49 protein-coding genes (2 of these 49 cut by a window edge) are annotated in these 57,671 nt (G+C 46.1%); 26 read left to right on the top strand and 23 right to left on the bottom strand.

The window, feature by feature from the left end; translation table 11 throughout:
• The 4 genes from AC23N5_RS01775 to AC23N5_RS01760 all read right to left on the bottom strand — a co-directional run.
• Positions 1–1,268, bottom strand: the 5' portion of a protein-coding gene (locus AC23N5_RS01775; protein WP_487754265.1) for a M20/M25/M40 family metallo-hydrolase. 247 nt of this gene lie to the left of the window's left edge; 1,268 of the gene's 1,515 nt are visible here — the first part of the coding sequence; its start codon is at positions 1,266–1,268; its stop codon lies off the left edge, out of view.
• 39 nt (positions 1,269–1,307) lie between these two features.
• A complete protein-coding gene (locus tag AC23N5_RS01770) occupies positions 1,308–3,281 on the bottom strand; it encodes a S9 family peptidase (RefSeq protein ID WP_487754264.1) in 1,974 nt (657 codons plus the stop codon).
• Positions 3,282–3,385: 104 nt separating this feature from the next.
• Positions 3,386–4,615 (bottom strand): carboxypeptidase-like regulatory domain-containing protein, encoded by a 1,230-nt coding sequence (locus AC23N5_RS01765; protein ID WP_487754263.1) that lies wholly within the window; start codon positions 4,613–4,615, stop codon positions 3,386–3,388.
• A gap of 39 nt (positions 4,616–4,654) precedes the next feature.
• Positions 4,655–5,242 (bottom strand): thymidine kinase, encoded by a 588-nt coding sequence (locus tag AC23N5_RS01760; protein WP_183978395.1) that lies wholly within the window; start codon positions 5,240–5,242, stop codon positions 4,655–4,657.
• Positions 5,243–5,335: 93 nt separating this feature from the next.
• Here AC23N5_RS01760 and AC23N5_RS01755 point away from each other — a divergent pair, with 93 nt between their 5' ends.
• Together AC23N5_RS01755 and AC23N5_RS01750 are read left to right on the top strand one after the other, a co-directional pair.
• Positions 5,336–6,526, top strand: coding sequence for a hypothetical protein (locus tag AC23N5_RS01755; RefSeq protein WP_487754262.1), 1,191 nt, complete (start codon positions 5,336–5,338; stop codon positions 6,524–6,526).
• A gap of 64 nt (positions 6,527–6,590) precedes the next feature.
• Positions 6,591–7,217 carry an ABC transporter ATP-binding protein gene (locus AC23N5_RS01750; RefSeq protein WP_487754261.1) on the top strand — a complete coding sequence of 209 codons (627 nt, stop codon included), beginning with the start codon at positions 6,591–6,593 and terminating at the stop codon, positions 7,215–7,217.
• Positions 7,218–7,397: 180 nt separating this feature from the next.
• On the opposite strand, the gene AC23N5_RS01745 is transcribed toward AC23N5_RS01750, so the two are convergent.
• Complete coding sequence (locus tag AC23N5_RS01745) at positions 7,398–8,435, bottom strand: PorP/SprF family type IX secretion system membrane protein (protein ID WP_487754260.1); 1,038 nt, start codon at positions 8,433–8,435, stop codon at positions 7,398–7,400.
• A gap of 233 nt (positions 8,436–8,668) precedes the next feature.
• Between AC23N5_RS01745 and AC23N5_RS01740 the strand changes: the two genes are divergently transcribed.
• From AC23N5_RS01740 to AC23N5_RS01715, 6 genes are all read left to right on the top strand, one after another.
• Positions 8,669–10,771 (top strand): outer membrane protein assembly factor BamB family protein, encoded by a 2,103-nt coding sequence (locus AC23N5_RS01740; protein WP_183978401.1) that lies wholly within the window; start codon positions 8,669–8,671, stop codon positions 10,769–10,771.
• 34 nt (positions 10,772–10,805) lie between these two features.
• Positions 10,806–12,233 (top strand): RNA polymerase factor sigma-54, encoded by a 1,428-nt coding sequence (gene rpoN / locus AC23N5_RS01735; RefSeq protein WP_487754259.1) that lies wholly within the window; start codon positions 10,806–10,808, stop codon positions 12,231–12,233.
• A 76-nt stretch (positions 12,234–12,309) separates the two neighbouring features.
• Complete coding sequence (locus tag AC23N5_RS01730) at positions 12,310–12,612, top strand: Dabb family protein (RefSeq protein WP_028523984.1); 303 nt, start codon at positions 12,310–12,312, stop codon at positions 12,610–12,612.
• Positions 12,593–13,483 (top strand): helix-turn-helix domain-containing protein, encoded by an 891-nt coding sequence (locus tag AC23N5_RS01725; RefSeq protein WP_487754258.1) that lies wholly within the window; start codon positions 12,593–12,595, stop codon positions 13,481–13,483. The genes AC23N5_RS01730 and AC23N5_RS01725 overlap by 20 nt, the downstream gene beginning before the upstream one ends.
• 57 nt (positions 13,484–13,540) lie before the next feature.
• On the top strand, positions 13,541–14,500 hold the full coding sequence (locus AC23N5_RS01720) for a VOC family protein (RefSeq protein WP_487754257.1): 960 nt from the start codon (positions 13,541–13,543) through the stop codon (positions 14,498–14,500).
• Positions 14,501–14,662: 162 nt separating this feature from the next.
• A complete protein-coding gene (locus AC23N5_RS01715) occupies positions 14,663–15,523 on the top strand; it encodes an inositol oxygenase family protein (protein ID WP_183972249.1) in 861 nt (286 codons plus the stop codon).
• Positions 15,524–15,568: 45 nt separating this feature from the next.
• Here AC23N5_RS01715 and AC23N5_RS01710 read toward each other — a convergent pair whose 3' ends face one another.
• Complete coding sequence (locus AC23N5_RS01710; RefSeq protein WP_487754256.1) at positions 15,569–17,317, bottom strand: hypothetical protein; 1,749 nt, start codon at positions 17,315–17,317, stop codon at positions 15,569–15,571.
• Positions 17,318–17,374: 57 nt separating this feature from the next.
• Entirely contained in the window at positions 17,375–18,331 is a 957-nt protein-coding gene (locus AC23N5_RS01705; RefSeq protein ID WP_487754255.1) for a bifunctional helix-turn-helix transcriptional regulator/GNAT family N-acetyltransferase, read from the bottom strand.
• 210 nt (positions 18,332–18,541) lie between these two features.
• Here AC23N5_RS01705 and AC23N5_RS01700 point away from each other — a divergent pair, with 210 nt between their 5' ends.
• From AC23N5_RS01700 to AC23N5_RS01690, 3 genes are read left to right on the top strand one after another with little or no spacing between them, the layout of a single operon-like run.
• On the top strand, positions 18,542–19,519 hold the full coding sequence (locus AC23N5_RS01700; protein WP_487754254.1) for a ring-cleaving dioxygenase: 978 nt from the start codon (positions 18,542–18,544) through the stop codon (positions 19,517–19,519).
• A gap of 29 nt (positions 19,520–19,548) precedes the next feature.
• Entirely contained in the window at positions 19,549–20,172 is a 624-nt protein-coding gene (locus tag AC23N5_RS01695) for an alpha/beta hydrolase (RefSeq protein WP_487754253.1), read from the top strand.
• The gene (locus tag AC23N5_RS01690; RefSeq protein ID WP_487754252.1) at positions 20,172–21,050 is read left to right on the top strand and encodes a pirin family protein; all 879 of its coding nucleotides are present in this window, start codon (positions 20,172–20,174) and stop codon (positions 21,048–21,050) included. The genes AC23N5_RS01695 and AC23N5_RS01690 overlap by 1 nt, the downstream gene beginning before the upstream one ends.
• Before the next feature lie 119 nt (positions 21,051–21,169).
• Here the strand turns inward: AC23N5_RS01690 and AC23N5_RS01685 are convergent, their stop codons facing one another.
• Positions 21,170–22,417 (bottom strand): RNA polymerase sigma factor, encoded by a 1,248-nt coding sequence (locus AC23N5_RS01685; protein WP_487754251.1) that lies wholly within the window; start codon positions 22,415–22,417, stop codon positions 21,170–21,172.
• A gap of 7 nt (positions 22,418–22,424) precedes the next feature.
• Positions 22,425–22,778, bottom strand: coding sequence for a YciI family protein (locus AC23N5_RS01680; protein WP_183972243.1), 354 nt, complete (start codon positions 22,776–22,778; stop codon positions 22,425–22,427).
• A gap of 326 nt (positions 22,779–23,104) precedes the next feature.
• On the opposite strand from AC23N5_RS01680, the gene AC23N5_RS01675 reads away from it, so the two are divergent.
• The 5 genes from AC23N5_RS01675 (at position 23,105) to AC23N5_RS01655 (ending at position 27,181) form a co-directional block, all read left to right on the top strand.
• Positions 23,105–23,608, top strand: a complete 504-nt coding sequence (locus AC23N5_RS01675) for a YdeI/OmpD-associated family protein (protein WP_183972242.1) — start codon at positions 23,105–23,107, stop codon at positions 23,606–23,608.
• Between the two features lie 295 nt (positions 23,609–23,903).
• Positions 23,904–24,245 (top strand): MmcQ/YjbR family DNA-binding protein, encoded by a 342-nt coding sequence (locus tag AC23N5_RS01670; RefSeq protein ID WP_122932445.1) that lies wholly within the window; start codon positions 23,904–23,906, stop codon positions 24,243–24,245.
• A gap of 20 nt (positions 24,246–24,265) precedes the next feature.
• Positions 24,266–24,790, top strand: coding sequence for a dihydrofolate reductase family protein (locus AC23N5_RS01665; protein WP_028523998.1), 525 nt, complete (start codon positions 24,266–24,268; stop codon positions 24,788–24,790).
• Between the two features lie 65 nt (positions 24,791–24,855).
• Positions 24,856–26,046, top strand: coding sequence for a cytochrome-c peroxidase (locus tag AC23N5_RS01660; protein WP_487754250.1), 1,191 nt, complete (start codon positions 24,856–24,858; stop codon positions 26,044–26,046).
• Between the two features lie 43 nt (positions 26,047–26,089).
• Entirely contained in the window at positions 26,090–27,181 is a 1,092-nt protein-coding gene (locus tag AC23N5_RS01655; protein ID WP_487754249.1) for an acyltransferase family protein, read from the top strand.
• A 65-nt stretch (positions 27,182–27,246) separates the two neighbouring features.
• Here the strand turns inward: AC23N5_RS01655 and AC23N5_RS01650 are convergent, their stop codons facing one another.
• The 3 genes from AC23N5_RS01650 to AC23N5_RS01640 form a co-directional block, all read right to left on the bottom strand.
• Entirely contained in the window at positions 27,247–31,002 is a 3,756-nt protein-coding gene (locus AC23N5_RS01650) for a PVC-type heme-binding CxxCH protein (protein ID WP_487754248.1), read from the bottom strand.
• Positions 31,003–31,292: 290 nt separating this feature from the next.
• Entirely contained in the window at positions 31,293–32,414 is a 1,122-nt protein-coding gene (locus tag AC23N5_RS01645) for a Gfo/Idh/MocA family protein (RefSeq protein WP_487754247.1), read from the bottom strand.
• 58 nt (positions 32,415–32,472) lie between these two features.
• Positions 32,473–33,303: a sugar phosphate isomerase/epimerase family protein gene (locus tag AC23N5_RS01640; RefSeq protein ID WP_487754246.1), complete on the bottom strand. Its 831-nt coding sequence runs from the start codon at positions 33,301–33,303 to the stop codon at positions 32,473–32,475.
• A gap of 187 nt (positions 33,304–33,490) precedes the next feature.
• On the opposite strand from AC23N5_RS01640, the gene AC23N5_RS01635 reads away from it, so the two are divergent.
• From AC23N5_RS01635 to AC23N5_RS01625, 3 genes are all read left to right on the top strand, one after another.
• The gene (locus AC23N5_RS01635) at positions 33,491–35,401 is read left to right on the top strand and encodes an AAA domain-containing protein (RefSeq protein ID WP_487754245.1); all 1,911 of its coding nucleotides are present in this window, start codon (positions 33,491–33,493) and stop codon (positions 35,399–35,401) included.
• An 82-nt stretch (positions 35,402–35,483) separates the two neighbouring features.
• Positions 35,484–36,359, top strand: a complete 876-nt coding sequence (locus AC23N5_RS01630) for an AraC family transcriptional regulator (RefSeq protein ID WP_183972232.1) — start codon at positions 35,484–35,486, stop codon at positions 36,357–36,359.
• A gap of 11 nt (positions 36,360–36,370) precedes the next feature.
• On the top strand, positions 36,371–36,724 hold the full coding sequence (locus AC23N5_RS01625; protein WP_183972231.1) for a YraN family protein: 354 nt from the start codon (positions 36,371–36,373) through the stop codon (positions 36,722–36,724).
• Here AC23N5_RS01625 and AC23N5_RS01620 read toward each other — a convergent pair.
• Genes AC23N5_RS01620 through AC23N5_RS01605 form a run of 4 tightly spaced genes read right to left on the bottom strand, consistent with a single transcriptional unit; the run spans position 36,718 to position 40,778 of the window.
• The gene (locus AC23N5_RS01620) at positions 36,718–37,140 is read right to left on the bottom strand and encodes a barstar family protein (protein ID WP_183972230.1); all 423 of its coding nucleotides are present in this window, start codon (positions 37,138–37,140) and stop codon (positions 36,718–36,720) included. The two genes, AC23N5_RS01625 and AC23N5_RS01620, sit on opposite strands and share 7 nt — an antisense overlap.
• Positions 37,141–37,142: 2 nt before the next feature.
• Positions 37,143–38,054 (bottom strand): hypothetical protein, encoded by a 912-nt coding sequence (locus AC23N5_RS01615; RefSeq protein ID WP_487754244.1) that lies wholly within the window; start codon positions 38,052–38,054, stop codon positions 37,143–37,145.
• A 55-nt stretch (positions 38,055–38,109) separates the two neighbouring features.
• A complete protein-coding gene (locus AC23N5_RS01610; RefSeq protein ID WP_183972228.1) occupies positions 38,110–39,327 on the bottom strand; it encodes an NADP-dependent isocitrate dehydrogenase in 1,218 nt (405 codons plus the stop codon).
• 56 nt (positions 39,328–39,383) lie between these two features.
• A complete protein-coding gene (locus AC23N5_RS01605) occupies positions 39,384–40,778 on the bottom strand; it encodes a hypothetical protein (RefSeq protein WP_487754243.1) in 1,395 nt (464 codons plus the stop codon).
• 109 nt (positions 40,779–40,887) lie between these two features.
• On the opposite strand from AC23N5_RS01605, the gene AC23N5_RS01600 reads away from it, so the two are divergent.
• The gene (locus AC23N5_RS01600; RefSeq protein WP_183972226.1) at positions 40,888–41,097 is read left to right on the top strand and encodes a hypothetical protein; all 210 of its coding nucleotides are present in this window, start codon (positions 40,888–40,890) and stop codon (positions 41,095–41,097) included.
• Positions 41,098–41,138: 41 nt separating this feature from the next.
• Positions 41,139–41,918: a TIGR00266 family protein gene (locus AC23N5_RS01595; RefSeq protein ID WP_183972225.1), complete on the top strand. Its 780-nt coding sequence runs from the start codon at positions 41,139–41,141 to the stop codon at positions 41,916–41,918.
• Between the two features lie 57 nt (positions 41,919–41,975).
• Here the strand turns inward: AC23N5_RS01595 and AC23N5_RS01590 are convergent, their stop codons facing one another.
• The gene (locus AC23N5_RS01590) at positions 41,976–44,153 is read right to left on the bottom strand and encodes a M28 family peptidase (protein ID WP_487754242.1); all 2,178 of its coding nucleotides are present in this window, start codon (positions 44,151–44,153) and stop codon (positions 41,976–41,978) included.
• A gap of 166 nt (positions 44,154–44,319) precedes the next feature.
• On the opposite strand from AC23N5_RS01590, the gene AC23N5_RS01585 reads away from it, so the two are divergent.
• The 5 genes from AC23N5_RS01585 to AC23N5_RS01565 all read left to right on the top strand — a co-directional run bounded on the left by AC23N5_RS01585 (position 44,320) and on the right by AC23N5_RS01565 (position 51,222).
• On the top strand, positions 44,320–44,769 hold the full coding sequence (locus tag AC23N5_RS01585) for a hypothetical protein (protein ID WP_183972223.1): 450 nt from the start codon (positions 44,320–44,322) through the stop codon (positions 44,767–44,769).
• A 227-nt stretch (positions 44,770–44,996) separates the two neighbouring features.
• A complete protein-coding gene (locus AC23N5_RS01580; RefSeq protein WP_487754241.1) occupies positions 44,997–47,858 on the top strand; it encodes an outer membrane beta-barrel protein in 2,862 nt (953 codons plus the stop codon).
• Between the two features lie 40 nt (positions 47,859–47,898).
• Positions 47,899–48,651, top strand: a complete 753-nt coding sequence (locus AC23N5_RS01575) for a GLPGLI family protein (RefSeq protein ID WP_122932428.1) — start codon at positions 47,899–47,901, stop codon at positions 48,649–48,651.
• Between the two features lie 112 nt (positions 48,652–48,763).
• Positions 48,764–49,438, top strand: a complete 675-nt coding sequence (locus AC23N5_RS01570; protein ID WP_487754240.1) for a type II restriction-modification system restriction endonuclease — start codon at positions 48,764–48,766, stop codon at positions 49,436–49,438.
• On the top strand, positions 49,435–51,222 hold the full coding sequence (locus tag AC23N5_RS01565; RefSeq protein ID WP_487754239.1) for a hypothetical protein: 1,788 nt from the start codon (positions 49,435–49,437) through the stop codon (positions 51,220–51,222). Before AC23N5_RS01570 ends, AC23N5_RS01565 begins: the two co-directional genes overlap by 4 nt.
• 76 nt (positions 51,223–51,298) lie before the next feature.
• Here the strand turns inward: AC23N5_RS01565 and AC23N5_RS01560 are convergent, their stop codons facing one another.
• From AC23N5_RS01560 to AC23N5_RS01535, 6 genes are all read right to left on the bottom strand, one after another.
• Entirely contained in the window at positions 51,299–51,982 is a 684-nt protein-coding gene (locus tag AC23N5_RS01560) for an OmpH/Skp family outer membrane protein (RefSeq protein ID WP_487754238.1), read from the bottom strand.
• A gap of 6 nt (positions 51,983–51,988) precedes the next feature.
• On the bottom strand, positions 51,989–52,615 hold the full coding sequence (locus AC23N5_RS01555) for an OmpH/Skp family outer membrane protein (RefSeq protein ID WP_122932426.1): 627 nt from the start codon (positions 52,613–52,615) through the stop codon (positions 51,989–51,991).
• A 68-nt stretch (positions 52,616–52,683) separates the two neighbouring features.
• Positions 52,684–55,326: an outer membrane protein assembly factor BamA gene (gene bamA / locus AC23N5_RS01550; protein WP_487754237.1), complete on the bottom strand. Its 2,643-nt coding sequence runs from the start codon at positions 55,324–55,326 to the stop codon at positions 52,684–52,686.
• Positions 55,327–55,373: 47 nt separating this feature from the next.
• Entirely contained in the window at positions 55,374–56,123 is a 750-nt protein-coding gene (uppS, locus tag AC23N5_RS01545) for an undecaprenyl pyrophosphate synthase (RefSeq protein ID WP_183972219.1), read from the bottom strand.
• A 67-nt stretch (positions 56,124–56,190) separates the two neighbouring features.
• Positions 56,191–57,576: an MATE family efflux transporter gene (locus tag AC23N5_RS01540; RefSeq protein ID WP_487754236.1), complete on the bottom strand. Its 1,386-nt coding sequence runs from the start codon at positions 57,574–57,576 to the stop codon at positions 56,191–56,193.
• A gap of 6 nt (positions 57,577–57,582) precedes the next feature.
• A protein-coding gene (locus AC23N5_RS01535) for a WD40 repeat domain-containing protein (protein ID WP_487754235.1) crosses the window boundary here: on the bottom strand, positions 57,583–57,671 show its end. It continues 871 nt past the right edge of the window; the window shows 89 of its 960 coding nt (coding positions 872–960); the start codon falls outside the window, past its right edge; its stop codon occupies positions 57,583–57,585.

Here is a 57,671-nt window from a genome sequence, read left to right as displayed (position 1 = left end):
TAAATCCCAAAATCGGTACGGAAAGGCAACATCCGCGCTTCACGTTCGAGTAAAGTGACGATTTTGGGGTATTTCAAGCGTTCGGCATCGGTGGGTTTTCGGTCTAAAATAACATAACCTTTACTTTCGATGTGTTTTTTGACCAAGCCAATCAAGCGCTCAGGGCTAGATTCGGGCACCAAACGGATGTCGATTTCGGCCGTGGCTTCGTCGGGCACAATCGTGTTGGCTTTTTCTCCAATATTGGCAGAAACCAACCCACGGATATTGAGCGAAGGGTACTGCAAGGATTCTTGGTAATTAGCGCCTACTTTGTCGGGTTGGGTAAAGACCAGTTTTTGACGAATCAATTCAGGATCGTCGGGGACGGCGGCTAGGATTTTGCGCGCGCTGGCGTCAATCGTGATACCGTCGTAGTAGCCAGGAATGGTCACACGACCGTCTTCGTCTTTCATTGAGGCCAACAATTGCGCCATCCGAAGCGCAGGATTGGGGGCATAATTGCCGTAGTGACCGCTGTGTTGTGAAATTTTGGGTCCATAAGTAGTCAGCGTAATCGACGCAATACCACGGCAGCCGTAGGTAAGGGTCGGTTCGTTCGACAAATGCCGCCCGCCGTCCATCACCATCAGAAAATCCGCGCCTAGTTTTCCCTTGTGCGTTTTGACCATTTCGGCCAAATGCGGCGCACCAATTTCTTCTTCACTGTCCAAAATCACCTTGAGGTGGTAAGGCGACTGCACGTTTTCTTTCTGCATCATGTCCAACGCCGCCAACAACATCAAAATCGGGCCTTTGTCGTCCGAGACGGCGCGGGCAAAAATCCGCCATTCGGGGTCGTAACCCGTCTGAAGGTTATCCCAAGAAATGGCTTCCCATTGACCGTTAGCGCTTTTTTTCTTCAAAACGGGTTTATAGGGAGACTCCTGTTGCCATTTTTCAGGCTCCACGGGCTGCCCATCGAAGTGCATGTAAAAGAGCAACGTTTTGAGTGGCCCAGGAGCGGGTTTAGCCGATTTTTTTTCCGCAAAAAAGACGGGATGACCTGCCGTTGGTAAAAATTCCGTAGTAAATCCTTGTTTTTCAAAGGCTTTTTTGAGCCAATCGAGGTTGGGCTGAATTTGTTCTTTGATGTGCGCATTGCTCGGCAAACTCATAAAATCGTAGAGGTTGCCGTAGTAGTTTTTAACGGTTGTTTCTAAGTCTGTTTGAGACTGAGCGTGAGCAATCACGGCAGTGAAGAACAAAAGAGACAGTAATTTTTTCATTAAGGTATAGAGTATTTATTTAAGAAAAAGAAGAGTAGGTTATTTGGCGGCATTTTCACCAAAAACCCATTGGCTAAACCACGATAAATTTTCTTCCATCACCTGCCGCATTTGTTTGGGTTTGGTGATTCCGTGGCCAAAGCCTTTGTAAACGACCATTTTAACGGGAACGTTGAAATCTTCCAGCGCCAAACGAAGCTCATACGCATTAGCAATCGGAACGCGCCTGTCTAGCTCGCCGTGTTGGATGAGCGTCGGCGTTTTAGCGGTTTTGATGTACGAAATGGGCGAGGTTTTGCGGTAAATATCGGGGTCGCTCCAAGGCGTTCCTTTGAGGTATTGGCGGGTAAAAGGAGTGATGTCGGTGTTTTGGTAATACGTGGCCCAGTTAGAAATTCCTGCTCCTACCGACGTGGCTTTGAATCGGTCGCTGAACGTAGTGATAAAGGCCGAAATATACCCCCCTTGGCTCCAGCCCATGGCGCCTACTTTGTCTTTGTCCACTATACCTTTCCCAATCAAAAAATCAACGCCCGAGATGACATCATCGTAGTCACCGACGCCCAAATTGCGGACGTTGAGCGCCCGAAATGCCTTGCCGTAGCCCGCTGAGCCACGGTAGTTGGGACGGAGAATAAGTGCCCCTTTGGCCGCAAACAACTCGATGGGGTAGTAGCGGTCGGCAGCAATGCTTGGGAGGTCGATGCCCGTAGGCCCACCGTGAATTACCACCAACAACGGGTATTTTTTGGTAGGGTCAAAGTTGGCAGGCTTTATCAACACGCCTTCGATGGTGGTTCCGTCTTTTGATTTCCAACTGACTACCTCGCGAGTGGCTGTTTTGAACGGCTTCAATTGTTCACCTAGTTGGGTAAGCGTTTTGGGGGCAAAGGCGTTGGTGGATGAAACCACGATTTCCGCGAGGCGATTGGGTGAAGTCAAAACGCAGGCAAGTTGTTGGAAGTCGTTGGAAAACGAAAATTGAGTGGCCAACGCATCCGAGGGTTGGGTGATTTTGGTGAATTTCTTGGTGCTGGGGTTGAGCAAAAACAAATGAGAGGTTGTTTTTTGGAGCCCACTAAACCAAATTCCATTTGCAGACCATTTTAAAAGGCTGGCGTTTTCGTCAAAACTTTGGCTAACCACCACGGGTGTGCCTCCTTTTTCGGGAACGACGGCAATGTAGCGGTTGGCGTAGAAAAAGAACTCGTCTTCGTTGGTGGTGCTAAACGCGATTTGGCTGCCGTCGGGCGACCAAACGGGGTTAGAATCGGGGCCTTTGAGGGAAACAATTTTAGTCAACGAGCTGTCCGCCAGCGTCAACACGTAAATATCTGAAGTGTGCGAATTGATTAAATCGGGATTTTTGGCGGCATCAAAGGCGATTTTTTTGCCATCGGGAGACAATGAAAAACCACCTACTGAAAAGTCAGTGCCTTTGGTCAACGCCTTGGGCGTAGGAAGCTTGCTAAGGGTATCGGCAAACGGAAGCGTGTATAAATGCGTCATTTTGTAGTCTTCGTGGACTACCTCGTAATCGCTGTACTTTTCGACGCGTTCTTTGAAGGCTTTGGTATCGGGCGTCGTGGCTAAAAAAACGATGCTTTTGCCATCAGGAGCGAAATCAAAGGACGATACGCCCGTTTCAAACTTCGTCAATGCTTTGGCTTCACCACCTTGCGGTCGAATCCAATAAATCTGACTTTTATCGTCGCGGGTAGAAAGAAAAGCCAGCACCTTTCCGTCGGGCGACCACACGGGGCTGCTGTTGGATTTTTTGGAGTTGGTCAACTGAAATTTTTCACCTGAGGCAACGTTGGCGAGCCAAATTTCGGTTTCGTAGGCGTTTTCCTCCCAATTGGTTTCCGTTAAAACGTAGGCGACCCATTGGCCATCGGGAGAAAGTTGCGGACTTCCGACGCTTTTCATCGAAAGAGATTGGGTAATGGTGGGTGCTTGGGCAAAGGCTCCGACCCAAAAAAGTACAAATAATGGTTGAAGAAGTGTTTTCATTGAAGTAAATGAAGGATTGCCCTTAAAGTTAGAAAATTTACTTTCAGGAACAATACACTGCGGAGTACTTGGCTCAAAACACTTTTCTCAAACTGCGATTTGTGCTATTTTCCTAAGCCGTTTACGATTTGTCGCATGGCTTCGGAAGGAATGACAAAATTGAAGTTACCCCAAATCAGTTCGTCGTATTTGGGAACGGTTTGCTGGGTAAAACTTTCGGTGTCTATCAAAACATCCGTTTCAGGAATTCGCATACCGTTGCTTTTTTGGATGTCGGTCGCCACAAATTGTAACTTAATGGTACCTAATGTTTGGGTATTTTTTTGTTCAAATTGGGTGTCCAACAGCATTCGATAATCTTGCAAGTACCATTTCCCACCAAAAGGTTTGTAGCTAATGCAGGTGTAGAGGCGTTTGGCGTCGCGTTTGGTTTTGCCAAACATCTTGTCGGATGCACTGGTTTTCAAAACGTCTTTGACGCCTTCGGGGGTAAAGTCATATTCGATGCGAACGATGGCTGTATCCGAAGAATTGATGTACATAATGCCGTTGCGGGCCGCTTTGATTCCTGCGCTCACGGGGCGGAACAAAATTCGATACACTTGCTTGTCGAGGTAGGTGGTAATGGTATCGTCGAGCTCATAGCCGTAATCGTACAAATTTTTGCCGTCGAGGTATTCGGGGATAGAAATGTCAATGGAGTTGGTCACAATACTGGCACCGTTCGGGAAAGCGTATCCTTCCATTACTTTCGAGCGATTTTGACTGGCAAAGTTGCGCCCGCGAAGGGCTTTTACCTTCTGAGGAACCAAAATTTTGGGGCGAGGGTCTTTTTCGGCTTGCAATACCGCTTCGCGAATGTCCACGTATTCGCCATTTTGTTGGAGCGATTCGCGGTAAAAACCCGTCAGTAGGTAAGGATTAGGCGAGCTGTTTTTCTTGATTTTACGCAACGCCTCCGACACCCAATTTCGGGCTTCAAACGACTTGATGTACGAACTATCCACCACCCGTAGTTGGGCAGGTTGAAGCTCAATGACTACGTCTTTTTGGTTGGGTTGAAACGCCGACGCTTTTTGTTGGAAAGGCTGGTAGCCAAACACCGAGACCACCAAAGCAGAATCTGACGCAATACGTGGGAAGCGGTAGAAAAACTGCCCGTCTTCGTTGGTGAGTGTTCCTGTGCCTTTACTCATCATGCCAATGTACGCATGAGGGATAGGCTTTTGGGATATTTTATCAATGATTTTACCCGAAAGCAATAAGTAACCTCCCTGGGCATAAAGCGCACACGACACTAGAAAAAAGCACAACGTTGAAAGCAGACCTCGCATAAGTAGCGTTTTTTATTCGATATAAATTGCCAACAAGAATCAGGCCAAATCGCCCAAATGGTAGCATCTTCGGCAACGCGCCTCGTAAGAGTCGGTTTCGCCCAATAAAATTTTATCTTGAGACGTTACCTTTCGGTAGGAGTATTGGGCCACCGAGCCACAGGTAACGCAAATAGCGTGGACCTTTGTAACATATTCTGCCACAGCCATTAAGAGCGGCATAGGCCCAAAAGGCTTGCCCGAAAAGTCCATGTCAAGGCCCGCGACGATGACGCGCTTTCCGCTGCTGGCAAGTTTATTACAAACTTCGACTAGATTTTGGTCTAAAAATTGCGCTTCATCAATGCCGACCACGTCGCAATCACCTGCGAAAAGTACTATTTCTTCGGAGGTATTGACGGGAGTAGAGCGAATCGAATTTTCGTTGTGCGAGACAATGTCCTCGTCATGATAGCGTTTATCAATGGCGGGTTTAAAAATTTCAACTTTTTGGCGCGCAATTTTAGCACGATTGAGGCGGCGAATGAGCTCTTCGGTTTTGCCAGAGAACATCGAACCACAGACGACTTCTATCCAGCCAAGGCTTGTTTGTTTAGGTTGGGAATGATGATTGGGTTCAATAAACATACGGTAGGGTTGATGTTCTAGTGACTTATGAACTAAAATAATTCGGATAACTGATTTTCGCCGATTACCTTTACAAAACAAACAAATTTTAGGATGCTCCACAAGTTTAATCTCAGCGCACTCAACGACTATAGTCAGCGGTTTGCGCGGAAAGTATGCGATGATTTCTTTGCTCAGAACACCACGGCGTCGGGTCAGCAAATTCTGAATTTGACAGCGATTCCACAGATAAATCTGTTTGTTATCAGTAGTTTATACGAAAAATGGCGAGCCGATGCGGAGACCTTTCGTAGTCCTTATTTCGACTTTGAGCAGGGCGAGGTGAAAGAAGCGTTGAAGCAATTTATGAATGTTGTCTCGCGCAACATTTCGGTCAAGCGAGAAGCACTAGAACCTATTTTATTGGAGGCAACCAAAAATACGTTGGTATTATTGATTGATCCCAACTCGTATTTTAATGAGCTTTTTCGCGACCAAGCTAATTTTTCGGTGACGGCCGATTTGGTGCAGCAGCTTTGCAAGTACGTTCGGTTTAATAAATTTATTCCGCAAGAGCTGGCCAAAGGAATGAAAGACCGCAGCTTCGTTTATGTGAATCAGGCGATTGAATGGTCGGAGCAAGCCTTGCAAAAACACGCTGACGAACTGGATAATATTGAACAGTGGGTAGGGCATTTTTCGGCAAAAGTACCCTTAGATATCACTCATCTTGTCAAAAAAACAACGCGCGTTGAACCGCCAAAGGTAGTTGATGAACCCAATCGCTCCTTCTTTGATACCCTTGTTCCTGAACCTGAGCCAGAAGAAGAACCCGAGCCTGAATATACGCCCGTGGCTATTCCTGCGCCCGAGCCAATACCAGCAAAACCAACTGAACCTGTGCAAAAACAAGAGCCTGTGAGCTATACGCCGCCTGCTCCTGCAAACCCTACGCCCGCCACCCTTAATCAAGTGGTTGGTGGAAGTGAAAATGGGGTAAAAGAGTCACTCAATGACCGTTTGCGGGTAGAACAATCGAGTATTTCGGATGTGTATCAGAAGCAAGCGATTACCAGCATTTCGCAGAGTATTCCGTTGAACCAGAAGTTTATGTTCATCCACCATTTGTTTAACGGAAGCAACAGTGCCTACGAAACGGCCATTTCGGAATTGGAACAAGCCCCTGATTACGATACAGCCCGTTCGTTGATTACGTATAAATTTGCGTCGCAGTACCTTTGGGACATGACGGGGGATGTCGTTGGCGATTTGCTTGAAATCGTGAAACGCCGTTTCCGACAATAAAAGTGATACGAAAGATTTGATTCGGGAGAATAACCCTCCCGAATTTCCTAACTCATAAAAATCAATGATTTCTTGCCAGAACCTTACGTTTTCGTACAGTCCACAAAAACGATTTACGTTTCCAGACATAACTTGCGCCGACCGTGAAGCCCTGTTGATTTTGGGGCAGTCGGGGCGAGGAAAAACTACTTTGCTTCACTTAATGGCACTTTTGTTGCGTCCCGAAGGGGGGAGCGTCATCATTGGAGATAAGGATATTACTCCCTTGTCGGTAGCAGAAGCGGCAGCGGTTCGGGCGAGCCAAATCGGGATTGTCTATCAAAAACCCCATTTTGTGAGTTCGCTGAGCGTGTTAGAAAATGTGCTTTTGCCCAATTATTTAGCCCAAAAATTTCAAGATAAAAACCGTGCTCGCGCGCTGGCCGAAGAGTTGGGTTTTGCCGAACATTTATCCAAAAAAACGCATCAATTGAGTCAAGGGGAGCAGCAACGCGTGAGCATTGCCCGTGCTTTGATGAACAATCCTGCGGTGATTTTGGCCGACGAGCCTACTTCGAGCTTGGACGATGACAACTGTGACAAAGTAATTACGCTTCTCAAAAATCAATCGGAGCAAATTGGGGCAAGCCTCGTCGTTGTAACCCACGACCAGCGCCTCAAAGACGTAGTAGCGAATCAAGTGAAGTTGTAGTGCATTGTGCGCTCAAATGCGGAAACGCGGTTGTGAGCAACCGCGGGCACTGTGAAAGCGGTTGCTCACAACCGCGCTTGTCGTGAAAGTGGTTGCTCACAACCACGTCTATCGTACCAGCGGTTACTCATAACCGCGTCCATTGTGCCAGTGGTTGCTCACAACCACTTTCAGTGCTTCCTAGAATTTCGGACAAGACAATTGTTTGTCTTTCTTAACCCGACGTTTGCGGGGTGAAGGCTCGTAGTCGAAGGTGTAAGCGAGTGAAATCTCGTGCGAACCGCCGCTAGGTAGCCCCAACGATGACACCGTGATGTCGTAGCTATACCCAAACGAGAAACGGTCGTGGCGGTAACCTACCAAGGCAATGAGCGACTCGCGGTTAGAAATGTTGGCGACGTACTTTTTGATGGGCAAGCCACGGTACCAAAGCCCAAGGACAATGGGTGAATAGGTGACATATACCCCCAAATCGAGCTGGTCGTATTTTCCTTGAAACTTATAATTGATAGCGGGCGAAATGCTCATTTCGCGGTCTAATTCATCGCCTAAGCCCGTGTATCCCCCAAACGGAATGCGCAAACCCGCGTGCAAACTTCCTTTGAGGGGAAGGCGCGTCCCATCCGCTACTTGAAAAAAGCCTTGTTCGGGGCGGTTGATGTGGTGCGCTGCCACGCCTATCCAATATTTGTCGGAGTAAAGTAAAAGTCCCGTTGAAAAACTTAAATAATGTATTGAAGGTGAGCCGTTAAGTGCAATCGGGTCGGCGGTAGCATTCCCTGTAAAACCACGGTTGGTGTATTGGTCGCCAAACGTTAAATCCGATAAATTGGCGCGGCGATTTCCGTACGTACCTTGTAAGCCCATGCGCAAGGCAGTGCTTTCATTGAAACGCAACTGATACGAATATTGTCCCGAAACTTCGGAGCTACGAAGGCTTCCCGTTCCTTGCGAATCATTGACAAACATCAACCCAACCCCGCTGTTGACATTGGAAAAATAATGATCAACGGCGAAAGAAGTAGTAACGTAGTTGGCCGATAACCCAGGCCATTGATTACGGTAGTTCATCATGACACGAGGCGCCAAGTCTCCCCCCGCAAAAGCAGGGTTAAGGTACAAGGGGTTCGCATAAAATTGCGAAAACTGCGGGTCTTGGGCGTAACCTACTCGCAAACAGAGTCCCAATAAGAAGGTGAAAGCTAATCGTCTCATCATAATACCAAACGCTACCGCAAACATTTTGCCAAAATAATCACTAAATCTCCGAGAAAGTAACGGTTTTTTCTAGTAAATGTTATTCAAGGGTTCAAATCAACACATTTTTATTTGATTTTAAAGCAAAACCGCCCAAATGCAAAGAAGATATGTGTATTGCCTATTGTCTTTGTGAGTAACTGACCCCCAAAAGCTGACTTTAAAAGAAAGCATTAACTTCATTTTTGTTACGTATGAAACGTCTCCTTCCCGTTGCGCTTATCGCCCTCGTGGCTGCTCAGTTTCCTTGGGGAAATAAAATCCAAACTTCTTCGGAAGAATGGCCAGAATACCTCGGCGGCCCTGAGCGTAATCACTATTCTACCCTTACGCAGATTACGCCCGAAAACGTGCAAAATTTGAAAGTCGCGTGGACGTATGCTACACCTGATTCGGGACAAATGCAGGTAAATCCGATTGTGGTCAACGGTGTTTTGTACGGCGTGACGGCCTCCGTGCAGGCGTTTGCCTTGGATGCGGCTACGGGAAAAGAATTGTGGCGGTTTGGCGACCCACTCAAAAACTGGGCGAGCACCAGCCGTGGTGTGGCGTACTGGCGGGAAGGAAACGACGAGCGAATTTTGCACACGATGGGGCCGTATTTGTACGCCATCGACGCAAAAACGGGTAAAACGATTCCTTCTTTTGGCGAAAATGGTCGGGTGGATTTGCACACAGGATTACCCGAATCGGCCAAAGATAAATTTATGGTGTCGAACACCCCTGGGACCATTTTTGAAGACCTGATTGTGATGCCCGTTCGGTTGTCGGAAGGGGCGGATGCTGCTCCAGGCGATATTCGGGCGTTTAATGTCAAAACGGGGAAATTGGCGTGGACTTTCCACACCATTCCGTATCCTGGAGAGTTTGGGTACGAAACCTTTCCCAAAAATGCCTATAAAAATACGGATGTAGGAGCGGCCAACAACTGGTCGGGGATGTCGGTGGATCGCAAGCGAGGCATTTTGTTCGTGCCGACGGGCTCGGCTGCCTACGATTTTTATGCGGGAAATCGCAAAGGGCAAAACTTGTTTTCCAACTGCTTACTCGCCTTGGATGCGCGTACAGGCAAGCGATTGTGGCATTTCCAAACCATGCACCACGACGTCTGGGACCGCGATTTGCCCGCTCCGCCTAATTTAGTGACGGTTAAACAAAATGGCAAGAACATCGACGCCGTAGCCCAAGTGACGAAGCAAGGCTATGTGTTTGTATTTGACCGCGTAACGGGAAAGCCGCTGTTTCCTATCAAAGAAGTACCTGCGCACAAATCCAATTTGGTGGGCGAACAAACGTGGCCAACCCAACCCGTCCCGACCAAGCCTGCACCATTTGCGCGTCAGTCGCCTACGGTGACGGAAAAGGAAATCAGCCCCTATGCCGAAAACCGCGAAGAGCTAATTGCGAACGTGAAAAAATACAAGAATGCGCTCTTTGCCGCGCCTTCAAAAGAAGGAACAGTGATTTTTCCTGGCTTTGACGGTGGGGCCGAATGGGGCGGGGCCGCCGTGGATCCTGAGGGTATCATGTATGTCAACAGCAACGAAATGGCGTGGATTTTGACCATGAAAGACACCCCTAAGCAAGACGCGCTGGCGCATTTGCCACTGGGCGAACGTACCTATGCCACGCTTTGTACCTCTTGCCACGGGCCAGAACGGAAGGGAAATGCTAAAAGTGGGTATCCGTCGTTGGTGGATATTTCAACCAAACGCGACAAAGCCTTCGTGTCCAACCTCATTACGTCGGGCAAAGGCATGATGCCAGGTTTTACGACCCTCAGCGCGGCCGACAAGCAGGCGTTGGTGGCATTTTTGTTTGGTGAAGAGAAAAAAGAAGCCAGCGGCGGCGGTAATTCAAAAATGCCTTACTTACCTTACACAAGCACGGGTTACAATAAGTTTTTGGACAGCAAAGGGCTCCCAGCCATTACGCCGCCTTGGGGAACACTCAACGCCATTGACCTCAATACGGGGGAATACCGTTGGAAAATTCCTTTTGGATATGAGCCTGCATTGCTCGAAAAAGGAATAAAAAATACGGGGGTAGAAAACTACGGTGGCCCCGTGATTACGGCCAGTGGACTGCTGTTTATTGCCGCCACGAAAGATGGAATGTTTAGGGCATTTGACAAAAAAACAGGTAAATTGCTTTGGGAAACCAAACTCCCCGCGGCCGCCTTTGCAACGCCTGCTACCTATCAGGTCAATGGCAAACAGTACATTGTGATGGCCTGCGGAGGAACGAAACTTGGAACAAAAAAAGGTAATCAATACGTTGCTTTTACGTTACCATAATGTATAAGAATGTTTTGGTCACCAACAGCCAGCTATGTTAAATTTAGTTCAGACACAAAAACAATCGCTCAAAATATCCCCAGCGCAGATACAGCTGCTCAATTTTTTGCAACTCAATACCCTTGAGTTGGAGCAACATATCAAAAACGAGCTGGAGGAAAATCCTTTTTTGGACGAAGGAAACGAAGAATCATCGGACGACGACTGGGATAATGCCGCCGAAGGTGGTGTCAGTGACCGTGGCGATGACCGTACGCAAGATTACATGGATTGGGATGAGTTTAGAGACGACGATGTGCCTGATTACAAAACACGTATCAATAATTATTCTGACGACGATACGACTTACACCCCTGCCGTAGTTGAAAATGTTTCTTGGCGACAAGAGTTAAAGGAACAGTTTCATTTGCTCTTGCTGACGGAGCGGCAACAGATTTTAGCCGATTTTTTGGTAGATTCCCTGACCGACGAAGGATACTTGACTTATACCGCCGAGGCGCTGGCAGATGATGTTTCGTTTACGAGCGGAATTTACGTGGAAGTCACCGAAATGATGGAGTTGATTGACCTGCTACGCCACATGGAGCCTGCGGGTTTAGGAGCTAAAAACCTGCAAGATTGTTTGTTGTTGCAGTTGGAACGGCGTCAGGAGCCCGAAGCTACGTTGGCCAAAGAACTGGTCAAGAAACACTTTGATGACTTGGCGGGGCGGAGCTACGAAAAACTCATGAAAGGGCTGGGAATCAATGCTAACCAACTCAAAGATGTATTGGCGTTTGTCGGAACACTTAACCCTCAGCCTGTTAGTACAAGCAACCAAGCAGAGGTGTTGGGCGTAAAAGATAACGTGATTCCCGATTACATCGTCATGGTCGATGGGGATTTGATAGAAGTGGAACTGAACAATCGACGGATTCCGCCGCTGAAAATCAACAAATCATATACCCATGACTTGGGGAAATCACGAGCGGCCAATACCTACGTCAATTCCAAAATCAATGCCGCCAACTGGCTCATTGATGCGATACAGCAGCGTCAAAATACGATGTTGAAGTCGATGCGTACGATTGTGAAATTGCAGGAAGACTATTTCCGAACGGGCGATGTACGGATGCTCAAACCGATGGTACTTCGCGACGTGGCCGAACGGATTCAGATGGACGTTTCGACGATTTCGAGGGTGACCAGCGGTAAATACGCCCAAACGCCTTTTGGCGTCATTCACCTCAAAGATTTGTTTACGGAAGGTGTTAAGACTGACTCGGGTGAGGAAGTATCGAATCGGCAGATTCAGCTGGCCTTGGCGGAGTTGGTGGCGCAGGAAGACAAACAAAGCCCGCTAAACGATTTCCAACTGGCAGAATTATTGGCCGAAAAAGGGTATCCCGTGGCCCGCCGAACCGTGGCAAAATACCGCGAACAACTTGATATTCCGACGGCTACTTTGCGCCGAACTTTGTAGAAAAAAAGGTAAAAAAATGTATTTTTAACCTTCTATTGCCAATTGTGTAATAACCCAACTAATAATCCCCAAACGCATGTTTGTTCATCACGTATTCTTTTTCTTAAACAACCCTGATAGTGCCGCTGATCGCGAGGCGCTTGTGGCAGGTTTGCAAACCTTGACGTCGATTGAAGGTGTAAAATTGGCCCATATTGGCAAAGTTGCCGATACACACCGTGGGGTAATTGACCGTTCGTATTCGGTGTCGTGGTTGATGCTTTTTGATACCAAAGAGGCACAAGATGTCTATCAAGACCACCCTGTTCACCACAAATTTGTGGAAAACTGCGCGCACCTGTGGGAAAAGGTCATCGTCTATGATTCGGATGATGTCTGAGAAAGAACCCATTCACATTCGGCAAGCGCACCTTTCGGTTCCGTTTGTGTATCGGACGATGCAGGAGGTCGAAGAACGGCGCAACCAAACGCCTGATTTGCCCCACCGCCACGATTACTTTACGGTATTGGTGGTGGAAGAAGCCGAAGGAACGCACCAAATTGATTTTACCAATTATCCGCTACGGCCCAACACCGTTTATTTTGTGTCGCCTGAGCAAATTCACCACGTGACCCTGACGCAGCCCACGCCGCGCGGTCACGTGGTGTTGTTTCGTCCCGATTTTCTTCAAAATTATAGCATTGCTCCCGCGCAGTTGTACGACATGGATTTGTTTTTCAACTGCGACGAATCGCGCCCTATCGAACTGACAACCGCCGAAATGCACCAACTTCAACCGTTTTTGTCGGCCATTGCCAACGAAGTGGCGGAGTCAAATCTGCAAAAATGGGAGGCCGTGGGGGCGTGGTTAAAACTGTTTTTAGTGCAGTGCAAACGCTTCAAAGCGGCTAACTATTTGCCCAATAAACCCCTCGACAAGCGTAAGTCGGAGATTGTGAAGCAGTTTAAAAACGATGTGGAGCAGTTGTTCAAGCAGTTTCACAAAGTGGGCGATTATGCCGACCGACAGCTCCTAACGGCCAATCACCTCAACGACGTTATCAAAGCTGAAACGGGGACATCGGCCAAGGATTTTATCCAAAACCGTTTGGTATTGGAAGCAAAGCGCTTGGCGCGTTATTCCGAATTAAGTGCCAAAGAGATTGCGTATCAGCTTGGTTACGAAGATGTGGCGCATTTTAGCAAAGTCTTCAAAAAAGCAGAGAACGTAGCTTTTACTGAGTTTAGAACTAATCTTCCGAATGTCTAGTGCTAACCTCCCGAAAGTTTCAGAACTTTCGGGAGGTTTTCTAACCCCCATTTTCTTATGAACACACAGCAATTACTCAAAGGACTTCACCACGTCACGGCGACGGTCAACGACGCGCAGGAAGACTATGATTTTTATACCAAAATCCTTGGGCTTCGGTTGGTCAAAAAGACCGTCAATTTTGATAATAATTCGGTGTATCACTTTTACTACGCCGACCAAGTAGGTACACCTGGTACCGTTTTTACCACTTTTCCGTACAAAGGCCAAGGCGTGCGGGCGGGTGAAGAAGGAACGGGTTTGATTATTTCCACCGCTTTTTCGGTGCCAAGTACGGCATTGGCATTTTGGTCGGAACGGTTGACCGAAAATGGCTTTGCCGTTACCACTTCGAAGCGGTTTGGGCAAGAGGTTCGTTGGTTTCGCGACCCGTCGGGCTTGCAGTTGGAATTCATTGCCGACGATTCGGATACCCGCACTCCTTACGTCACGGACGAGGTGTCGGCTGAGGTAGGGATTCGAGGCATTCACCACGTGACGTTGTGGGTGGCGGCGAGCGATTGGGACGTCCTTCGCGCGTTTTTGACTTCCGAAATGAACATGGCCGAAATCGGGCAGGAAGGTGAGCGTATTCGCTTGAAAGTCAATGAAGGAGGAGCGGGAAGTTGCCTTGAGCTTGTTCGGGCAGCGGCCGATGCACCACGCGGCAAAAACGGCTTGGGTACAGTTCACCACGTGGCTTGGAAAGTCGAAACGTTTGAAGCGTTATTGGCTTTGCGTCATCGGTTGGTGGAGGAGTTGGGAATGCAAGTGACCGAAGTCCGCGACCGCAAATATTTCCGTTCGATTTACTTCCGCGTGCCTTCGCATCAGCTGTTTGAGGTGGCCACCATTCCGCCAGGATTTGCGGTGGATGAGTCGGAAGAAGAACTAGGGACACACCTCATGCTGCCCGACGACAAAGAAGCAAACCGCGCGGCGATTGAGGCTGTTTTGCCCGTTATTCAAGGGGCGTAGCACGGTCTTGGGCAGGTCGCACATTTATTTTAAATAATTACAAACGTTTGCATTGAAAAATAACTCAGTGCCATTATTTTGTAGAAAAATTATATTTTATACTTGCAATGAAAGAACCCATTGGTTCGTCATGTCGCATCAAATATTCTTAACAACATAAAAATGGAAAATGTAAATCCAACACCGCTTCAAAGCCTGGAAGATTGGGAAGACGACGTACTCGAACGCTACCCCGAACCTGGCACAAAAGCCAAGGATGATTATCGTAACTATGAAGATTCTGAGCGGGTAAATACCGTTAGAGAGTTCTATCGTTTGAACCACACCTATCAAACCTACGATTTTGTGGTGGAAAAAGAGCGCGAATTTTTGGCGTTCAACAAACGCGAAATGTCTATTTGGGATGCCGTTGCGTTTTTGAATACCTTGGTGGACGACTCGGATCCAGACACCGATTTGGATCAGCTTCAACACTTGCTCCAAACGTCAGAAGCAATTCGTCAAGATGGTCACCCTGATTGGTTTGTTTTGACGGGCTTTTTGCACGATTTGGGTAAAGTTCTTTGCCTTTTTGGTGAGCCACAATGGGCGGTGGTTGGTGATACTTTCCCTGTGGGTTGCAAACACTCAGATCGCATCGTTTATCCTGAGTTTTTTGATTTGAATCCCGACAGCACAGACGCACGTTTCAATACAAAATATGGTATTTATGAGCCAAATTGCGGTTTGGACAACGTAAAATTGAGCTGGGGACACGATGAGTACATCTACCAAATCATGAAAAACTACATTCCTGAAGAAGGATTGTACATGCTCCGTTATCACTCATTTTACTCGCAGCACCGTGAGGGCGCTTACGACCACTTGATGAGTAAGCACGACCACAAAATGTTTGAGTGGGTAAACAAATTTAATCCGTACGATTTGTACTCAAAAGTGCCTTATCCGCCAAACGTACAAGAGTTGAAACCATACTACGAAGACTTGGTAGCCAAATATTTACCAAGTACGTTGAAGTTCTAATACAGGTATTTGAGGGCTGCTTTCGTTGGAAAGCAGCCCTTTTTCTTAGTAAATTTCTAGTGTGTGCTGAAACGGACAAATGGCCGTTAGGAATACGTAGCGCCCGTTGGTGCGGAGTGTTCCAAAATGGGTACTGTACAACTCGCCCTCCAAGCCTCGGATGGATTCGTGTTTTTTGACGCCAGGACCAAACGTAATGGTGTCGTTTCCTGCTTTGAACTGGCCGTAACCTTCGGGTAAAAAGTGATCGGTAGGGTTGGCAGATGAAGGAATGCAATGAGCTAATTCCCCTTGTTCGTGAAAACACAATTCCACCACTACCCGCACGCCTTCTGGCCCGTTTACGGTCAAATGGAGGAGCTGTTTTTGGTCTTTTTCTTCGTAAACAATCTCTGTTTTTAGGGTTTGGACGTTGCTAACGGGGCGGTGTTCAAAGTCCATTTTGTTCCAAAAACGGCCATCGGTACTTTGGGATAACTGGTAATCGCCGTCGGCTTTTTTGTATTTATTGGGCAAAGGCTGGTAATAAGGCGCCTCAATCGTTTGCCCAATTCGATACCCTTTCGCCGTTTTTTCAATTCCTTTTCCCCGAAAATAACCTGTACTGAAAAAAGACGTAGAAAGCCGAACGTGTTTTAGGATGGCTTGGCCTTTGCGATAGGCAAAAAAGTTGGGGTTGGTTGAGCGTCCCGAAGCTACTTGAATCGGCCAATCGGCACCCGCAAAGAGGTAAAGACTTTCGTTGTTTTTGCGTTTGCGCAAGAGCGAAATTCCGTCAAATTTTTTCTCGTAAACCAAAGGCAAAGAGCCGTTGGTAGGAGTTTTCTTCAACAGCGGATTTTCAAGCATATAGTAGAGCAAATCTTTCTCCACCGTTTCTTGAAAATTGGGCATTGTCTCAATAAACTGTACCATAGCACCAAAAAGCGGGTCGTTTTGCTGAATCGCCATGTACCGATAGTGCACATAAAACTCGGTGATGAGGCGTAGCATAAAGGCGTCTTGGCGGCGCGATTGTACCGTTACCATGTCGCCGTTGGGTTCCATGCAGTAATAAAGCCAAGTGAGGTTTTTCTTCACTTTTTCGAGCAGTTGGGTTTTGCCGCCGTAGTGCGCCATAAAAATCAACGAGCGGTTGACCACCTCGGCGTACGTAACGCTGCGTTCGAGATAAACCCCATCTTTGTCCTGAAACACCACTTCCGAAAGCCATTCGTTCATCCGATTGACATACGCAGGGTTGGGAAACAAACTGTTGGCTTTGGCGAGGGCGGCACTTACTACCCAGCGGTGGTTGGGCGTATGCACCCCACCGACGGTTAGCTGCCCACAGGCTTTTTGAATAAAACGTTGCAGCTGTCCAAAAATCGACTGGAGTGAGGGTTCATTTTTGATAATACGGGCCGCCGCACAAAGTGGGTCAATGATAAAAGCCGTATCGGGTGGCGACGAAAGATTGCCAAAATCGAGCGTACCGTCGGGTTTTTGTTCTTTCTCCAAAAAGGACATGATTTTTTCCATCATTCCTAGCACCTCTGGTTGACGAAAATAACGAGAAGTAGGCTCGACGTACCCCGCTGACAAATTGGCCAAGTCAAACCCTAAACTCCGCCGAAGTTGTTTGATGGGTTGGCTTAGAGCAAGCGTAAGTCTGGCGAGTTCTTTCGCATTGGCTTCTACCACTTTTTTGTAAAAATCGTCTTCCGAATCGTGCTTCAAAAAAGGCGAATTTTGCAGAAAAGGGACGGCGCATCCCACCACGGAAAGCTGTTTTATAAATGTCTTACGGTTCATGGAGCTTGTACGAGAATCTTGTATTGACTAAGTACAAAAGCGCCAACGGCAAAAGTTTTACCCCAGCCACAGCTCCATCGCCACGTCGGCGCGGGAGTAGGGCGAGCTGAAGTCTTTGACGGTTTTGAAGCCTAATTTTTGGTAAAGGTTGAGGGCGGGAAGCAGGCGCGAATTAGTTTCCAAATACAAGCGTTTTAAACCCATGCGGTGCGCTTCATCAATGATAGACTGCCCCAATAATTCACCAATGCCTAAACCTTTGGCGTTGTTGTCCACGCCCATTTTAGACAATTCCATGCAATCGTCGGTCATGGGTTTAAGGGCCGATGTACCCACAATTTGCCCTTGGTATTCGGCCAACAGCACGATGCCGCCTTTTTGGATGTAGAATTTCTCTGGATGTTCGAGCGACTCCATGTCGAGGGGTTCTACTTTAAAATAGCGCTCAATCCATTCGTAATTAATGCGTTTAAACCCTTCGCGGTGGCGTTCGTTGGCTGGGTCGAAGGGTACAATTGTCACTTTATTGCGTTCGCGCTGTTTTAAGCGAGCCTTGATGCGTTCGGGTAACGGTTTTTTCAAAATGACTTGTTCGTATTCCATCAACGACCGCAGCACGTCAGTTTCGCATTCGTTGCGCACTTCATTCATCGTATCCTGCAAATCCTCCAGCAGTTCGTTCATGCGAAGGTTCATTTCTTGCCCTTTTTCGGTGAGTTTTACGAGCGTTTCACGTTTGTCGGTTGGGCCTTTTTGGGTTTCAAACAAACCCGCTTTGGTCATTTCTTTGACCATCAAACTGACCCCAACGTGCGATTGACCGATGTATTCGGCAATTTTAGAAACCGTTTCGGCCTCGTTTTGCGCTACTGACAAAAAAACGGGAAACCATTTAACCTCCATTTCCATGCCGTACATCTGATACACTTGGGCCGATGCTTGTAGGCTCACTTCTCCGAGGCGGCGCATGTAGCTCCCAAGCGCTACGTAGCCTAAGGTACGATAAAAATCCATGCGACTGTTGTGTTTAAATAATTACGTAATTAATTACGTAAATAAAATAAATTACAAAAATAAACGCAAGCATTGAGCAGAATTTTGAGAAAAAAACAGCTTCCTTGATTTTGACAACGTATTCCTGTGTTTCGCCATTGAACGGCGTGGGGTTTTGCATGACCTTTGTAGCATCAAAAACAACCCGAATAACAATAAACAACTAAGAACATGGAAACGACACAATTAATAAAAGGAATACACCACGTAACAGCCATTGCCGCTGACCCTCAACAAAATGTTGATTTTTACGTAGGTCTTTTGGGATTACGTTTGGTGAAAAAAACGGTCAATTTTGACGCCCCCGACGTATATCACTTTTACTACGGCGACGAAACAGGCAACGCAGGTAGTATTTTGACCTTCTTCCCGTTCGGGGCTGGGTCGCAAAAAGGCCGCCACGGAAAAGGCCAAGCCGCTACCACCGCATTTTCGATTCCGACTGCTGCCCTCGATTATTGGTTGAAACGTTTTGACCAATACGGGATTCTTTACAAAGCACCCCAACAACGCTTCAACGAAGTAGTGGTGTATTTTGAAGACCCCGATGGCTTAGGTTTGGAGTTGATTGCCAACGATACAGATTTTCGTCCAGGATTTACCTACGGTCATATTCCGCTTGAGTATTCGATTCGTGGATTTTGGGGCGTAGAACTTTGGGAAACGAGCTACGAACGCACTGAGGCTTTGTTGGCCAACTCGCTCAATTACGAGTTTATTGCGGAATCAGGCCCAAGACGCCGTTACGCGGCCAAAGGCAACACAGGAGCGGGTCAGTACGTGGACATCGTTTGGGATAGCAACAACCGCTGGGGACTTGGCGGGGCAGGTACCGTTCACCACATTGCCTTTGATACGCCTACCGACGCTTCGCAGTTGGAAGTGAGAGAAGCCGTGATGTCGGCTGGATTTATGCCTACCAACGTGCTTGACCGTCAGTATTTTCATTCGATTTACTTCCGCGAACCAGGTGGAGTATTGTTTGAAGTCGCTACCACGCCTCCAGGCTTTTTGTTGGACGAAGAAAAAGCTAAATTGGGTCAAGCCTTAAAACTTCCCCCTTGGCAAGAACGCAATCGTGAGAAAATTGAGCAGTTGTTGCAACCTATTTCAATCGAAGCGGTTTATAAAAAATACGGGATTGAGTAACCTCACCCTAACATTAACTGACAACTAACATGCACACGATAAAAAATACGGTTTGGGCGGGTGTACCCCTTGACCAAGCCAAACGCGTACTCATTATGACTCACGGTCGGGGTGCAAGCGCTCAGAGTATTTTGAGCCTTGCGTCCGAATTGGCCGTCGATGGTTTTGCACTAGCTGCCCCCCAAGCGACGGGAAATACGTGGTATCCGTACAGTTTTTTGGCGCCAGAGGCCCAAAACGAACCTGGTTTGTCGTCGGGCTTGGCCGTGTTGAAGAAGTTGCTTGATACGGTAAAAGCGGCGGGTATTTCGTCGGAAAACGTGTATTTCTTGGGCTTTTCGCAAGGAGCTTGTTTGACCTCGGAGTTTGTTGCCCGTCATGCACAGCCTTTTGGGGGCGTGTTTATTTTGAGCGGCGGTGTCATTGGAGACAGCGTAAAAACCGAACGCTACACGGGAAATTTTGCAGGAACACCGATTTTTTTGGGCTGTTCGGACGTGGATGCGCACGTTCCCAAAGACCGCGTACAAGACAGCAGCGAAGTGTTTCGGACGTTGGGCGCGACTGTTACCGAAAGAATTTATCCCAACGCACCGCACAGTATTTTTCAGGACGAAATTGACCACATCAATCACATTTTAACGACCAAATAATGAAATCATTCAAAAGTATCGACTATACGTGGGTAGGCCGCCCGCAGCAAGTAGGCGACGGTTTTGTGGGACAAAGCATGATTCCTTCGCAGCGTTTCAGCGATTTTAGCCCTTTTTTGATGCTCGACCACCACGGGCCTATGCAGGTGAAACCGTCACCTGTACCAAAAGGGGTGGACGAACACCCACACCGTGGTATTGAAACCGTAACGGTGGTGTTTGACGGGGCATTGCAGCACCGCGATTCGGCAGGAAATAAAGGGGTGATTTTTGCGGGCGACGTGCAGTGGATGTCGGCGGCTTCGGGGTTGGTACACGAAGAAAAACACGAAATCAATTTCTCGCGTCAAGGCGGTGTGCTTGATTTTGTGCAGTTGTGGGTCAACCTGCCGCGCGCTCACAAAATGGAAAAGCCGCGTTATCAAGAACTCACTTCGGCACAAATCCCAACGGTGCAGCTCAACGACCAAACGCAGTTGCGGGTAATTTCGGGGGAAATAGAGGGGGTCAAAGGCCCTGCGTTGACCTACTCGCCCGTTCTTTTGGTGGAGGTAATTGTAAAAGGAAACACCGAATTTGATCTGCAATTGCCCGAAGGTTTCAACATAGCCGTACACGTAGCGCGGGGAAGTGCGAGTTTCAATAACGAAAAACAACTTCCTGCGAAAAACATTGCCAAATTGAGTCAAAAAGGCGAGTGGGTGACCGTCACGACACAGGGTGATGAAACTCGTTTATTGATTTTAGGAGGCGAACCCATCAACGAGCCGATTGTAAGTTACGGCCCGTTTGTGATGAATACCCAAGCCGAAATCATGCAGACCTTGCAAGATTACCAATCGGGCAAAATGGGCTTTTTAGAGCCTGTGGATTATTAATGTGCGTGCGTCGGGGTTGTGAGCAACCCCGCTCACAAGCGATAACGTGCGTCGGGGTACTCATACCCCGACGGCAACCGCGTATAAGCGAGGTTGTGAGCAACCCCGCTCACTGCGACTCACAGTGCTTCTATCTTTTTCCAAATCAACTGCCATTCAGCTTTCGAGGTCGTGAGTTGGATGGCAGTTTCGTAATGGGCTTTGGCGGTGGCTTTTTGGGAGAGTTGGGCGTAAAAATCACCCAAAGCTACTTGGTAGTACTGGTTTTTGGCCAAATTTGTCAGGGGCAATAAGGCATCAATGCCGCGCTGCGGGCCGTCGGCAAAACCAATGGCGATGGCCTTGTTAAACTGCACCATACTGCTGGGATTGATTTGTTCCAGCAACCGATACAAATACGTAATTGCCTGCCAGTTGGTTTTTTCAAACGTCTCGGCGCGGGCGTGGTAGCTGGCAATAGCCGCTTCGAGGTGATAGGAACTGATTTCATCGCCGCGCGAGGCTTCATCGAGGTAATAAATACCCTGTTTAATAAGCTGAGGATGCCATTTTTGGCGATTTTGGTGCGCCAACAGCACAATATTACCTTCTTCATCTTGGCGCGCCTCAAAGCGAGAGGCTTGAAAATACATCAGCGACAACAAAGCCGCCGTTTTGGGCAAAGCCGTGTAACGGTGTTGGTACAACAATGTCCCCAAACGCAGCGCTTCTTCGCACAGGTCTTTTCGGATGAGCAGGTCGGGCGATTGAGAAGTGTAACCTTCGTTGAAAAGCAAATAAATGGCCTTTAAAATGGCGTCCAAACGCGGTATAAGCTCGTTGCCAGTTGGTACTTCCAGCTCAATGGGCGTACTACGAATTTTGTCTTTGACCCGATACAGCCGTTTGTTGATGGTTTCGTCGTTCGATAAAAAGGCTTTGGCGATTTCGGGAATGCTCAGACCGCATAATGTTCTTAGAATGAGCGTGATTTGCGCTTCGGGGGGTAAGCTAGGATGACAGCAAGCAAACATCATTCGAAGCTGACTGTCCTCGATTTCGTGCTCCAAAAAAAGCTGGTCGATGTGCTGCTGCATGGCTTGTTCCGATTGAAGTTGATGAGATAAATGCACACTGAGTTCGTTGTGCAGGCGTTCGCGACGGAGGCGGTCAAGCACCTTGTTTTTGGCCGTTGCGTACAACCAGCCCGTGGGGTTGTCGGGAATACCGTGAACTTTCCAGTGTTGCATGGCTGCCAATAGGGTATCTTGCACGACATCGCGGGCGGTGTCGTAATTAGGAAAACCAAACAAACGCGTCAGGACGGCGAGCATCTTTCCCGACTCGTGCCGAAAAAGATGCTCCGCCAGTTGGTGAACCTCTGTCATTCAGAAATTACGCAAAGCTTTGGATTTGACGAACTTCCACGCGCCCTTCCGATTCATAAATAGGGCAGCCTTTCGACAACTCAACGGCCTCGTCGATGCTATCGGCCGTAAGGAGCATAAAGCCCCCAATGATTTCTTTTCCTTCCGTAAATGGCCCGTCGGTAATGACATGGTTTGAGCCCGAAACCGTTTTGCCCGTTGGATAAAGTGCTTCAGTGGCAATCATCTTGCCTTGGGCGGCAATGCCACCAATCCAGTTGTTCCATTTTTGAATTTCGGCTTGGATGTCTTCAGGAGAAAGGTTGGCAAAAGCATCTTCCGCAGGGATCGCGTTCCAGAATGAAAATAAGTACTTGTTCATGGTCGTAAATGTGTTTTAGTGATACGAAATAATTGAATTTGTACGAATGACGAACGGTCAGATGGAAACTGGACACAAGTGACAAAAAAAATTTATATATTTTTGAAAATTGATTCACAATACTGACATAGGGTTGTCAGTGGAGGATACTAAATTTGTTGTGTCATCTCAGACTTTCTAAGTTTTGACCGCAAAAAGACTTGCCAAGTTTCGACCTACGATGAAGAACAAACTTGGTAAGTCTTGAAAAAAACTTTCCAAGTTTTGACTTATGATGTAAAACAAACTTGGAAAGTCTTGATAAATGTCTTGAAATACGAAAAACAATGGTTGCATTTACCGCAGAACTACGCAAGTTTGACAAAAAAGGAGAAAAAACGGGGTGGACGTACATCGAAATTCTGCCCGAAATAGCCCATGCGTTAAACCCAAACGTAAAAGCGTCGTACCGAGTAAAGGGAAAGTTGGACGATTTTGCCATCAAACTCGTGGCGATGCTACCGATGGGCGACGGAGGATTTATTATCCCAATCAATGCAGAAATGCGTCGTGGCTTGCGTAAAAAAGAAGGGGCAGTGGTGAGCGTGCAACTGGAGGTTGATACGGATGAGTTGCCGCAATCGGCTGATTTGCTGGCTTGTTTGGAAGATGAGCCCAAGGCGTTGGCGTATTTTAACAAATTGCCGCTTGGTCACCAAAACTATTACACAAAGTGGATAGAATCGGCAAAAACCATTGAAACAAAAACAAAACGGATTACGATGGCCGTGAGAGGAATGGCGATGGGTTTGGATTATGGGCAAACCCTGCGTTATTTTCGCGACAACTAACTTTCGGGAAGGTTAGTAGTGATAATGGAACTTCCCGAAAGTTGATATTAGGGCAACTAACTTTCGGGAAGGTTGGTAGCGATAATAGAACTTCCCGAAAGTTGATATTAGGGCAACTAACTTTCGGGAAGGTTGGCAGAGCGATAATAGAACTTCCCGAAAGTTGATATAGGGCAACTAACTTTCGGGAAGGTTGGTAGCGATAATGGAACTTCCCGAAAGTTGATATAGAACAACTAACTTTCGGGAAGGTTGGCAGCGATAATAGACCTTCCCGAAAGTTAAAGTTGATAAAATGATAGATGTAGAAAAAGCGCATGAAGTATTGGTCAATATGCCAAATGCAAAAGAAGAAGCGCACTTTGACAAACCTGCGTATAAAATCAAAGGAAAGATTTTTGCGACCTTTAATATCGAAAACAAATGGGTAACGTTGAAGTTTACTCCTGAACAACAAACAATCTTTTGTGAAGATGAAGCCTTTTATCCCGTTCCTAATAAATGGGGGCAGCTAGGATGGACACACGTGAGTTTGGACAAAGTAAGACTCATCGCTTTTGAGGAAGGTGTGAACACCTCTTATGAAAATATAGTAGCAATGAAAACAAAGAAACGAGTGGAAAAACCCACTCAGTAAAGCAGAAAAACCCTAACGATATGAGAAAAGTTATTTTAGGTCTTGCCATGAGTTTGGATGGGTATATCGAAGGCCCCAACGGAGAGTACGATTGGTGCTTTACGGACCAGGACTATGGACTGAATGAATTTTTTAAACGGATTGATGCGGTGTTTGTAGGTCGTAAAACGTACCAAATGGCGTTGACCAACGAAGGCGAAACCGCTTGGATGCCTAAAGTAACCGAATACGTGTTCTCGAATACGTTGCCTGACTTCAAACTCGAACGCAAAAAACTTATCAAAGGCGACATCGAACGGCAAGTACGTACCATCAAATCGCTGCCTGGAAAAGATATATGGCTTTTTGGCGGAGCAGAACTGGCCAGTAGCCTCATGAACTTGGGGTTGGTGGACGAAGTTTGGCTTTCCATTCACCCCATTGTATTGGGCGCTGGAAAACCGCTATTCAAAGAGTTGAAAGAACGTAAATGGTTGACCCTTGTTGATTCTAAAGTATATGAAAGTGGCTTAGTGTCGCTTCGTTATAAAATGAGTTGGGACTAATGTCAATCCATTAGGTTTGACGAAGGTCATACCTTTCTAAAGATAGAAATAGTAGTTTTGCTCACATGATACTACGACAACTTTGGAAAGGCTTGCTGCTGGGGCTTTGGGCGATAGCCCTAAGCTGTGCGACGCATGACCAAACGCAAACTGATACCCAAAAAAAGGAAGTACCAGACGATAGCACACGACTAGCGGCTTTGCCTACGCGTGTGCCTACCCCCGCCGACAATCCCACCACTCCCGAAAAAGTTGCTTTGGGGCGATTGCTGTTTTTTGACCCTATTTTGTCGGGACACAAAGACGTAGCCTGTGCCACCTGCCATCAGCCAGAGTTTGGCTTTGCCGAAAGTTTGGAAATTTCCATTGGAGTCAATGGCCACGGACTGGGAAGCAAACGCACTTTTCGGATGCCCAACGACATTCCTTTTGTCAAACGAAATTCACAAACGGTTCTCAACGCCGCTTTCAACGGTATTCGCGAAAATGGCCGCGTTGAGGCGAGTATCGCGCCCATGTTTTGGGACTTGCGGGCAAAAGGGTTAGAAGCGCAAGCGCTCGAACCGATCAAATCGTTGGAAGAAATGCGGGGACATCGTTATCCCAAAGAAGCGGCGTTGGATAGTGTAATTAACCGCCTCCTCGCCAATGCGGAATACCGTTTGTTGTTCCAAAAAGCGTTTGGTTCTAAAGATTCCATCACAAACCGTACCCTCGGACAAGCGATTGCGGCTTACGAACGAACGCTCGTTGGGTGTAATTCTCGCTTTGACCAATACATGCGCGGCGACAATACCGCGCTTTCTATCAATGAACGCGAAGGGATGCAAGCGTTTCTGAAATCGGGCTGTGCCAAGTGCCACAATGGCCCCATGTTGTCTGATTATCAATTGCATACGCTGGGAGTGCCTGACAACGAAAAACTCCCCGAAACGGATGCAGGAGTGGACAATCGTTACCGTTTTAGAACGCCCACCTTACGAAATTTACGCTACACCGCTCCCTACATGCACAGCGGAAAACTCCGTACTCTCGAACACGTTTTGGAGTTTTATGAAGACTTGTCGGGTGACAAAATCCGTAACCCCAACGTGACCAAAGCGCAGCTTGACCCGTTGCTAAATTCATTGAAAGTCAGCTTTAAAGACATTTCAAACATAGTAGAATTTCTGAATACCCTCAACGATGAAGGCTTTGACCGTAGCATTCCCAAACGCGTACCAAGTGGGCTTAAAGTGGCTGGGAATCTCAACTGAAACGGCTATCTTGCGTAGGTAAAATCCTTCATTGACCAACCCTATGCAAAACCGATTACTCTCGTTAGACGTGTTTCGCGGTCTGACCGTGGCTGCCATGATTTTGGTAAATAACCCAGGCGATTGGGGGCACGTCTATGCTCCCTTGCTCCATGCCCACTGGAACGGCTGCACGCCCACCGACCTTGTATTTCCTTTCTTTTTGTTCATCGTTGGCGTTTCTATTGCGTTTGCAATGGAAAAAAAACCGCCCACGGTACTGAAAATTGCACGGCGAAGCGCGACTCTGTTTGGCTTGGGACTTTTTTTGAGCTTGTATCCAAAGTTTAATTTTGAAACGGTTCGAATTCCTGGGGTGCTCCAACGCATCGCTATTGTGTATTTTGTCTGTTCGCTTCTTTACATAAAAACAACCCGCAAGACCCAAATAGGGTTGCTGGCGTTGGTGCTGTTGGCTTATTACGTGCTGATGACGTTCGTGCCTGTCCCTGGAGTTGGCTATGCGAATTTAGAACCCGAAACGAACTTAGGCGCTTGGGTAGATCGGACTATTTTGGGTACCAATCACTTGTGGAAAGCCGCCAAAGTGTGGGACCCCGAAGGAATATTTAGCACCATTCCAGCCGTCGGGACGGGACTACTGGGGGTATTGACGGGGCAATGGCTGCGTACCGACAAGCCTGTGGCCGAGCGAATTGCGTGGTTGTTTGCCGCTGGGAATGGATTGGTTGTTGCAGGACTCATAGCGGACTTGTTTTTCCCAATCAATAAATCGTTGTGGACAAGTTCGTACGTGTTGTACGCGGGAGGCTGGGCAATGGTGGGGTTGGCGCTGTGCTATTGGCTCATCGACGTTCAAGGGTATCGTAAGTGGACGACGCCTGTGGTCGCTTTTGGCGTGAATGCCATTACGGTTTTTTTCTTGTCGGGTATTATTCCTCGGACGTTGGCACTAATAAAAATAGACACCCCCGACGGGCCGATAAGTTCGCAATTATGGATGCAGAAAAACCTGATAGGGGTTTGGTTTGTCAACGAATACAACGCCTCTTTGGCAGGAGCACTAACCTTTTTGACAATCTGGTTTGTGATTTTGTACGTGATGTACAAGAAGGGGATTATTATTAAAGTGTAGCAATAAAAAGCGCTGCCAAGTTTTTGAAACTTGGCAGCGCTAAACCATTAACAGATAACAGGACTCTACTTCGTCGCAGGCTTTGCTTCCTCTTTCACTACTTTCATGACTCCGTTCATAATGCGCCAGTGGCCTGGGAATGTACAGATGTAAGGGTAGTTACCAGGCTCAGTAGGAGCCGTGAAGGTGAGGCGATACGACTGATCAGGGTTGACCAAAGGCGTAAAAGCGACTACCTGAGGCAAGTTCGGAATGTAGTTTTTTTCCACTGCATCTTTTTGCGTAATCATTTTATCAGCGGCGTTTCCGACGATGTCCATCGCTTTTGGCTTCACAATCACGAGGTTGTGCTGCATCGCGTCTGGGTTGTCGAATACCAATTCTACGGGTTTTCCTGCGATAACCGTAAACTCTTTGAGGTCAAACTTCATCGCTTCTTTCACCGACTTGATTTTGATGACTTGCAAGTTAGGGTCAACAGGTACAAGCGCATTAGCCCCAAACGACTCGATGATGCCCGTAAATTTGCTTTTCAAATCCTCTGGAATACCGTCTTTCGCGCTGACAAGCAATAGTTTGTTGGCATCGCTGGTGGTTACTTTACGACGCGGATTCCAGCCATTAACCACTCCCTTCAACACCGCATAACGAGCGTCGTCGTCCAAGGTATTGGCTTTGGTAATCAATTCTAACAACGACTCTGGACTCAATGAGGTAGAAGAGGCTTGGCTACGAGCGGCGCGTTCTAAGGCAAAATCAGAGAGCTTGGCAGGGCGTTTTATGTCAAAGGTTTTGCTCAACGAGTTGTTTTTAACGTCGTCTTCTTCAGAAATGGCATTGTCGCCGTCGATGGTGGCACTGATGCGTAATTTCCCTGCTTGTTCGGCCGTAAAGCCCATACGACCTACCCACGGACCGTTGTTGCTTTCGACCAACTGAATGGTTTCGCCCGCGCCGATGCCGTTTTTAAGCTGGTAGCTTACGTAGTTGATTTTAAGCCCCAAACCTTCGATGGCTACCTTTACCACAGGAACCGTTTCTTTCGGAATGGCTACGCCTTTGTTGGTAATCTCAATCGTAATACTTGCCGACTCACGTACCGATGGTACCGCAGGATTGATGGTGATATTGGTAATGGCCAAATCTGGTTTTGTGGCTCCAGCAGATGCTTGGTTGCTAGCGCCGTGATTCATGGCGTGGTGGTCGTGATTCATCGCGGCTTTGGGTTCGCTGCTCTTCGTTTCGGTACGCTGACCTACCGTGCGTTTAGCAAGGTAAGTTTGCATAAGTTTACCACCATGCGCATTCAAAATAACCGAGAAAGCGTCGGGCAACCAACGGTCGTCGGCTTCGTTTGAACTTTCAAAGCGAACTAAAACTGCCTTCTCAACGTCAGACGTTAGGGGAGTTTCGGTAAATTTCAACAAGGTATTCAATACTACCAACGGCTCTGAATCATTGAGGGTATTGTTGTTTAACAACGCTTGCGCCGTTGCATTCGTTGAAGGCAATACTTGCACTGCATTTTTACGCACGGCCGCACTTGGGTGCTTGAGCGCAGCTACTACTGCTTTGAGAACGTTATCGTCTGACATAGCCCCTAACCCTTGCAATGCCCACAACGCGTGGATAGCGGCTGGATTTAAACCAACTTCGTCCACTGAAGTGTCATTTACTAACGCAATGAGCTGTGGAACAACGTCTTTGTTGCCGCGTTCTACCAACATACGCTGCGCATGGTTACGCCAAAACATATTGGTGTTTTTGAGCGCCGCCACCAATTCTTGCGGGCGGTCTTTGCTAAGCGACATCGGTGTATAAGCAGGCGCTTCTTTGTAGCCCACGCGGTAGATACGTCCGTGGGTATAATCGCGCAGGTCGGTTTCGTAGGCATTTCCTTTTCCGTTGCCAAATCCCTGTGGAGTAGGGTTGTGCTGAATGATAAAACTGTACCAGTCGGCTACCCAAACGGCACCGTCTGGGCCTACTTCGGCAAACACTGGCGAGAACCATTCGTCGGCACCTGCCATGAGGTTGAAGGCTTCTTTGTCTTCGTAGTCAGTTCCACGTTTAACGAGCTGGTTTTGGTGCAATACGTGCCCCGTTGGCTCGGCTACAAACGCAATTTGGTTCCAGTATTTTTTAGGAAAAGCCCGAGCCGTGTAGAAATTATGCCCTGCCGCGGCCGTAAATCCACCGAATACGTCCACTTGACGAATGCGTGGCGTAATGGGCTTCATGTCTTTGTGGGTGTCGGTACCACGGCTACCGTTGTCGCGGCCCATGCCGAGGCTTCCCGTAAAGTAGCGGTGAGGAATCGCCATGTACCAGCCGTGCGAGTTGTTGGCGGTTGACCCAAATACATCGCCTGCTTCGTTGAAGCCCATGCCCCATGTATTGTTAGACGTACTGGTAATCCACTCCATTTTGGAACCATCAGGTTTGAAACGGAAAAGTGCTTGGCCAAACTTCAAGCTATCGGTATTTTCTTTGAGTTTACCCTCAAAACCCGAATAACCTACACAACCCCAAATCCAGTTGTCGAAACCGTAGTGCAAGTTACTAGGCCCTGCGTGGGTATCGCCCGTTCCGAAGCCTGAGAAGAGGATTTTCTTTTCGTCCGCTTTGTCGTCGCCGTCGTTATCTTTCAAAAACAACATGTGAGGTGCTTGGCTTACGATAAGTCCTCCGTTGGCAAATACCATCCCCGTTGGAATGCTTAGTCCTTCGGCAAAACGGGTGAATTTATCTGCTTTGCCATCTTTATCGGTATCTTCACAAATCAGGATATAGTCAGTACCGCCCGTGTCTTTGCGTTCGTTGGGGTAATCTTTGGTAATAAGCACGTACAAACGGCCGCGCTCGTCCCAACTCATCGCGATGGGGTGCATGACGTTAGGCTCTGACGCAAACAAATCCAACGTAAAGTCAGCAGGAACTTGAATGTGTTTCATCGACTCTTGCGGCGAAACGGCATTTTGTTGAAGTTGTGGCCCTGGGCGTTTTTCGTAGTTAGGAAGTTTTGATTCTTTGTACGTAAACGGAAGTGGATCGAGGGCGGCTAAATCTTTGACGGCTTGGTCGCCTACGGCCCAGCGAATTCCTTTTTCCAACAAAGTCATAAATTCGGGTTGGCTCCACGTACGGTCGTCGTGGCCATACGCCGTGTAGAAAATGCGGCCTTTGCCGTGCGTCCTAACCCACGTATAAGGCTCGGTTTTGGTGTTGGGCTTGTCTTTGTATTGGTCGGGCTGAATTTCACGCTCAGTCAGCACGAGGTTGTCGGGCTGTAGCTTGGTGTGAAGGTAGGTTTCGTCCAACGTTTTGAACATCTTCGCGCCCATGATGGCAGGGTGGTTGGGATTGGTCCAAACGGGGCGAATCGTATCCCACGTATGGCGCCAAAATTGTCCCCCCATGATTTTTACCAATTCGTCCGAATTGCGGAAGCAATACGAAGCGCAGTGAACTGGAATAAAACCTTTTCCGCTGGCGATGTAATCCACCAACGCACGTTCTTGGGGTTTGCTAATGGTATCCCAGTTGGCGTACAAGAGCACGCCGTCGTACTTGGCTAGGTTGGTTGCGTTGAGGTCGTTAAGGTCGTCCGAATAGGTAAAGTTGATGCCTTTGGCGCCCAGCGCTCCCATGATAGACGGCACGCGCTCGATAGGTCGGTGGTGGCCGTTGTCGCCCAGAAACAAGATTTCGATGCGGCGGGGCTTGGTCGCTTGTTGCGATTGGGTCGTTTGCGTTGTTTTTTGAGTGGCGCATTGCCACAACAAAATCGCCGACAAAACAATGGTTAGAAAGCGTTTCATTGTATGGTTAGAAAATTATTTGTTACTAAGGGAAATAGATTTTATGATATGATTTTTTATAAACGTTATTTTCTACAAACGTTTTGGTTCTCCGAACCATTTGTGGTTTTGGTGTGATTGTTATTTTCTACAAACGTTTTGGTTCTCCGAACCAATTGTGGTTTTTGGTGTGATTGTTATTTTCTACAAACGTTTTTGGTTCTCCGAACCATTTGTGGTTTTTGTAATATGATTTTCTACAAACGTGACTGGTTTTCCGAACCAATCACGTTTGTAGAAATTATCGCATTTTATGCGTTAAAGAAATCAGGTAATTGCAAAAGTTTGCCGCCTTGCATGGCCGATTCGTGCGCAAGAATACCCACCGACGTCCAGTTGGCCGACTGAGCAGCATTTGGGAACGGCTCGCGGTCGTCCACCAACGCCATCAAAAATTCGTGTACCAAGTGCGGGTGAGAGCCACCGTGTCCAGCACCTTGGGTAAATGAAAGGTGCGTATTTTCAGCAATGTCATAAACCCCTTTGGTCGTGAAATCTTGAATTTCGGCGGGTAAAAGGTGCGCGTAATCTGGGGTAGCTACTCGCTCTGGAATTTCGTGCTCTTCTTTTTTCGCCGTGTGAATCACCGCCTCTTCGCCTTCGATGAGTGGCCATTCAAACGATTTCTTAGAACCATACACCTCGAAACTCTCGCGGTACTGACGCGCTACGTCAAACAACGAACGATAGACATACGCGCTCAAGTCGCTGTCTTTGAACTTGATGTGCGCCGACTCAACCGCGAAAGGCGAGTTGTGGATTTTGGCCAACTCTTCACGAATAGTGCCCGAACCAAAACACGACACATACTCGGCTTCTAATTTGAGCAAACCTGCCACTGGCCCAACGCAGTGCGTCGCGTAGTGCATTGGAGGCAGCCCTGGCCAGTAATCAGGCCAGCCGTCCATGTCTTGCTGGTGCGATGCTTTCAAGAACTGAACTTTCCCTAGTTCGCCTTTTTCGTACAATTCTTTGACAAACAAAAACTCGCGGGCATACACCACGGTTTCCATCATCATGTATTTTTTGCCCGTTTCTTTGACGGTTTTTACGATTTCCATGCACTCTTCTACGCTGGTAGCCATCGGAACCGTACAAGCCACGTGTTTGCCTGCGCGAAGTGCTTTTAAGCTTTGTTCGGCGTGGTTAGGAATGGGAGAGTTGATGTGAACCGCGTCGATATTTGGATCCTTGAGTAACTCGTCGTAATCAGAATAACGCACGTCAATGCCAAAAGCATCGGCAATGGCGTTGAGTTTTTCGACGTTACGTTGGCAAATGGCGTACATATTGGCGTTTGGGTGGCGCTGATAAATCGGAATAAATTCGGCACCAAAGCCCAGACCTACAATGGCAATGTTAATTTTTTTCATGGAAAAACGTGTTGATTGGGTGTTTTTTGGAATCAAATAAAGAGGTGAATATAAGTCGTTAAGCTAGAACAGATTTTTTGATAAAGGCCAAGCCGTCGCGCATGAGTTGTTCTTCCGAATCAAACATTTTGCGCCAAATATTGGCCGCAGGGAGTTTCGGACTGAATGCTTCGATGCTCAACCAGCCGTCATAATTGATGTCTTTGATGGCTTGGAACGTGCCTTTCCAGTCCACGTTTCCTTTTCCTGGCGTGCTGCGGTCGTTTTCTGAAAGTTGAATAAACGCAATGCGGTCGCCCATGCTGCGGATACAATCCCCAATGTTTTTCTCTTCGATGTTGGCATGGAAGGTATCAAACATGATTTTGCAGTTGGGGTGGTTGACGTCATCGACGAAGCGAGCGAGTTCGTCGCCGCAACTGGTGAGGTATAATTCAAAGCGATTGAGGTATTCTAATCCTAATAAAATGCCTTGCTGTTGGGCGTAGTCGGCCAATTGGTAAATTCCTTCTACTCCCCATTTCCACTCGTCGGTTGTGGCAGGTTGCCCCGTAAAAACGCCCAAAGCCGAGTGATAAGGCCCCATAAGCTTGGTTGCTCCAAGCACAGCCCCACAGTCAACAACCCGCTTGAGGTTTTCGAGCGCATAGGCACGAATGGCAGGGTCGGAGCTAATGAGATTTTCGGCAGGACCGCAGAACGTGTCGCATTCGCGGTGCAGTCCCAATTCGTCCAATTTTTTACGCCACTGATGCCAAGCGTCAGGGTTGGTATTGAAAATGGGTACTTCCACCCCTTCAAATCCGATTTCCCGAATCAGTTCTAAAGTCGGGAAGAGGCTCTCGTCGATTTGAGTGCCCCAAAGCAACAAATTCATACTGTATTTCATAATGCAATTTTATGGAGAAATAGTGCTAAAAACCTATTGTTTGTTTGCAGGTTTCGACTATATTTTGATTGAAAAGTTTTATTTTGAATGAATTTTGGTTAAAAAAATGTTATTGTAAACAAGGCTAGCGAAAATCTAACCTGTTTCTAAAAGGCAAGGTTTCGAAGAATATAGCCTACTTTTGTGCATGAATTATTTCAAAAATTTACAAGAATTACTGAAAGTAGAGCGTGAAGAAGATTTACGCCAATACCAACGATTGACAGAACAAGCTTCGGTAGCCGAGCGCCGTGCCAATGGCCTCACGTGGTATCCCGTGGCGATACGTGGTTCGGAAATGAGTAGGGGTGATTATTTGACGGTCGAACTCGAACGCACGACGCACCAAGATATTTCACACCAATTTCGTTTTGGGATTCCTGCGGTTTTCTTTGGCAACCACGACCCTAAAAATGACCGTGTAGAAGGCACGATTGCGCACCAAAGCGGAAACCGACTGCGAATCACCCTCCGCACCGACGAGCTGCCCGACTGGACCCGTGATGGGAAGCTGGGCGTGGAAGTGCTTTTTGATGATAATAGTTACGAAGAAATGCAATCGGCGCTCAAGCAAGCGATGACCGTAGCAGAAGGGGCAGCCACTCCCACCAGAGAACTTGTACAGGTGTTGGCGGGAAATAAAACCCCAACATTTAAAGAAAATGAGCCCGAAGCAGCGCTTCCGCGACTTAATGAATCGCAGCAACGCGCCGTACAGACTATTCTGAAAGCCAACGAATTAGCGATTGTTCACGGGCCTCCTGGGACGGGTAAAACGACTACGTTGGTGCAAGCAATCAAAGCGTTGGTTCGCCGCGATAATCAGAAAATATTGGTGGTAGCACCAAGCAATACGGCAGTTGACTTATTGAGCGAAAAGCTTCATTTAGAGGGTGTTAATGTGTTACGCGTTGGAAATCCTGCCCGCGTTACCGAACGCCTCATGTCCTTGACCCTCGATGGTAAAATGTCGGAGCACCCCCAAATCAAAGAGGTGAAGCGTCTCAAAAAGCAGGTGCAGGAGTTTAAAAACATGGCGCACAAGTACAAGCGAAGTTTTGGGAAATCGGAACGTGACCAACGTAAGTTACTCTTTGAGGAAGCGCACAAAATCATGAAAGAAGTCGCAAACACGGAGCAGTACATCATTGATGATTTGATGACCAAAACGCAAGTCGTGACGGCTACGCTGGTAGGGTCTAATCATTATACAGTACGGTCGGGGAGGTATCAGACGGTGGTGATTGATGAAGCGGGGCAAGCCCTTGAACCTGCCTGCTGGATTCCGCTGCTGAAAGCTGAAAAGGTGGTATTGGCGGGTGACCATTGCCAACTTCCGCCAACCATCAAATCGGAAGCAGCGGCAAAAAGTGGATTGAGTAAGACGTTGCTCGAAAAATGCGTCGAACTGCATCCGCAAGCCGTGACGTTGCTCGAAGAACAATACCGCATGAACGAGCAAATTATGGGTTATTCGTCGCAGGTGTTTTACAAAAATCTGCTGAAAGCCCACGCATCTGTGGCCAAACGACGCCTTTTTGCGGAAGATAAACCTTTGCTTTTTATTGATACCGCTGGCTGTGGTTTCGACGAAAAAATAGAAGGTACGAGCGCGACTAACCCCGAAGAAGCGGGTCTTTTGCTCAAGCACCTCAGTCAGTTTATGACCGAATGGGCTTCCAAAACCAAAACACCCAACGAAGTGCCAAGCGTGGCCATTATTTCGCCTTACAAACAACAAATCCAAGTCCTAAGCAGCCAATTGACGCAGGTCGCTGATTTGCAATCTTTTTTGCCTGCTATTGCCGTAAATACCGTGGATAGTTTTCAAGGACAAGAACGGGATATTGTCTATATCAGCATGACCAGAAGCAATGCCGAAGGTGTGATTGGGTTCTTGTCAGACATCCGACGGATGAACGTAGCAATGACCCGAGCCCGTAAAAAATTGGTCATTGTGGGCGACAGTGCTACCTTGGCGCAGTTTCCGTTTTATGCAGATTTTATTGCTTATGCCGAGTCGATAGACGCCTATCAAAGTGCTTGGGAATGGATGTAGTAAGTGTTTTTAACTGTATTTTGACCGAGATAGGAACATATTTCTTCTATTTTTGTTAAATAATAGCTAACCCACACGCAAGATGAGAATACCCTTACGCAAAGAGCTGAGTGCGCCAACGTCTTCTTTTATGGCGCTTGAGCTAGTTGAAGCTCATTTTGACCCTAATTGGCATTTCCACCCCCACTACCAGATTTTTACCGTAGTAGAAGGGTCGGGGACGCGGTTTATTGGGGACGATATTCGACATTTTGAAGCAGGAGATACTGTTTTTTTGGGCCCTAATGTTCCTCACCTTTGGCGTAGCGACCGAGCGTATTTTGAGGGAAACTCAGGGCTAAAAACGCACGGTGTTGTGGTGTATTTTACGGAAGATTTTTTGGGAGAATCATTTTTCCAAAAACCAGAAATGCACTTGCTCCGACAGTTATTGCAGAAGAGTTACCGAGGGCTTGACATTGTCGGAAGTGCGCGTGAGTACGTACGTCAGAGTTTAAATCAATTGTCGAAAACAGATGGTTTTGAGGCAATTATCCAGCTTTTGACCATGCTGAATTACTTGTCGCATTCTACCGAAACTACCTACATCACGAGCGTTGGGTACGTCAATACCCACAAAGTTTCGGAAACGGAGCGAATGCAGAAGGTGCACGAATACGTGATGAAACACTTCAAAGAAGAACTCCGCCTCAACGAAGTGGCAGCGCTCACTAATATGACCGAAGCGGCTTTTTGTCGGTATTTTAAAAGCCGTACGAATAAGACTTTTTCTGACTTCGTGAGTGAGATTCGGGTGGGCTATGCGTGCAAGTTGTTGATCGAAGAAAAATTTTCAGTGACCCAAATCTGTTACGAAAGCGGCTTCAACACCGTCTCAAACTTCAACAGACAATTTAAAAACCTCACTGGAAAATCGCCCTTGCAGTACCAAAAAGAGTACAGACGCGCGGGCGGCTAACGCACACGCTCATGGCAGAACATTTGGACACTGGAAAACAAGGCGAAGACAAAGCCACCGAATTTTTGGCCGACAAAGGCTACGAAATCATTGTCAGAAATTACCGCTACCGCCACGCTGAAATAGACATTATTGCCAAAAAGAACAAAATTTTGGTATTTGTGGAGGTAAAAACCCGTACCAACCTCAGCTACGGAATGCCCGAAGAGTTTGTGGACGCCACCAAGCGCCGACTCATTATGAAGGCCGCCGAAAACTACATTTTTGACCGCGATTGGCACGGCGACATTCGTTTTGATGTCGTTTCGGTCATTATTAATTCAGGTACTGTGAAGGTTCACCACATCGAAGATGCGTTTTATTGAACCACGTACGCAATGCCTTCTTCGTCGAGAAGAGAGATGATGCGTTCGCTGGTTTGGAAAACGATTTTGACGTTTTTAGGAGCCATGTCATCGTCCACCCATTTCCAGTCTTCGGCAGTGGCATCAAGCAGGTTGAGAAGTTCAAATAGTTTTTTGGGTTTTTCCTGCGCTAAAAAGCCGTCTGAGTTTTTGACAAAAATGGCTACGTCCGACGCCGAAATCCATTCCAAATCGTTCAAAAAATCGTCGAGCGATTCCAAATCATGTTCAAAATCTTCGGGAAAGCCAAGTCCCTTTTCGATGGCTTGGTAAAAAGCAGTGAGGGTCGGGGTTTTTGCCCCGTCAATAATAGCTACGCGATAGGCTGAAAAACTACTGCCGAGCATAGGCGTGGATAGAAGAATAAAATTGGCCATGATTAAGATTGTTTGGCTTTTGTTCGTCCTTTTTGAAGGAGTTCAATGCGTTTGTTACGGTAGGTTTGGTCGGCAATATTCCGCAAAGTGTTGAGCGAATCCGCCGTGTTTCTCGACGATACCCCGCCATAAATCACCCCGTCAATCGACCGCAAGGCTTCGGCCAATTGTTCGTCGGGCAGGTTATCCATAATCTCCTTGGTGGTGTAAGTCACGTAAGGTTTACGTTCGAGTCGCTGCAAGTAAATTTTCCAAAGTACCACCACTTTTTCGGCATTTTCGATGCCTTTGGGGCCGTTGATGTCGCGGGTAAGGCGGGTAAAGCTTCGTTTAAATTCCCGATTTCTCAAGAACATTTGATACAACTCCCATTGGCGGGTCAGGGCTTCGCCAAAGAGCAAATAAACGCCCGTTCCAATCAAACTAATGAGTAATCCTATGAGTACCAAATACGGGTAGTTGGTTTGGCTTTTTAACGTTACCACCAATGTATCAGCCTGTAAGTGAAGCGAATCGGGGATGTTTCCTTTGATGAGTTCACGCAATTTAATAGCATCGACTTCGGAATAAATGGCCGTACAGTCGCGACCTTCTTTTACCCAAACTGGCACCGAAAGCGATTGGTTTTCGACGAGTTCAAACGAAAGAAGGGTATAGACGGCGCTGTCCAAACTTCCTTTGGCGTTGGTTTCGGTCGGGAAATAGTCGAGCTTGATGACCTCAAAGGGGCGAAAAGCAGTGCTGGTATCGGGAAAAAAAACCTCAACCCGAGGCGAATGTCGAAAACTTAGTGCGTACTTAAAAGGCTTTCCTACCTCAATGCTATCGGTCAAAAAGTGGCCGTTGGGGCGTTGTTGAGGATAAACGGTAGAAAGCGAGCAGAAGAAGAAAAGAAGTAAACCTAAGCGACGCACTGGTAGAAAAAGAAATTCCCCTCTCCCAGTATTGAGAGAGGGGAAGAAGAACAATTTATTTCGCTATTTTAGCCTGTAAGTTGGCATCAATAGCATCCAAAAACTCTTCAGTATAGAGGTAGTGCTCTCCGTGGTTTACTTTGTTACCATAGATACACACTGCCAAATCTTTTGTCATTTTTCCGCTTTCAACCGTCTCGATACACACGGCTTCGAGTGCGTTACAGAAATCAACGAGTGGTTGGTTGCCGTCCAATTTACCGCGGAAAGCCAAACCACGCGTCCATGCAAAGATAGAAGCGATTGGGTTGGTCGAAGTACGGTTTCCTTTTTGGTGCTCGCGGTAGTGGCGAGTTACTGTTCCGTGGGCAGCTTCAGCTTCCATCACTTGACCGTCTGGCGTCAAAAGAACTGAAGTCATCAAGCCCAATGAACCAAAGCCTTGTGCTACAGTATCCGATTGAACGTCTCCGTCGTAGTTTTTACATGCCCACACGAAGTTACCGTTCCATTTCAAAGCCGACGCCACCATGTCATCAATCAGACGGTGCTCGTAGTGAACGCCTTTGTCTTTGAATTCGGTTTCGTAGATTTCTTGGAAAATATCTTTGAAGCGGCCGTCGTATTTCTTCAAAATGGTGTTTTTTGTCGAAAGATACACAGGCCATCCTTTTTGCAAACCTACTTGGAGACAAGCACGGGCAAATCCACGGATTGATTCGTCGGTGTTGTACATTGCCATGGCTACACCATCGCTTTTGAAGTTGTAAACTTCGTGTTCGATAACCGTTCCGTCTTCACCTTCAAACTTGATAGTCAACTTTCCTTTACCTTTCGTAACGAAGTCAGTAGCGCGGTATTGGTCACCAAACGCGTGACGTCCAACGATGATTGGCGCATCCCAGTTAGTTACTAAACGAGGTACGTTTTGGCAAACGATTGGCTCACGGAATACAGTACCATCCAAGATGTTACGGATAGTTCCGTTAGGTGATTTCCACATTTGCTTCAAACCAAACTCTTCTACACGTTGCTCGTCAGGAGTGATAGTAGCACATTTGATACCCACACCGTATTGACGAATGGCATTTGCGGCGTCAACCGTTACTTGGTCATTTGTTTCGTCACGGTATTCGATGCCAAGGTCGTAGTATTTAATATCAACGTCTAAGTATGGCAGGATAAGTTTATCTTTGATAAAACGCCAGATGATTCGGGTCATTTCATCGCCGTCAAGTTCGACGACAGGGTTAGCCACTTTTATTTTTTCCATGTGCGCAACTTAAAATTGGGGGATGATGAGTTAAACAAAGATGCAAATATAACCAACTATGTTGAGTAACCCTTACGCATTTGCCACCAATTTATGGTGATTATCAATAATGCAGGCGCGGCGTTGAACAAAACAAACTGTGACAGTACCGTCAGACTGAGCAGCAAGGTGGCCGCAAAAAGCGTAGAAAGGTAGAAATAAGCCGCCGCAAGGGGAGGGTTAGTGAAACGGTACTTTTGAAAAAGGCGGTCGAGCCAGCGATAAATAATGCCAATTAGAAAATGCCCGATGGCGACAAGTAGCATCCCACCGTTGAGGTACAGCTCGCCTGCAACGGGAATGACCTTGTCTTGTGCTTGAAGGTTGTTTATGACGGAATTGTACAAAAAAGGGCCACTTTCTTCGCGAAATGCTTTGCCCACTATGGGAACGGGTTCGAGCAGTGAAGCAACAAGCGTAAAAGGCGGATTCACGACCGATAGCAAAGGCGATAACTGGTAAGGACTGCCAAGGTAAAGCTGTGAAGCGTATTCGAGGTAGTTGTTTTCGGCGTCGGTGTAATGGTCAAATAACAGCACGACTTGTTCGGTGTCGAGCGACGGTTGCACCCGTAAATGCCCGTAAAACAGCACCAAAAAGATAAGACCAATGCCCAAAGCCTTAAATAACCATTTGCGTTTGGGTTGAAAATAAACGAGAATAACGCTCAGAAAGGCGAGAACAGGAAAGGCCATATTGGCCCGATTACTACTAAAGGTGAGGGTAAAAGCCAGCAATAGAAAAACGAGGTGCTCAAACCATTTTAAACGCCGTGACTGGCGAATGGTGTAGCTGTACCAAAGCAATACAATTCCCCAAAAACCAAATCGCTGACCAATATTAGCCAGTACGCCAATAAAATTTCCTTTGAGGTTTTCGATGGCCTCATGGGTGGTGTAGGTAAACAATGCCCCCGTCCAGTAGCTAGAAAACGAACCATAAAACAAGAGGATAGAAATAAGACCGATAGCGAGGTAAAAACAACCATAACGCGCTGGGTACGAAAACGGACGCCATAAGACTTGGGAAGGCAAAAGTGGACTGTAGTGCCAACCTAAGGCAAAAAATAGGAAAGAGGCCAGGATAATGCAGCATTCGAGGGCGATGGATGAAACAGTTTCGCTAAAAGAAATGTGGTTGCCGACCCACAGAATTTCGGTGGGAATGATGACTAACTTGCACAACCAAATAAAAAGAACGCCATTTTTTGGGGTCATCAATGGGGCATCATCATCGAGGCTGGGAAATGTCACAAGCGTACATTTCCAACCCAAAATTAACAGAAAGAGAAGAGCAGAGGTGCAAGGATGAAAGATAGGGTTGTGTAAACACGCAATACCTATCAAAACTACCACAAACAGTGCCCACCAGCCTGCTGCGAGTAACGGACGACGCACAAATAGCATAAGCAAACCATTGAGCCTGCGTTTTTGACCATAAATCGGAAAAAAGTCACCGTTTAGTCAAAGCCTATTGCGAATAGGGGAATCGGTTTCTAACTTCGTGAAAAATTCAACCACAATGAGCAAGAAAAAAGCAACCCCGCCCGAAGGGACCGAGAAACCTCGGGTTCATAAAGACCTCGATGGCTTCGACATTCGTATCAATTCATTTGGGGAAATTACGTCAACAATTGACATTGATAAAATCAATCAGTTTTTGAATAAACACGTGGACGATAAAAAATTACGTCACCGCGACGACCTCAATGAAGGCGCGGACACCGAGTAATGTACGTAGAAATTCCAAATAACCTTAACAAACAGTAAACCATGTATTCTCACGAAATTGACTACAAAATCATTGGCGAAGACATCCAAATCGTCGAAATTGAGTTAGACCCGAACGAAACGGTGATTGCAGAAGCAGGCTCGATGCTTTTTATGGAAGACGGCATTCAGTTTGAAACCAAGATGGGCGACGGCACAAATCCCAACCAAAGCATCATGGGCAAAATCTTCCAAGCAGGTTCTCGCTTACTTACTGGAGAGTCGTTGTTTATGACGCACTTCACCAACCGTGGTTATGGCAAGCGGAAAGTAGCTTTTGCGGCACCCTATCCTGGCACTGTCATGCCTATCGACTTGAGAAATACCTACGGCAATACGTTGATTGTTCAAAAAGATGGCTTCTTGTGTGCTGCCATGGGTACAAAGTTGAGCATTCACTTCAACCAGCGTTTGGGAAGTGGTTTGTTTGGGGGGGAAGGTTTCATTCTTCAAAAATTACAGGGCGACGGCTTGGCGTTTGTACACGCAGGTGGGGTTGTGATTGAGCGCCAACTCAACAATGAGACCCTTCGTGTGGATACGGGCTGCGTTGTGGCATTTGAACCTTCTGTGAATTTCAGCGTTCAGCGCTCGGGTAGTCTCAAATCAATGGTATTTGGGGGAGAAGGTATTTTCTTGGCAACCCTTCAAGGAACAGGAAAATGCTGGATTCAGTCAATGCCAATCTCAAAATTAGTCGATCGCCTTTCTATCTATGGCCCACAAGCCCGCAAAGAAAGTGGCTCGGTTTTGGGAGGATTGGGGAATTTGTTTGAGGATTAATAATGTGTGTGGAGGTTGTGAGCAACCTCCACATTCATGTTCTTTTGTATTCTAGTCCTAATTCTTCCCTCCGCCCAAGGAGCCACTTGCACCGCCTAATTGTTGGTTGATGGCCACAATTTTGGTGTTGAGCGTATCAATCGCTTTCGCGTGGCGGGCTTCCAAATCAGGCAAATTGGCCGTTGACTTCAACGATGCTTCGTACTGGAAAGCGGGCAACATCCAAGACGCATACCCACTGTAAGGATCAGACGAGGCATACAACGAACGGTACCACGAGCCATACGCCATGCCTTTAGGATCAATAAAGGCTTTTTCCAAATCCCGTAATTCTTTGTTGATAGCCGTCACTTTGGCTTTGTCGATTTGGTCGGCGGCCAAAAGCGTTTTGATGCGGCTTTCGTAGTTTTGAGCGTTTTGCTTGAGCGTTTCTACTTGCGCCAACAACTTATCCAGTGAATAAGTAGGAGCGTAAGCTTTGATGGCTTTCTCGGCGGTTTTGAGGTGCGTCGCCAAGTCGGTAGCATAACGCGAAACGTCGTAAGGCAAAATGTCGGCATTAGCCAAACGCAACGACATCGTTCCTACTACTTGTTCTACCATTGGCCCCATTTTGTAGGTAGAGTCCACAAATTTATTGTAGAAAAATAAGTCATCGTACTGAGAATGGTACAAAGTTGGCCCGCCTACGCCCGCGCTCAACGACGGGATACCTGCGTGCATATAAAACGCAATGTGGTCAGAACCACCGCCTAGGTTGCCAATGCTGGGTTCGCTATCGGCCAATACGGGAGCCGAACCACCTACATTGGTCGTGCTACCACGGCGCCCGCCTTTTTGAGCCATCCAATGTTCGTAAACAGTTTTGTTAGAGTCGGGGTATTCTACGGCCTGAGAAGCCTCAATAAGTAGTTTTTTGAGCGAAGGGGAAGCACTTCCTCCGAAAATTTTTCCCGATACCGCTGCGTCGTAGTTCATGTAGGCAACTGCTTTGGCACTCAGTTCGTCGCGCATTTGCTCTACCCATTCTGCCGAGCCAATGACGCCGTGTTCTTCAGCATCCCAGTGACAAATCTTAATGGTACGTTTGGGCTTTTGGGGCATTTTACCCAACGACTCGGCCAGGGTCAAAAGCATGGCAGTACCGCTGTTGGGGTCGGTGGAGCCAAAAGACCAAGCATCGTAGTGACAACCCGCAATGATCCACTCGTCGGGAAATTCGCTACCTGTAAGAGTCCCAACTACTTCATAAATTCGGACAAACTCTTTGTCTTGTTTTACCTTGAGCCGCACTTTGAGTTCTGGGCCACCCTCTAAGCGATACGCCAGCGGCAAACCACCCTGCCAGCCCGCAGGGACACCTTTGCCCGTCATTCTTTTGAGAATTTCAACGGCCGAGCCCCAAGGCAATGGCGTCACGGGGATTTTATGGAAAGCCGCGTCTTTGGGGTCAAGGCGCTTTACTTTCTTAGGGCCATCGAGTGGGAGGGCGGGTTCAAAAGGAGTAAGTGGGTCGCCTGTGTAATCGACGGTCAACAACGACCCCCGTTGGATGGTGTTATCGTTCGACTGTGAACCTTCGGGAAACGTAATGCCTTTGGTATAGCCATTATCAGCAGGATCGGTATAAATAATGACGCCCGCTGCACCCGCTGCTTCGGCGTGCTTGGCTTTGTAGCCACGGAAGTTGCCACCGTAACGCGCCAGTACAATTTTTCCTTTGACCGAAACGCCCATGGTTTTCAACTGTTCAAAATCTTCTTTGCGGCCATAGTTGGCATACACAACTTCGGTTGTTACGTCGCCAGAGCCCGAATACGAGTTCCAGCCAGGCGTAAGGCGAGGGTCGCTCGAATACTTGTCTTCTTTTACAATATACTCGCGATTGTTGAGTGGAAGGCGGACAGGCTCTACCACTTCTACCAGACTTTCACCTGGGCTTTTTGATAAATAAATATCGTGCGGAAAAATTTCCACTTGCAAGCCAGCCTTGCGCATGATGTCGGCGATGTAGTCGCGGACTTTTTCATTTTCAGGAGTCCCTGCCAAGTGTGGTACACTGGTCAGTTTTTGTAAGTGAGTTTTAAAACGTTCGGCCGACTGCTTGGTGCGGTACTCTTGTTCGATTTTTTCTTGTTTCGACTGATTAGATGCCGAAAAACCCGAAATGTTTTTTTGTGCAAAGGAGAGGGTGGAGGCACAGAGTAGCCCGCCAATGAGGAAAGTTTTTTGCATGGAAATGTTTGGTTGATGATGGTAAAAAAAGCCCGTAGCAAGTTACTAAAATCTTTTAAAAATGCTGTTAACAATCATTAACCAAGGCATTATAAACCTTTGCCCTTTTTAGCGTTCTAAGAGTAAAATAACGAAAAATAACCGTTCACATAAACCAATAAAAGCCATGAAAAAGTTAGTGTTTGCCGCAGCCATGATTTTAGTTTCTATCGGTGCCAATGCACAATGGGGAAACAACAACAACCGCGACCGCCGTTATGACGACCGCTATGACAACCGCCGCGATGACCGTGGATATGACAATCGGGGAGGAAGGGGAAATTTGGGCGACCGTATTGATGATTTTCAACGCGAAGCCCGCCAACGAATTGCGGATGGTATAGCGAAAGGGCTAATTACTTCACGCGAAGCGAAAGGATTATTAAGAGACGTAGAACGTATCGAACGTAAAGAACAAATTTTCTGGCGCGACCGCGTGCTTGACCCACGCGAACGCCGAGAATTAGTGGATGACTTATACGCACTTAATCGTGAGATTACCCACGAAAAGCGAGACAATGAACGCTCAACCTACGACGACTACGGTCGAAACGGGCAGCGTAACAGAGGATGGTGATTACATAACAGCGGGTCGAAATTTCGACCCGCTGTTTTTTTTTGCGCTAAGCGTAACCTTTTCACTAAGGTCGAGTACACGTTAGCTGAGGCTCCTCCATTAGATTTAACAAACTTTAATATAAAATTTTCTTTGTATTGTTAGGTAATAAACTAATCGGATAGTACGTTTGTAGTGTAATAGCCATTTTCTAACCATTTTTAAACACATTTATAACCTAAACAGCCATGAAGAAACTTCTCCTCGGGGCACTTATGTGCCTTAGTGCGTTGTTTGCGTGCGCCCAAACTCCCACACGTTTCCAAATCCAAGGTATCACTGCTGATACGTCCTCAGGACCGCTAGGTTCGGCAACAGTCATGTTGTTGCAGCGAAAAGACTCGTCTTTGGTCAATTTTACACGCTCCAATGATAAAGGTGCGTTTGTGCTTCGTAACGTCAAAAAAGGTGATTATTTGCTCAAAATTTCATTTGTAGGGTATATCCCATTTCAAAAAGACATTGTGTTTGGTGACAAAGAGCTCATTGACCTTGGTACTTTAGAAATGAAAGCCATCACCAAAGAATTGTTTGAAGTCGTAGTCAAAACCGCCCGCGCGCCACTCAGTATCAAAGGAGATACGATTGAGTACAACGCCGCTTCGTTTAAAGTCCCGCCTGGGTCAACGGTAGAAGATTTACTTCGAAAATTACCAGGGGTTCAGATTGACCAAGACGGAAACATCGTAGCCCAAGGCCAGCAAGTACGGAAAGTGACCGTCGATGGCAAGCGTTTCTTCGGAGATGATCCTAAAATGGCTACTAAGAACCTTCCTGCGGAAGCGATTACAAAGGTTCAGATTTTTAACGATAAGTCGGAACAAGCAAAGGTGACAGGTGTAGATGACGGTAAAAAAGAAAAAACGGTTAACCTTGAATTAAAAGATGGATTCAAAAAAGGTGGCTTTGGAAAGGTCACCGCTGGCTTAGGTGCCGACGGCAACAATTCGAGAGGAGCGCGCGGGGAAATCAAAGGAAACTACAATAAGTTTGATGATAAAAACCAGTTTTCGCTTATTGGCCTCACCAACAATACGAACCAAACGGGGATGTCGTGGGACGACTACCAAGATTTTAGAGGAAGTGGTTCGTTTAATAGCTGGAACGATAACGGCGACTTTGGCTTTGGTGGAGGCGGTGGACGCTTCTTCGTGATTGGTGGAGATGACGACGGCGGACTCAACATTCCCGTTGGTGGAGGAAGAGGACAAGGTTATTCCAACAACGTTGCCGCGGGTATTAACTACAATTACAACGGCAAAAAAACCAAAGTAAATTCGAGTTATTACTACAACTCAACCCGTCAAGTATTGGATGCGCTTCGTAGCCGTGAAAATTTCTTGACCAACGGTTCGTTCAAATCACAAGAAGAAAGCAGTCAAATTAACTTCATCGGAAACCACCGTTTGTCTTTCCGTTATGAACAAATGATTGACTCGACCAACACCATTATTTTTACCAACAACAGCCGCCTCAATGGTGGAAATACCAGCCTCAATAGCCTTCAGCAGTATTTCCAAGCAGGTAACTTTAAGTCGAACGAAACGACCATTAAAAACGCTACGGACGTTGACAAAATGGAAACCGCTAATACACTTATTTATCGGTGGAAGGCTAAAAATAAAAAAGGACGGAACTTCGCAGCCAGCGGTTCGTACGGATATGTTCAAAACGACGGAATTGCGGATCAAAATTCATTGAACTTGTTTTATTCGGCCAACTCAGCCAATGATGTAATTCGGAGAGCGCTTGATTTGACCAACAATACCAATAGCCAAGTAAATGAGCTAAAATCAAGCTTGTTGTTTGTGGAGCCTGTATCGAAGCGGGTATTTTGGGAGAGCTTCATAAACTTGAGCCGCCGTGGCAACTTTGTTGATCGCGATGCCTTTGATTTGGCCCAAGAAAGTGGCAGAAGAATCCCCGTTGATACCTTGAGTAGCTATTTCAAAAATGACATTACTTACGCGCGGATTGGTTCGGCAGTACGCTATTCGTACAAAGGATTTAACATTTCGGGTGGAATGGCTGTGCAGCGATTCGGATTGGATGGTAAATTTGCGTTGGGTCAAAATCCAACCTCTTTTATCAACGTTAATCGCACATTTGTGGCGTGGATACCTAACGTCTCGGTGAATTATGACCTCAAAAACAACCGTTACCTTTGGTCAGGCTACGATGTAAGTGTGAATCAGCCAAATGTTCGTGACTTACAGCCAGTTATCGACAATAGCAATCCGTTGTACATCCGTCAAGGAAACCCCGATTTGCTTCCTTCAGTTAACCACAGCGTTAATTTTGGGTACAATATGTTTAACCCAGCAAGCTTTACCAACTTGGGCCTAAACTTGTTTTATTCGTACAATGTCAATCAAATTATTTACAATCAGCAAGTTGACCCAAGAACGTTGGTGACAGTGACTACACCTACCAACATTTCGGGTGGACAAAGCATTGGGGCGTGGATGAACTTTGGCTTCCCGTTGAAGAAAACGAAAAGTAACTTGAGCGTAAATGCGAATCCTAATTTTAGCCGTAACCTGACTTATATCAATGGGGTTCTTAACGAAACCAACAACGACAGCTACCGTTTTGGAATGCGTTTGGACTTAACGCCTAGCGACAACTTTACGTTTTTTGCCAATGCCAACTGGGGCGTTACCAACTCTCGTTTCTCGGTAAATACGGCGCAAAATATGAAAATCATCAACCATACCTATGGTGGTACGATGAACATCAAGTTGCCAAAAGATTTCTTTATTAACTCAAACCTTGATTATCGTATTTATGTCAACAACCGTTTCAACCTTGACCAACGTTTGCCGATTATGAATGCGTCGATTTACAAGGTTTTGGGCAAAGCGAAAAAGGCCGAACTTCGCTTGTCGGTGTATGATGTGTTTAACAAAAACTTGGGTATCAGTCAGTTTGCCAACCAAAACTTTGTATCACAAGAAAAAGTACAGACCTTGGCCCGCTACGGAATGCTTACCTTTACTTACAACATGCGCGGTATGAACACGACTCTCAAACGCCGTGGAGGTTTCTAGTCAATCGTTAATCCAACCAACCAAGATAATCGCTATAAACATGAAAAATAGATTGAACTTTTTGATAGTGGGTCTGTTGTGGATAGCCAACAGTGTGTATGCCCAATCGACCGAAGGGATGGTCACGTACGAACACAAAAGCTACTGGACAAAAATCAATGCTCGGTTGACCTTTTTGAGCAAAGAAGAAAAAGACCGTATGAAATTGACGTGGGGAAATGAGGATGGGTACGGCGTAAAAATGAAATTGTATTTTGACGAAAAGCAAAGTCTTTATACGTATTTCAGTGACCAAGGCCAAAGCGAAGATGGCCAATGGTCGTGGCGGCAAGACGATTACCTGATTCACCGTAATTTTGACGCCAACAAGCTTATTGAGCACCACGAAATGTTGGGAAAAACGTACCTGATGGAAGATTCCTTGGTAACTTACAATTGGCGGGTACAAAACCAAATCAAAGACGTGGCGGGTTACATTTGTATGAAAGCGGAGACATTTGACCCTGTTAAAAATCAAAAAATTACGGCATGGTTTGCGCAGGACATTCCTGTGGCGGCGGGCCCTGAGCGTTATTTTGGCTTACCAGGCTTGATCTTGGAACTAGATATCAACGACGGCGACGTAGTGGTATCGGCCCAGAAAGTGGAGCTTAAAAACGTGCAGAAAGAACTTGCTTTACCCAAAATGAAAGGAAAGAAAATCAAAGTAGCCGATTACAATCAAATGATTCAAAAGCACATTGCGGAAAGCATGAAAGCGCAGCGAAACCCTTTCTGGTCGATGCGTTATTGAGTGAGGACGGGGTGTTTAGAACCCAACTGGTTTAATGTGCAAGCCAATACAAACAAAAAAAACGGGGTATGAACTACTCCGTTTTTTTGTTTTTTAATAGTAGCTTTACAAAATGGAACAGCTAACAATTGAGCGACTAATAGAAGAAGCAAAACTTTTTTGCATTGAGCAATCAAAAATTCCACATGGTGAACTTTACGGTGTGACAGATGGTAAAGCCGTTGGAACACTAATTGAGCATAAATTTCAGATTTATCTAAAAGAGAAATACAAGGTTTTACTGGGTTCTTCCGCCAAAGGTATAGATTTGCCATCTGATGATATTCTGACGGATATAAAAGTGACGTCAATAAAACAACCCCAATCCTCTTGTCCATTTAAGGATGCAAAACAGAAGATATTTGGGCTTGGATATAATCTTCTAATTTTCGTTTATGACAAAGCTGACAACCCTAAAACTCAAACGGCAACTTTGGATTTTGTTAGTTGTTCCTTTGTGCATAAAGAATACACTGCAGACTATACAACAACTTATCGTTTGCGAGAAATGATAAAAGATGGCGCAAATGAAGCAGATATAATTGCATATCTGCAAGATAAAAATATCCCTGCCGATGAAATAACACTTTTAAAAATTGCAGAACAAGTTTTAAAAACACCACCAATGCAAGGTTATCTAACTATTTCTAATGCGCTACAGTGGAGATTACAATACCAAAGAATTGTTGCATTAGAAAATGACATAGAAGGTGTTAATAGAATTATTAGTTATAACAAGCCACAATGATGAACGTATTTGAAGCAAACATTTCTCTTCAAGTTTCAGATTTTTTGAACAGCCATCTGAAAAGTATTGAGTCTGCCGAAAAAGCGAACCAAACAATATACGAGATTTTTGGTATTACGCATTTTTTTGAAAGTGATGAAGATTTACACGTACTTAAAGATATTATTTCAATACCTCAAAACACCTTTAAAGAGCCTGATAGAGCAGAATATGGGGATTTCCAGACCAATATTGAGTTAGCAGATAAAGTTGCATCTTATTTGATAACGACTAATTGTGTCCCTGAAATTGTTATTGAACCTACTTGTGGAAAAGGTAGTTTTATTGTTGCCTCTTTGAAACATTTCAAAGGAGTTCGGAAAATATTCGGTATCGAAATTTACAAACCATACATTTGGGAAACAAAGTTTGCTATTATTGAATACTATCTCAATAAGCCAGTTGATACTAAATTGGAGCATAATTTACCTATTATTTCTATTATTCACAGTAGTGTTTTTGACTTTGATTTTAGAACTATTGTTAAGGAAAATAAGACAAATGAAATACTAATTGTCGGAAATCCACCTTGGGTTACAAACTCAAAATTAGGTGCACTAAATTCATCAAATCTCCCTAAAAAGAGTAATTTTAAAAACCATAATGGTTTAGATGCAATAACAGGAAAAGGCAATTTTGATATTGCTGAGTATATTACAATGATGCTGATTGAAACCTTTCAATTTCAAAAAGGAAACATAGCTTTGTTGGTTAAAAATACAGTAATTAAAAATATTATTTTTGATCAGAACGTGAAAAAATATGCTGTTTCAAGTTTTGAAAAGCATTGCATTGATAGTAAAAAAGAATTCAATGTTTCTGTAGAAGCAGCCTTATTTTTCTGTCGTTTAAACTCAAAACCAACTTATACCTGTACAGAGTTTGATTTTTACAATAACTTAAATCCGAAACTAACATTTGGGTGGTTAGCTGACAAATTTGTATCTAACCTTGACACATATTCAAATGCTGAACAGATTGATGGAAAATGCCCTTTTGAGTGGCGTCAAGGAATTAAACATGATTGTTCTTCAATTATGGAATTTGACAAGTTAAATGGACATTTTGTAAACGCTCTCAAAGAAGAATTTCAATTGGAAGATGCCTTGGTTTATGGTATTTTGAAGAGTTCGGATTTGAAAAATACCGTTACCAGTGTACCAAGAAAATACACGATTGTTACTCAAAAGAGAGTAGGACAAGAAACAAATTATATCCAGTACGATTATCCAGAAACATACAAATATTTAATAGAACGTAAAGATATTTTTAATTTACGAAAGTCTAGTATTTACAATAATAAGCCAATATTCTCGATTTTTGGGGTGGGGGATTATTCGTTTAAGCCTTACAAAGTGGCTATTTCAGGTCTTTATAAAACGTGTCGTTTTACTCTTATTTTACCTGAAGACGGAAAACCGATAATGCTTGATGATACTTGTTATATGTTAGGCTTTGAAAAGCTGGAGTTTGCTGTTTATTCATTGGTACTTTTGAATGCAGAAACAACGACTCAGCTTTTGCAGTCAATCACTTTTTCAGACGCAAAACGAACGTTTACCAAAGACGTTTTAATGCGCATCGACCTTCTGAAATTGGCTAAAATAATCAGCAAAAGCGAAGTACAAGAAGCGCTCAATGAATTGAATGAGCAGTATTCTTTTGATTTGACGCTAAGTTTGTGGGACGACTTCATCCAAGAAATGACACCGATAAAAAGTGGACAGTTTGAGCTTTTTGCATAACATTTGTTTCACAACCCCTCAAACAAAAAGGGAACCGCATCGTGCGGTTCCCTTTTTTGTACCAGACAGAAATGTCTTAGTTTTTCTTTGCTGGAGTTGCAGGCGTTTGAGTCGCTGGCTTGGTTGCAGGCTGCGTAGCAGGTGTAGTTGCACCACCTGTTTTTTGCTGCAATTGCTGAACAGCTGCTTCTGCTGCGGCTTTTTGTTGTTTTTCAACTTCCGCTGGGTCAACACCCAATTTTTTCAAAATCAAGTTGCTAACGTTCAATTCTTCCGAACCTGCAAACAAGATGATAGGAGTTGTGTTAGCACCTGCATCCATGTTGAAGATATACGTGTAGCCGTTTTCTTTACCAACAGCGTCGATCGCTCCTTGGATTTTCACCATCACAGGCTGAAGCAATTGTTGTTGCTTTTTCTGCAATGACTCTTGTGAAGAGCGTTGGAAATCTTGGAAGTCCGTTTGAAGGCGGTTCAATTCTTTTTCTTTATCTGCACGAATGATTTCAGACCACTTTGCAGCGTTTTGTTGATAAGCCTTGTATTTGTCTTCGAACTCTTTCGATTTCTCCTGCATCGCTTTTTCAATTTGCTGTTGCTGAATCGTAAGCTCGTTCTCAATTTTCTTATAGTCAGGTAACAACGTCATCACGTAGTCCACGTTGGTCCAACCGATTTTGTTCGTAGCCTGTTGTGCTTTGCTTTCAAAACTCACTAAAGCAATAATCGCAAGGAAGGCTACAGTCAATGTACGTTTCATTTTTATCTACTGTTTTGGTTTGGTTACTTTATTAGCTGGGGTATTTGTTGCTGGTGTTTTTGTTGTTGGCGTATTAACGCTATTAGTCGCTGGTTTAGTATTTTTTTCTTTTTCTTCGGTACCTAAACCAAGCTCTTCGATAACATAATCAGTATAGTCATGTACTGGATTGGAATAAATAATGACAAAATCGCTTGATTTGTCAAGTAGTATATCCAACCTCCGCTGACGACACACGCGTTCTACTGCTTTATAAACCTGATCAGTGATGGGTTTGATGATTTCTTTTTTCTTTTGAAACAACATCCCTTCAAATCCAAAAATTTTGTTGTTATAATCTTTGGCTTCGCGCTCTTTATCAGCGATTTCCTGCTGACGTTTGCGTTTCATTTCGTCGGTCAAAAGTACTTCTTCTGCCTGATAAAGCCGCTGCAGGCGGTCTATTTCGGTATATTTATCTTGAATTTCTTTTGCCCAACGTTCCGAAAACTTATCAAGCTCAGTTTGTGCTTTTTGGTATTCAGGCATTTTGCTCGTCACATACTCCATATCCATGTATCCCCATTTCTGGGCTGATAATGAGTAGGTTACCAAGACGAATTGCAAAATTAGTAAAAGCCCACGGGTTTTCATTGTAGATGCTTGGATTTTGTTGATGGAGTAGGCTATAATTTACCTACTCCATTCGATCTATGTCTTTTCTAACGAATTTGTTGTCCAATCGTGAAGTGGAATTGTGGCCCACTGCGTTTTGTTTGCCCAGGTAGTGGGTCAAATCCATACGCCCAGTCAATACCAATCAAACCGAAGGCTGGCATGAAAATACGCGCCCCAACCCCCGCCGAACGTTTCAAATCAAACGGGTTGTAGTCTTTGTATTTCTTTTGAGGTTGATCGGTACCCCAGTTGTTTCCTGCTTCTGCAAACACCAAACCAAAGATGGTCGCTGATGGGTTAAGCGAAAGAGGATAACGTAATTCCATCACGTACTTGCTATAGGCAACCCCTCCAAGACTACTTACACTGCTTGTGGTTGTACTGGTACTTTGCGAGGCATCAACGGTACTAAGTCGGTTGTAGATAGGTACAAGCGAGCGGTCGGTGTAGCCTCTCAAACCGATGATGTCTTGGGCTAAAGCAAACATACCATAACCCGCCAATCCCGAGCCTCCGAGTACAAAGCGTTCAAATGGACTGATGGATAAGTTTTGGTTGTATCTACCCAAGAAACCAAGGTGAGCGCGGGTACTTAATACCAGCTTGCCTGCCACGGTTTGGTACCATGTCGCATCAAACATCCACTTGTGGTACTCTACCCATTTGTACTGTGCTTCTTTTGTCGAGAAAGACGTGTTTCCAGTGATGGCAGAATAAGGTGGCGTAAAAGTGCCACTCAATGAGAACGACGACCCTCCCCGCGGGAATTGAGGGTTATCAATCGTATTCCGCGACAATGTTAAGTTCAAAGTTACGTTGTTGGAAACCCCGTTTGGATAGCCAATGCCAAACAAGTCAAGGCTGTCCATTCTATATCTTTGGTATGAAAGTGCGGTACTTAATACGAAGTAACGATCAGGTATTTTGAGGCGTTTACCAAGCGAGACAGTAACCCCTGTGTTTTTGTAAGAGCCCAAAAACTTTAAGCCGCTTGTTGAACGAGTATAAAGGTTAGAATAGTCAACCGTACGATATACCGTGTGACTCAAGTTAATTCCAAAGTTGACAGGTTTTTTACCTCCCAACCAAGGTTCTGAGAAACTAAGCGTATATGTCTGAAACTGACGACCACTTGCCTGGAAACGTACCGAAAGCTTTTGCCCGTCGCCCGATGGAAGTGGTTTCCATGCTTTGAGGTTTGTGATGTTTTTGGTAGAGAAGTTGTTGAAGACAAGTCCTAACGTACCCACAAAGCCGATGTATCCACCCCAACCACCAGAAAGCTCAATTTGGTCACTTGGCTTTTCTTCTACGGTATATTCAATATCCACTGTCCCGTCTTCTGGGTGAGGAATGGGGTTAATTCCAATTTTTTCAGCATCAAAATACCCTAGCTGAGACAACTGACGTTGGGTATTGATGATTTCCGTTTTGCTAAATTTCTGGCCTGGCAACGTAAACAACTCGCGCAATACCACGTGGTCGCTGGTCTTGGTGTTACCATTCAAAATAATCTTGTTGATGGTCGCTTGTTTTCCTTCAAAAATGCGCATTTCAAGGTCGATAGAATCCCCTTCAACGGCTTTTTCGATGGCGCGGCAGTTGTAGTACAAATAACCGTCGTCCATGTACAGCGAGCTTACGTCTTGGCCTGGGTTGGCTTCAAGGCGTTTTTGGATTTCTTCAGGGTTATAAATATCTCCTTTTTTAAGGCCAAATACCTTGCTGAGTTGTTCGGTCGTACGAAGGTAGTTGCCTTGCCAAGTAATATCACGGATGTAGTAGCGCGGCCCTTCTTCGATGTTCAACACCACATCAATGGTTTTTTCTCCTGGATTGTGAATAATGGAATCGGAGATAATGGTCGCATCACGGAACCCATTTTTGTTATAGAGTTCGATGATTTTTTCTTTGTCTTCTTCGTATTTCTTAGGAATGAATTTTGAAGGCGTAAAAAGGCGACCAAAACGCATTTGTTTTGTTCCCTTCAACTTATTGCGGAGTTTTCCTTCCAATATCTCTTGACGGCCATTAAACACAATTTGACGAATCTTCACCTTTGCGCCTTTGGTGACGAGGATTTTGAGGGTTGCATTTCCGCGAGTAGAGTCTGAAATCTGGTTGATTCTGACTTTCACGTTCATGAAGCCTTTGTCAATAAAATAGCGTTTTACGGCCAATTGGGTGTTCTTAATCATCGTGTTAGAGATGATACGCCCTTTAGGAAGCTTGATTTTATCATTAAGAGACTCTTTTTCTCCCTTCCGAATGCCGTCAAATTCGACTTTGAAAAGACGCGATTGCTCCTTAATGCGAATCTCTAACCAGATTTGTTCGCCTTCGATTTTGCGAGCTAAAATTTCGACATCTTCCAAAATCTTTTGATCCATCAATTTTTTAATGGCTCCATTGATGGCATCGCCAGGAACTTTGATTTTGTCGCCTACTCTCAATCCCGACATTGAAATCATGGAGTTAGGATCCAAAAATTGGTTGCCAGTTACAATAATTTCGGCAACGACATAGTCTTTAGGTTCCGCATAGTTGATAGCTTCGTCTTTCGGAGCAGACGTAGTCGCAGGGGTGTTTCGTCCAAGGCCCAGCTGCTGCGCATGAAGGCATACGGTGGTCACGACGAAAACACCAAAAAAGCTAACGAGACGGATAAGTTGGTTGAATTTTTTCATAGATACACTGTTCTTTCCCATTTTCTACTAACGGCAAAAGAAGGGGTTTATTTCGCTTCGGTCACAATCTGTTCACTGGTTTTACCAAAACGTCTTTCTCGTTGTTGAAACGACAAAATGGCCTCATGTAAATGCTCTCGGCGGAAGTCTGGCCAAAAGACCTCGTCGTAGAAGTAAAGCTCGGCATAAGCCAACTGCCACAGCAAGAAATTACTGATGCGGTGGTCGCCTCCTGTGCGTAGCATCAGGTCAACATCGGGGCGGGGATAGGTCGAGAGCGTTTGGTTAAGTAAGTCTTCGGTAATGTCTTCTGACTTCAACGAACCGTCTTTCACTTGCTGCGCTAAACGTTGGGTGGCTTGGATAATATCCCATTTGCCACTATATCCTAAGGCCAAAATCAGATTAAGACCTGTGTTATGCTTCGTTTTTTCTATGGCTTGCGATAGCTCTTTTTGGCAAGATTTAGGCAAACTAGCCGTGTCGCCAATGGTGTCAAGCCTGACGTTATTTTTTTGCAATGTGGGAAGCTCATCGCCGATTGTATGTACCAATAGTTCCATCAAGGCCCTTACTTCGGCTTCAGGTCGCCCCCAGTTTTCGGTCGAAAACGCATACAATGTCAGGTACTTAATGCCCAGCTCAGCGCAGCCTTCGGTGGCTTCGCGTACGGCTTTAATAGCGTTTCTGTGCCCAAACACCCGCATGGCACCGCGCTGCTTGGCCCAGCGGCCGTTGCCATCCATCACGATGGCGATATGTTGAGGAAGTCTAGTACGGTCTATCTGTTCTTTCATTCGCACTTAAAAATGGCCTGCAAAGTTAGAGGAAATTATCAGGTAATCAAAAGGATAAACCTTGAGGCTATACCTTCTTGGTTTTCCACTTTCCGCGTCTAAAAAGGAGAATCCCCACCACAGCAAGCATTGACTCGCTGAATGCAACGGAAATATACACGCCGTTGGGGCCTAAATCGAGGTATTTTGCTAAGAAATAAGCAAGGGGTATTTCGATAGCCCAAAAGCAAACCAAGTTCATGAGAGTTGGGGTCAGGGTATCGCCTGCGCCGTTGAACGACTGACTGATAACCATCCCATAAGCAAAAAATAAATACCCAAAACAAATGATTCGTAGGCAGTTGACGCCTGTGGCTACCGTGGTGGGGTCGTCGTTGAACCAGCTAATAATATTGGCCGAAAAGACAAAAAATATGACAGCAACGACGGCCAAAAACACAAAGTTGAAGAAGGCTGCTCGCCAAACCGAGGTTTCGGCGCGTTCGGGCTTGTTTGCGCCAAGGTTTTGTCCTACCAAAGTGGCGGCGGCATTGGCCATGCCCCACGAAGGTAAAATGGTAAACACAATAACGCGAATGGCGATGGTATAACCTGCCACAATTTGAGGGCCAAAGTCTGACAAAATACGGGTCAGGAATACCCAACTGGCAGAAGCAATAAGGAATTGGCCCGTACCACCCGCCGAAACACTGATAAGGTTACGAATAATGGTGAAATCAGCTTTGAGTTGTGATGAAAGTACTTTGACAACCCCATTGCCCTTGGTCAAAGCATATAACTGGTACAGAACCCCAAGACTGCGGCCTATGGTGGTGGCCATGGCTGAGCCCGCTACTCCAAATGCAGGAACAGGCCCCCAACCAAAGATAAAAAGTGGGCAAAGAAGCATATTGACGCCGTTGGCAATCCAAAGCGAGCGCATTGCTACGGCGGCATCTCCGCCTCCCCGTAAAACGCCGCTAAGGGTGTAAAGCAAAATAATAGCGGGGCTACTGGCAAAGATAATTCGGGTGAAATTGGCCCCTGAGGCGATGAGGTTTTCGCTGCCACCCATGGCGCGTAGGATGGTTTCTGCCCCAAAAAAACCACCAAGCCCAATCGTGATACCTAACACAACTGACACCAAAATAACCTGCGCTGCGGCATGGCCTGCTTCGGCGTGTTGTTTCTCTCCGATACGTCGCGACACGATGGCGGTTGCAGCTGTACTAAGGCCAATAGCCACGGAGTAAACAAGCGTTAAGACAGATTCAGTAAGTCCTACCGTCGCAACGGCGTCGGTGTTGACTTTAGATACAAAGAAAATATCGACAACCGCAAAGAGCGATTCCATGACCATTTCTAAAATCATGGGTACGGATAGTAAAAAAATGGCGCGATTGATGCTACCCGAAGTGTATTCGTGCTCTTCGCCTTTAAGGGCTTGTAAAAATAAATCAAAAAATTTACGCATGGCTGTTTAGTTGGTCTTTATGTCCCAGACCGAAATTCGACGGTCGTCGCTGGCTGAAATGAGTTGATTGTGAAAGGACGTCCAAAGGAGTTTAT

It is taken from the genome of Runella sp. R5_40, assembly GCF_057652295.1.
This window is presented reverse-complemented; position numbering and strand designations above follow the sequence as displayed.

Coding starts and splice junctions, on each gene's coding strand:
- AC23N5_RS01770 (WP_487754264.1), bottom strand. CDS start 3,281: ATGAAAACACTTCTTCAACCATTATTTGTACTTTTTTGGGTCGGAGCC.
- AC23N5_RS01765 (WP_487754263.1), bottom strand. CDS start 4,615: ATGCGAGGTCTGCTTTCAACGTTGTGCTTTTTTCTAGTGTCGTGTGCG.
- AC23N5_RS01760 (WP_183978395.1), bottom strand. CDS start 5,242: ATGTTTATTGAACCCAATCATCATTCCCAACCTAAACAAACAAGCCTT.
- AC23N5_RS01755 (WP_487754262.1), top strand. CDS start 5,336: ATGCTCCACAAGTTTAATCTCAGCGCACTCAACGACTATAGTCAGCGG.
- AC23N5_RS01750 (WP_487754261.1), top strand. CDS start 6,591: ATGATTTCTTGCCAGAACCTTACGTTTTCGTACAGTCCACAAAAACGA.
- AC23N5_RS01745 (WP_487754260.1), bottom strand. CDS start 8,435: ATGATGAGACGATTAGCTTTCACCTTCTTATTGGGACTCTGTTTGCGA.
- AC23N5_RS01740 (WP_183978401.1), top strand. CDS start 8,669: ATGAAACGTCTCCTTCCCGTTGCGCTTATCGCCCTCGTGGCTGCTCAG.
- rpoN (WP_487754259.1), top strand. CDS start 10,806: ATGTTAAATTTAGTTCAGACACAAAAACAATCGCTCAAAATATCCCCA.
- AC23N5_RS01730 (WP_028523984.1), top strand. CDS start 12,310: ATGTTTGTTCATCACGTATTCTTTTTCTTAAACAACCCTGATAGTGCC.
- AC23N5_RS01725 (WP_487754258.1), top strand. CDS start 12,593: ATGATTCGGATGATGTCTGAGAAAGAACCCATTCACATTCGGCAAGCG.
- AC23N5_RS01720 (WP_487754257.1), top strand. CDS start 13,541: ATGAACACACAGCAATTACTCAAAGGACTTCACCACGTCACGGCGACG.
- AC23N5_RS01715 (WP_183972249.1), top strand. CDS start 14,663: ATGGAAAATGTAAATCCAACACCGCTTCAAAGCCTGGAAGATTGGGAA.
- AC23N5_RS01710 (WP_487754256.1), bottom strand. CDS start 17,317: ATGAACCGTAAGACATTTATAAAACAGCTTTCCGTGGTGGGATGCGCC.
- AC23N5_RS01705 (WP_487754255.1), bottom strand. CDS start 18,331: ATGGATTTTTATCGTACCTTAGGCTACGTAGCGCTTGGGAGCTACATG.
- AC23N5_RS01700 (WP_487754254.1), top strand. CDS start 18,542: ATGGAAACGACACAATTAATAAAAGGAATACACCACGTAACAGCCATT.
- AC23N5_RS01695 (WP_487754253.1), top strand. CDS start 19,549: ATGCACACGATAAAAAATACGGTTTGGGCGGGTGTACCCCTTGACCAA.
- AC23N5_RS01690 (WP_487754252.1), top strand. CDS start 20,172: ATGAAATCATTCAAAAGTATCGACTATACGTGGGTAGGCCGCCCGCAG.
- AC23N5_RS01685 (WP_487754251.1), bottom strand. CDS start 22,417: ATGACAGAGGTTCACCAACTGGCGGAGCATCTTTTTCGGCACGAGTCG.
- AC23N5_RS01680 (WP_183972243.1), bottom strand. CDS start 22,778: ATGAACAAGTACTTATTTTCATTCTGGAACGCGATCCCTGCGGAAGAT.
- AC23N5_RS01675 (WP_183972242.1), top strand. CDS start 23,105: ATGGTTGCATTTACCGCAGAACTACGCAAGTTTGACAAAAAAGGAGAA.
- AC23N5_RS01670 (WP_122932445.1), top strand. CDS start 23,904: ATGATAGATGTAGAAAAAGCGCATGAAGTATTGGTCAATATGCCAAAT.
- AC23N5_RS01665 (WP_028523998.1), top strand. CDS start 24,266: ATGAGAAAAGTTATTTTAGGTCTTGCCATGAGTTTGGATGGGTATATC.
- AC23N5_RS01660 (WP_487754250.1), top strand. CDS start 24,856: ATGATACTACGACAACTTTGGAAAGGCTTGCTGCTGGGGCTTTGGGCG.
- AC23N5_RS01655 (WP_487754249.1), top strand. CDS start 26,090: ATGCAAAACCGATTACTCTCGTTAGACGTGTTTCGCGGTCTGACCGTG.
- AC23N5_RS01650 (WP_487754248.1), bottom strand. CDS start 31,002: ATGAAACGCTTTCTAACCATTGTTTTGTCGGCGATTTTGTTGTGGCAA.
- AC23N5_RS01645 (WP_487754247.1), bottom strand. CDS start 32,414: ATGAAAAAAATTAACATTGCCATTGTAGGTCTGGGCTTTGGTGCCGAA.
- AC23N5_RS01640 (WP_487754246.1), bottom strand. CDS start 33,303: ATGAAATACAGTATGAATTTGTTGCTTTGGGGCACTCAAATCGACGAG.
- AC23N5_RS01635 (WP_487754245.1), top strand. CDS start 33,491: ATGAATTATTTCAAAAATTTACAAGAATTACTGAAAGTAGAGCGTGAA.
- AC23N5_RS01630 (WP_183972232.1), top strand. CDS start 35,484: ATGAGAATACCCTTACGCAAAGAGCTGAGTGCGCCAACGTCTTCTTTT.
- AC23N5_RS01625 (WP_183972231.1), top strand. CDS start 36,371: ATGGCAGAACATTTGGACACTGGAAAACAAGGCGAAGACAAAGCCACC.
- AC23N5_RS01620 (WP_183972230.1), bottom strand. CDS start 37,140: ATGGCCAATTTTATTCTTCTATCCACGCCTATGCTCGGCAGTAGTTTT.
- AC23N5_RS01610 (WP_183972228.1), bottom strand. CDS start 39,327: ATGGAAAAAATAAAAGTGGCTAACCCTGTCGTCGAACTTGACGGCGAT.
- AC23N5_RS01600 (WP_183972226.1), top strand. CDS start 40,888: ATGAGCAAGAAAAAAGCAACCCCGCCCGAAGGGACCGAGAAACCTCGG.
- AC23N5_RS01595 (WP_183972225.1), top strand. CDS start 41,139: ATGTATTCTCACGAAATTGACTACAAAATCATTGGCGAAGACATCCAA.
- AC23N5_RS01590 (WP_487754242.1), bottom strand. CDS start 44,153: ATGCAAAAAACTTTCCTCATTGGCGGGCTACTCTGTGCCTCCACCCTC.
- AC23N5_RS01585 (WP_183972223.1), top strand. CDS start 44,320: ATGAAAAAGTTAGTGTTTGCCGCAGCCATGATTTTAGTTTCTATCGGT.
- AC23N5_RS01580 (WP_487754241.1), top strand. CDS start 44,997: ATGAAGAAACTTCTCCTCGGGGCACTTATGTGCCTTAGTGCGTTGTTT.
- AC23N5_RS01575 (WP_122932428.1), top strand. CDS start 47,899: ATGAAAAATAGATTGAACTTTTTGATAGTGGGTCTGTTGTGGATAGCC.
- AC23N5_RS01570 (WP_487754240.1), top strand. CDS start 48,764: ATGGAACAGCTAACAATTGAGCGACTAATAGAAGAAGCAAAACTTTTT.
- AC23N5_RS01565 (WP_487754239.1), top strand. CDS start 49,435: ATGATGAACGTATTTGAAGCAAACATTTCTCTTCAAGTTTCAGATTTT.
- AC23N5_RS01560 (WP_487754238.1), bottom strand. CDS start 51,982: ATGAAACGTACATTGACTGTAGCCTTCCTTGCGATTATTGCTTTAGTG.
- AC23N5_RS01555 (WP_122932426.1), bottom strand. CDS start 52,615: ATGAAAACCCGTGGGCTTTTACTAATTTTGCAATTCGTCTTGGTAACC.
- bamA (WP_487754237.1), bottom strand. CDS start 55,326: ATGAAAAAATTCAACCAACTTATCCGTCTCGTTAGCTTTTTTGGTGTT.
- uppS (WP_183972219.1), bottom strand. CDS start 56,123: ATGAAAGAACAGATAGACCGTACTAGACTTCCTCAACATATCGCCATC.
- AC23N5_RS01540 (WP_487754236.1), bottom strand. CDS start 57,576: ATGCGTAAATTTTTTGATTTATTTTTACAAGCCCTTAAAGGCGAAGAG.